The following is a 56,488-nucleotide window of genomic DNA, read 5'->3' on the forward strand; positions in this document are numbered from 1 at the left end:
GCGCGCCGGCTGGGGTTGTCGTGTATCCCGCCCCCCCCGCCCCCCCCCCGGAGCGCTCGAGACAGCACCCCGGAGCGCTCAGGTCAGCGCTGGGCGGCCTGCACCCGCAGGCTCCGGCGCAGCGTGTCGGTGTGCTCCACCACGAGGCGGTGCAGCGCGGCCGGCGCGCCCCGGTGCCCGTTCAGCCAGGCCTGGGCCCGCGCCAGCACGGGGTGCCCCTCCTGCTCCTGCGCCCCGCCGGGCACGGCATCCTGCGCTCCGGGGAACAGCCCACTGATCGCGCGGCTGGCCAGCCCGTTGGACCGTGAGGCCCACACCTGCTCCAGCAGCGGCCAGAAGCGCTCCTCGAACGGGCCCACCAGCTCGTGGTCCCCGGTCGCGAATCCGGCGGCGACGGCGGAGAGCGCGTCGTTGGAGAGCACCTCGCCCTCGGCCGTGCGCCCCTGCACGACGGCGGTCCACGCTTGCTCCTTCACGGCCGCCTCGGGCCGGGCGGCCAGGGCCAGGCGGTGCCAGGTGAGGGTCTGCGCGGTCCGCTCCCGGGCCAGGGCCGCGTCCAGCTCGGCGGCGTCCGCCTGACCGGTGGCGGCCAGGGCCTGCAGCACGAGCCAGCGGATCTCGGCGTCGGCCACGAGGCCGGGGGCGGACTGCTCCCCGCCCAGGAGCACGTCCCGGGCCCGGGCGGCCTGCTCGGCGTCCCGGCGGGCCAGCAGGGCCCAGGTCCGGGCGGCGGAACGCTGGCGGTCTGAACCGGCCTCCAGCCCGCGCACCTGTCGCTCCAGCAGCCCACCGAGCCGGGCCCGCAGCGCCGGGCGGTCCTCGGCGCGGGCGAACTGCCCGACGGCGGCCGCCGCCTGGGCGAGCACCTGGGCGTGCACCGCGACCGGCTCGATCCTCCCGGACAGCTCCTCCACGGCGCCGAGGAACCGCACTACGGGCAGCTCGCCGTCGCGGACCATGCCCCACAGGGCGGCCCACACGGTGGCCTGGGCCAGCGGATCGGCCACGGGGTGGGCGAGCACGGCTTCGAGGGAGGCTTCGTCCAGGGTGAGGGCGGCGTAGGTGAGGTCGTCGTCGTTGGGCAGCACCAGTCGCGTCCCGGCGGGCACCGTGAGCCCGGGCAGGGGTGTCCGGGCACCGGCGTCCCCGGCGGCGACGTCGGCCTGCACCTGTGCCGAACGCACCAGCACGCCGCGCTCGTCGAGGCTGTACACGCCCACGCGCACGGCATGGGGGCGCAGCACGGCCCCGCCGGTGGTCGGGTCTATGCCCTGCTGCACGAGCACTGGCTCGGCCCCGTCGGCGAGCTCCACGGACAGGCGCGGCACCCCGGCGGTGCGCAGCCAGGCGTCGGCCCAGGCGCTCATGTCCCGGCCGGAGGCCTCACCGAGTACGGCCAGGAAGTCCGCCAGCTCGGCGTTGCCCCAGGCATGCCGGCGGAAGTACGCGCGAGAGGCATCGAGGAACGCGTCCCGGCCGGCGTAGGCCATCAGCTGTTTGAGCACTGAGGCACCCTTGGCGTAGGTGATGCCGTCGAAGTTCTGCCGGGCCGCCTCGAGGTCCGGGATGTCCGCGACGATCGGATGCGTAGTGGGCATCTGATCCTGCACGTAGGCCCAGGCCTTGCGGCGGGAGGCGAAGGTGGTCCAGGCGCTCGTGAAATCCGTGGCCTCGTCCACCCCGAGGGTGCCCATGATCTCCGCGAAGGACTCCTTGAGCCAGAGGTCGTCCCACCAGCGCATGGTCACCAGGTCCCCGAACCACATGTGGGCCATCTCGTGCAGGATCACGTTCGCGCGGTTCTCCCGCTCGGAGGCGGTGAACCGGGACACCGGGATGTACGCCTCCGTGAAGGTCACCAGCCCGGGGTTCTCCATGGCTCCGAGGTTGTACTCGGGGACGAACACGGAGTCGTACTTCCCCCACGGGTAGGCCACGCCGAACAGTTCGTGGAACAGGTCGAGCCCGCGCCGGGTGGTGGCCAGCACGTCCTCGGCGTCCATGTGCTCGGCCAGCGAGGCCCGGCAGAACACGCGCAGGTCCACCGGGTCCGCGCCGGTGGCGGCGTGACCGGGCCAGCGGTCCTCCCACACGGCGTAGGGGCCGGCGGCCAGCGCGGTGATGTACCCGGATTGGGGGAGTGTCGGTTCGAAATCCACCCGCACGAGCCCGTCTCCGGCGGGGGTGCGGGAGGCCTCGGGCCGGTTGGAGAGCAGGTGCCAGCCCTCGGGGCCGGTGAGGGAGAACGCGAAGGTCGTCTTCAGGTCCGGCTGCTCGAGCACGGGGAACACGCGGCGGGCGTCGGCCGGCTCGTACTGGGTGTACAGGTACACGGCCCCGTCGGTGGGGTCCACGAATCGGTGCAGCCCCTCACCGGAGCGGGAGTATGCGGCCCGGCCCTCGATGCGCACCTCGTGGTCACCGGCGGTGAGGTCCGGCACGGCCACGCGGGCGCGCCCGGCCACCTGCGCGGGGTCCAGTGCGCGTCCGTCCACGACGACGGCGGTCACCTCCTCGTTGAGGAAGTCCACGCGCAGCGTGGGCGGGTCCTCACTGACCTGGAGGGTCAGGTGCGAGGACACGGCGAAGGTGGTGGCGCCGTCGTCGTCGGTGACGCCGGTGAGGTCCACGTGCACCTGCTGCGCGGTGACGCGGACGGCCGCGGCGCGGGCGCGGGCCTCGTCCCGGGTGAGGGTGGCGTCGTCGAGGGGGGCGGGGGCGGCGGTGGTCTCGGACATGCCTCCCATCCCATCACACGTGAGGGTGCTCACGCCCGGTCCGTGCGCCAGGGTACCCGGGCCACCGCCGTGCGTCAGGGCCGGAGGGGGACAGCCTGGCCCTTGGAGAGCACGGTGAGCCCGGACTCGGTGACGGTGTAGCCGTTGGCCTCATCCTCGGCCCTGTCGAAGCCGATGTGCGCGCCGGCCGGGACCACCACGTTCTTGTCGAGGATCGCGTTGCGCACCTGGGCGCCCTCGCCGATCACCACGTTGTCCATGAGCACGGACTGCTCCACCCAGGCCTCGTTCTGCACGCGCACGTCCGTGCCGAGCACCGACTGCGCCACTGTGCCGCCGGAGACCACCACGCCCTGGGCGAGGATCGAGTCCGTGGCCGCGCCAGGGCGGCGGGAGGCCGAGCGCACCAGCTTGGCCGGCGGGGAGACCGACTGGCGGGTGTAGGTGGGCCAGTTGCGGTTGTAGAGGTTGAACTCCGGCCACGGGCCCACCAGGTCCATGTGGGCGTCGTAGTAGGAGTCCAGGGTGCCGACGTCCCGCCAGTAGTGCTTGCCGGGGGTGCCGCCGGGAATCTGGTTGGTGGTGAAGTCGTAGACGCCGGCCTGGCCGCGCTCCACGAACATCGGGATGATGTCTCCGCCCATGTCGTGGTTCGACCCGTCATTGCGGTCGTCCGCGTTGAGCGCCTCCACGAGGGCGTCGGTGTCGAACACGTAGTTGCCCATGGAGGCCAGGAACTGGGTGGGGTCCTCCGCGAGGCCGGCGGTGGTCTCGGGCTTCTCCACGAATGCGGTGATCCGGGACGGATCCTGCGGGTCCGTCTCGATCACGCCGAAGGAGGAGGCCAGCTCCAGCGGCTGGCGCACCGCCGCCACCGTGGCCTTCGCGCCCGAGGCGACGTGCTGGTCCACCATCTGCTGGAAGTCCATGTGGTAGACGTGGTCGGCCCCGATCACCACGACGATGTCCGGCCGGGCATCCGAGATCAGGTTCATGGACTGGAAGATCGCGTTGGCCGAGCCGGTGAACCACTCCTTGCCGCGGCGCTGCTGCGCCGGCACGGTGGCCACGTAGTTGTTCAGCATGGTGGACATGCGCCACGTCTCGGAGATGTGCCGGTCCAGGGAATGCGACTTGTACTGGGTGAGCACCACGATCTCCCGGTAGCGGGAGTTCACCAGGTTCGAGAGTGCGAAGTCGATCAGTCGGTAGGTGCCGCCGAAGGGCACGGCTGGCTTGGCACGGTCGGCTGTGAGGGGCATCAGGCGTTTGCCCTCACCGCCTGCCAGCACGACGGAGAGAACCTTCTTCTGGACCATGGGGCACCACTTTCCCTGTTGACCTCGATCGGCGGTGCGCGGCACGGTCCACTGCGTCCGACGGTGGCGCGCCCGGCCAGACTATCGGCCCGTGCGTGCGCTCGACTAGGTTGGACGGCGTGCGCATCGACATCGTGACCAAAGAGTTCCCCCCGGCCGTCTATGGCGGCGCCGGCGTCCACGTGGCCGAGCTGACCCGGGTGCTGGCCCCCCGCGCGGACGTGCGGGTGCACGCCTTCGGCGCCCCCCGCGACCCCGACTTCCACGGGGCGCAGGTGCTGACCTACGAGGAGCCGGCCGGCTTCGCCGAGGCCAACGGCGCCGTGCGCACCCTCGCCACGGACCTGGAGATCCTGGGGGCGCTCGAGGGTGCCGAGGTGATCCACTCCCACACCTGGTACGCCAACATGGCCGGCCACCTCGGCGGCCTGCTGCACGGGGTACCGCACGTGCTCTCGGCCCACTCCCTCGAGCCGCTGCGCCCGTGGAAGGCCGAGCAGCTCGGCGGCGGCTATGCGCTGTCCAGCTGGGCCGAGGCCACCGCCTACCGCGCCGCGGACGCGGTGATCGCGGTGTCCGAGGGCATGCGCCGGGACATCCTTCGCGTCTACCCGGACGTGGACCCGCAGAAGGTCCACACGGTGCACAACGGCATCGACACGCAGCTGTGGACCCCGCAGACCGGCACCGGGGCCCTTGAGAAGCACGGCATCGACCCGGCCCGCCCCTCCGTGGCGTTCGTCGGGCGCATCACCCGTCAGAAGGGCGTGCCGCACCTGCTGCGCGCCGCCCTGCGCCTGCCCGCCGAGGTCCAGTTGGTGCTGTGCGTTGGCGCGCCGGACACTCCCGAGCTGGCCGCCGAGGTCAACGGGCTGATCGAGCGTCTGCGCGCTGAGCGGGACGGCGTCGTGGTGGTCGAGGGGATGCTCCCGCGCCAGGAGGTCATGGAGATCCTCTCGGCGGCCACCGTGTTCGCCTGCCCGTCCGTGTACGAGCCGCTGGGCATCGTCAACCTCGAGGCCATGGCCTGCGGCACCGCGGTCGTCGCCTCGGCGGTGGGCGGGATCCCCGAGGTTGTGGACGACGGCGTCACCGGCCTGCTTGTGCCGGTGGACCAGGCTGAGGACGGCACCGGCACCCCCGTGGACGAGGACGCCTTCGCCGCAGATCTGGCCGATGCCCTCCTCCGTGTGCTCGAGGACCCGGAGCTGGCCCGCCGGATGGGGGAAGCCGGGCGCGAGCGGGCCATTGAGCACTTCTCCTGGGAGACCATCGCCGAGCGCACGCTCGAGGTCTACCGCGCCGTTCAGCGCTGAGCTGTGCCGGCCCGGCGCGCCCCCGGATCATCGCTGCGGTGGCCGGGGGCCACGCCGTGCAGCAGCCAGTCGGCCAGGGCCGCGGCGGTGGTGTCCACGTCCGGGCGCTCGTCCTCCGGGGCCGCCAGCCAGGCCTCCACAGCCGAGCGCACCATCCCGACGGCGGCGCGGGGCCACAGGTGCAGCACGGCCGGGGAGTGCAGGGTAGGCCCGGCGCCGGCGAGGGCGCGGGTGAGGCCGTCCTCGAGCAGCAGGGCCACGCGCTCGAAGAAGGGCGTGAGCACGGGGCCGCCGGACCCGCTGGCGGTGTCCTCGCGGTCCACCGCGAACGCGTAGACGTGCGGGGAGGCCGCGGCCACCGTGAGGCAGGCGGCGACCATCCTGCGCAGGGACTCGGGGCCGCCGTCGCCGGCGTCGGCTGCTTCGAGCAGACGCCGTTCCAGGTGGGCGGTGGCCCGCTGCGCCACGGCTCGCTGAAGGCCGGCCCGGTCCCCGAAGTAGCGGTAGAACACGGACTTGGAGGTGCGTGCGTGGGCGGCGATCTCGTCCATGGAGGCGGCAGGGCCGAGGTCGTGGACGGCGTCCCGTGCGGCACGCACGAGCAGTCGGCGGCGCTCCTGCCGGTGGCGGTCCCATCGGGTGGAGCGGCCGTCCCGCACTGTCCTGGCGTCTGTGACTGGATTCACAGGTCGGAGCGTATCAGGCACAGCTCGGCCCAGTCCCCGTCACCGGCACCGCCGGACGCTCACCGGGCCGAGCCGTCCCCTGCCCCGCCGGGTGCGTTGATCGGGGCGGCGGGCATCCGGCCCACCGCCTCCAGCAGCCCCTCGGCCCACCGCTGCCAAGTGTGGGCGCGGGCGTGCCGGACGGCGGCCGGGGCCAGGGCGTCCCAGGCGGCGCGGTCGGCGAGCACCCCGGCCAGGGCCCGCGCCCAGGCCTCGGCGGTGTTCGGGTGTACGAGGCGGCCGGAGACGCCGTCCTGCACGGCGTGCACGAGTCCGCCCACCCGGTGCGCGAGCACGGGGGTGCCGCAGGCCTGGGCCTCCAGGGCCACGAGCCCGTAGGTCTCCGAGGCGCTGGGCATGGCCACCAGGTCTGCCGCACGGAACACGGCGGCCAGCTCCTCCGGGCCCAGCGGCGGTGAGAAGGTGACCTGCTCGGCCACGCCGTGCTCGGCCGCGAGCGCGGCCAGGTCCGGGCCGCCGTCGCCGGAGGGGGCGCCGACCACGTGCAGGTGCACCTGCCCGGGGGCGGGGCGGCGCAGGAGTCCGAGGGCCTCGACGAGCAGCTGCGGGCCCTTGTGGGACTGGATGCGCCCGGCGAAGACCATCTTCAGGGGGGCCTCCTGGGCGCCCGGCCAGGAGACGGGGCCGTCCGGGGTGAACACGGCGGTGTCCACGCCGGGGGCGAGCACACGCACGCGGCGGCGGTCGGCGTCGAGCACCTCCCGCAGCTCGGCGGCCTCGGCGGGGGAGTTGACCACGAGCAGGTCGGCCTGCTCGGCCACGCGCCGCTCGGCGCGGACCCGTTCGGCGGGCTCGTGGTGGCCTGCGTCCTGGCGCATCTTCACGGCGGCGGTGGTGTGCATGGTCTGCACGTGCGGGGCCGCCAGCTCCCGGGCGACGGCGTGGGCGGTGGGGGCCGAGAGCCAGTAGTGGCCGTGGACGAAGCGCACCTGCCCGGGGGGCAGGGCACCGGTGCGCTCCTGAGCGCGCAGCCAGGCCAGGGCGGCCTGGGTGAACGCCTCGGTGTGCTCGGGCAGCTCGGCCTTGTCCACGGGGGCGGCCGGGCCGGCAGGCAGCTCCACGACGACGACGTCCGGGGCGTCCCCGCCGGCGAGCAGGGCGGTTACGCGGGCCCCGGCGGAGCCGTCGTCGAGGGGTTCCCCGTCGAGGGGCTCGGTGGCGCGGGTCAGCAGGATCATCCGCACGCCCTGCTGCGCGAGGGCGAGGGCGGCCTGGCGGACATACACGTTCATGCCGCCGGCGTCCCCGCCCCCGGGCTGGGCCAGGGGGGAGGTGTGGAAGGCGACGGCGATGCCCACCGGCACGCTCGTCCGCAGCTCCTGCTCGACGGCGTCGAACAGGCGGGCCGCGGAGTCCAGGCCGGGCAGGTCCTCGGTGTGGATCAGCCGGCCGGCGCCGTCGGCCAGGGGGACGGTCCAGTTGGGGTACTGCTCCTGCAGGGTGCCGGGCTGGTTCTGGATGCGCCGCTCCCCGACGGCGTCCACGAGGGCCACGCAGTGCAGGGCGGAGGGCGCCTGGGACAGCAGGCGGTGCAGGGCGGTCACCCGGGTCTGGACGTCGGCAGCGTCCCGGTCGTCCGCCCCGTCCGGGGCCGGGCCCTCGAGCAGGCCGCGCTCCCGGGCAGCGTCCAGGTAGGCGCGGACCTCCTCGGCGCTGCGGCGGCGCTCGGTGGCCACGTCCCCGGTGAACAGGCCGAGGCGTTCGCGCAGGTCCAGGTGCACGCCCTCGAGGTACCCGGCAGTGGGGGGGAGGTCGTGGGTGTTGACGGCGGCCATGCACAGCCGCCGGTACCGCTCCGGCGGGGTGGGGACGCCCTCGGCCTGCTCGAACCAGAGGATGGAGGTGCCCAGCACCCCGGCCTCGGCCAGGCGGCGCTGCACCCACGGTTCGAAGGTGCCCAGGTCCTCGCCGATCACGACGGCGCCGGCCCGCTCGGCCTCGAGGGTGAGCACCGCGAGCATCGCCTCATGGTCGTACTCCACGTACGCCCCGTGCGTCGGGCCGGAGCCCTCGGGCACCCACCAGAGGCGGAACAGGCCGAGCACATGGTCCATGCGGATGCCGCCGGCATGGGCCAGCACGCTGCGCAACATGTCCCGGAACGCGGCGTAGCCGGTCTCGGCGAGGCGGCGGGGGTGCCAGGGGTGCTGGGACCAGTCCTGCCCGAGCTGGTTGAAGGTCTCCGGCGGGGCGCCCACGGACATCGAGGGCACGAGCACGTCGCCGAGCATCCAGGCGTCGGCGGAGCAGCGGGTGGCGCCGACGGCCAGGTCCACCATCACACCCATGCGCATGCCCGCCTCTCTCAGGCGGCCCTGCGCGGCGGCCAGCTGCTCGTCGGCGATCCACTGCACCCAGCGGTGCAGGTCCACCTCCTGGGCGTGGTCGGTGCGGAACCGGGCGGCCGCCTCGCCACCCGGGGCCCAGGCCGGGTCCTGCAGGTCCGGGCCGGCCGTGCCGGTCACCACCCGCACGGCGGACCACAGGGCGAAGTCGTCCAGGCCCGGGCCCATGCGGTCGCGGAAGCGCGCATAGGCGGCCTCCCGCTCGGGGCAGCGGGGCACGGCATGCACGGCCCGCAGGGCCGGCCAGAGCACCTCGGCCACGGCGGTGCGATCGATCCGGCCGGTCTCCTCCAGCCGGGCCTGGACCTGCGCCCCGGCCCGGCGCAGGCGCTCCTGGTCTTCGGTCGGCAGCTGGGAGAACTCGGGGATGTCCGTGACGCGCACGGCGAGTGCCGAGAGGAACCGGCGGGTCACGGGGGAGTACGGGGAGTCGGCCGGGTGCGGGCCGGGCTCCACCGCATGCAGCGGGTGCAGCAGCAGGAAGTCCGCCCCGTGGGCTCGGGCGGCCAGGCCCACCTCGGCGGCATCGTGCAGGTCCCCGATGCCCCAGGAGTCCGTCGAGGTCACCGAATAGCCCTGGGCGGCCACCCCCCAGCCGCGCCGGGCGAGGAAGGGGGCCGCCGTCGTGAGGCGTTCGGGGGCGCACACCAGCACGGACTCGGCGTGGTGGCCGTCCTCGGCGTCCAGCTCGAGCCGGTGCCAGCCCTGGGGCAGGCCGGCGGGGACCTCCAGGTGCACCCGCACCCGGTCGACACCGTCCACACGGCGCTCGTCCCCGATGGGGGCGGTCACCTCCACGGGAACGACCGTGCCGTCCTCGGCCACCACGCGGGCGCTGAGCCCGGAGCGGGCGGCGGCCACGTGCGCGGGCACGGAGAGACGGTGGCCCTCCCGCACGGCCACCGTCGGGGGGAGCACGTCCCGCCAGGGGGCGGTGTCGGCGTCGTCCAGGGCCTCGGTCAGCGCGGCGACGCCGTCCGGACGCACCTGCACGCCGAGGGCGGCGAGGACCTGCACGAGGGCCTCGTCCGGGACCGTCTGCTCGGAGCCATCCTGCCCGGTGTAGCGCCACTGGACGCCGTGGGCGCGGGCGAGTCGGCGCAGGAGCGTGCGGGCATCGTCGGCCATGGATCCTCCGGGTCGGCGGTGGGGGAGGGCCGGGAGAGGTCCCGGCCCTCCCACCACTCTAGAGGTCCGGCCGGGCCACCGGCTCCGGTGCCCTGCGTGCGGCCCGAGCCCGGGCCAGGACCCCGTGCCGGGGGCCGAACAGGTAGGCCAGCACGAACACGGCCCCCTGGGAGAGGACCACGAGCCCGCCGGGGGAGGCGTCCGCCCAGTAGCTGATGTAGAGGCCCGCCACCGCGCAGACGGCCGAGATCACCGGGGCGATCACGAGCATCCGGTTGAACCTGTCGGTCAGCAGGTAGGCGGTGGAGCCGGGGATCACGAGCATGGCCACCACGAGGATCACACCCACCACCTGCAGCGCCACCACGGCCGTCACCGCGAGCAGGCCCAGCAGCAGCGCGCCGAGTCTGCGCGGGGAGAGCCCGAGCGCGAAGGCGTGGGTGGGGTCGAAGGCGTAAAGCACCAGGTCCCGACGCTTGAACGCCACGAGCAGCACCACCACGGCCCCGAGCACCGCCACCTGGACCAGCTCCGGCCCGGACACGCCCAGGATGTTCCCGAAGATGATGTGGTTGAGGTCGGTCTGGCTGGGCGTCACGGAGATCAGCACCAGCCCCAGGGCGAACAGGGTGGTGAACACGATGCCGATGGCCGCGTCCTCCTTCACACGGCTGGTGCCTCGCACCAGACCGATGAGGGCGACGGCGAGCCCGCCGAACACGAGGGCGCCCGCCGCGAACGGCAGTCCCAGGATGTAGGCCAGCACGACGCCGGGCAGCACGGCATGGGAGACCGCGTCGCCCAGCAGCGACCAGCCGATCAGCACGAGCCAGCAGGACAGCAGCGCGCACACCACGGCGGCGATCACGGCCGTGGCCAGGGCCCGCACCATGAAGTCGTACTGCAGGGGGATCAGGAGCCAGTCCAGGGCGCTCATGCGCGGGACTCCTCTCCGAGCACGTCCAGGCCGAAGGCCCGGGCGAGGTTCTCCGGGGTCAGGGCCTCGTCTACCGGGCCCTGGAACAGCACGCGGCGCAGGAGCAGGACGGCCTCGTCCGCCAGCTGGGGCAGGGCGGCGAGGTCGTGGGTGGAGACCAGCACCGTGCCGCCGTCGTCGGCGAGCTCGCGCAGCAGGCGGACGATGGTCGCCTCGGAGCGCTTGTCCACACCGGCGAAAGGCTCGTCCAGCACGAGGATCCGTGCCTGCTGGGCCAGGGCCCGGGCCAGGAAGGCCCGCTTGCGCTGCCCGCCGGACAGGCGGCCGATCTGGCGGTCCGCGCAGTGGTCCAGCTCGACCCGCTCCAGGGCCTCGGCGACGGCGGCGCGGTCCGCCGGACCGGGGCGGCGGGTCGGACCCATGCTCCCGTAGCGTCCCATCATCACCACGTCGTGGATGCTGACCGGGAAGGCCCAGTCCACCGCCTCACTCTGGGGCACGTACCCGAGCAGCCCGGCCCGGCGGGCCCGGACGGGGGCGGTGCCGCGGATGCGCACGGTGCCCGCGGAGGCGGGCACCAGGCCCATGATCGCCTTGAACAGGGTCGACTTGCCGGAGCCGTTCATGCCGACCAGTCCGGTCACCCGACCCTCGGGCACCTGCAGGCTCACCCCGTCGAGTGCGGTGAGCGGGCCGTAGCGCACGCTCAGGTGCTCGACCTCGATGGCCGGCGTCATCAGGAGTCCCGGGTGAGACCGGCGACGATCAGGTCGGCGTCGTGCCGGATCAGGTCCAGATAGGTGGGCACCGGACCGTCGGCCTCGGAGAGGGAGTCCACGTAGAGGATCCCTCCGAACTCGGCGTCCGTGGCATCCACCACGCGGCGCATGGGCCCGTCCGAGACCGTGGACTCGCAGAACACGGCGGGCACGTGGTGCTCGCGGACGAACTCGATGGTGTCGGCCACCTGCTGCGGAGTGGCCTGCTGCTCGGCGTTGACCGGCCAGATGTACTTCTCCCGCAGGCCGGCGTCGCGGGCCAGGTAGGAGAAGGCACCCTCGCAGGTCACGAGGGCCCGCTGGTTCTCCGGCACGGCGGACAGGGCCTCGAGCAGATCGGTGCGGACCTGCTGGAGCTGCTCCTTGTAGGCGCGGCCGTTGGCCTCGAAGTCGGCGGCGTGCTCGGGGTCGAGGTCGGAGAAGGCCGCCACCATGGAGTCCACGTAGAGGGCCACGTTCTGCGGGCTCATCCAGGCGTGGGGGTTGGGCTTGCCGGCGTAGGCGTCCTCGGTGATGTCGATGGGGGTGACCTTCTCCGAGACGACGACGTGGGGGGTGTTGGCGCTCTGCACGAACTGCTCGAACCAGACCTCGAGGTTGAGGCCGTTGTCCAGGATCAGCTCGGCCTCGGCGGCGGTGCGGATGTCGCCGGGGGTGGGCTCGTACCCGTGGATCTCGGCCCCGGGCTTGGTGATGGACTCGACCTCCAGGTGGTCGCCGGCCACGTTCTGGGCGATGTCCTTCAGGACGGGGAAGGTGGTGAGCACGACGGGCCTGTCCTCCTGGGAGGGGCCGTCCGTGGGGGAGCAACCGGTCATGCCCGCGGCGACCGCCAGGGCCGCGACGGCGGCCGTCCATCGTGTGCGCATCCTCATATGTGCCTGCCTCTCTGCAGCATCGTAGTGATTAGGTAAGGCTTACCTTACCTAATCGATCCGGACCTCGACGTGACGGCGTGAATGTGACGGCATCCCCTCGGGGCAGGTCCCGAGAATGACGAAGGGCCCCGGTCTTCACCGGGGCCCTTCATCTGATGAGCAGTGCGCGAGGGGGGACTTGAACCCCCACGCCCTTATCGGGCACAGCGACCTCAACGCTGCGCGTCTACCAATTCCGCCACTCGCGCTCATCGTGACCCCACCTGAATCAGGCGGATCCCGATGCCGTGTCGGGCCCGGTTTCCCGGTGCCCGTCGCAGGCAACTCGAGAACAGTAGCACGCCAGCGGCCCGAGTACAAAACCCGGGCGACCGATAGGCTCGGCGCATGTCCGAGCATCCCGCCGCCCCTTCCGATCCCGCGGTCGGCACCCCGACGCCCGGCCCCGCCGCCGATGTCCTGCAGATCTGCCGCGAGCTCATCCGCATCGACACCACCAACCGGGGCGGGAACGTCTCGGTGGGCGAGCCCGAGGCCGCCGAGTACTGCGCGGCCTGGATGCGCCGGGCCGGCATGGCCCCGCGGCTGTTCGAGTCCGCGCCCGGGCGCGTGTCCGTCGTCGGGCATCTGCCCGGCTGGGACCCGGACGCCCCGGGCCTGGTGGTGCACGGCCACACGGACGTGGTGCCCGCCGAGGCCGAGGAGTGGTCCGTGGACCCCTTCGGCGCCGAACTCAAGGACGGCATGGTCTGGGGCCGTGGCGCGGTGGACATGAAGGGCATGGACGCCATGGTGCTCTCCACCCTCGTCCACCTGGCCCGCACCGGGCGCCGTCCCCGCCGCCCGCTCACCGTGGCGCTCTTCGCAGACGAGGAGGCCGGCGGTGTCTACGGAGCCCACTGGATCGTGGACCACCACCCGGAGGTCTTCGCTGGCTGCACCGAGGCCGTCAGCGAGGTCGGCGGGTTCTCCACGGAGGTCGGCGGCACCCGCGCCTACCTCGTGCAGACCGCCGAGAAGGGACTGGCCTGGCTCAACCTGGCGACCTCCGGCACCCCGGGACACGGCTCCGCACCCCATGAGGACAACGCCGTGACCCGCCTGGCCGGCGCCGTGGACCGCATCGGCCGGCACACCTGGCCACTCACCTACACCGCCACGACCCGCCACCTGCTCGAGCAGGTCGCCGAGATCACCGGGACGGAGTTCGACGAGGCCGACCCCACCCCCCAGCTGACCGCCCTGGGGCATGCCGGCACCTGGGTGGCCGGGACCCTGCATACCACCGCCAACCCCACCGGGCTGCGCGCCGGCTACAAGCACAATGTGATCCCCTCGGGCGCCACCGCCACGGTGGACGCCCGTCTGGTGCCCGGCCACGAGGAGGAGGCGCTGAGCGTCCTCGGCGAGCTCGCCGGCCCTGGCGTGCGGATCAGCCCTGAGCACAGGGACGTCGGCCTGGAGGTCCCGTTCTCCGGGGACCTGGTGGAGCTGATGGTGGACGCCCTCGGTGCCGAGGACCCGGGTGCCCACGTGCTGCCGTTTATGCTCGGCGGCGGCACGGACAACAAGGCCTTGTCCCGGCTGGGCATCACCGGCTACGGCTTCAGCCCGCTGCAGCTGCCGCCCGACCTGCCGTTCACCGCCCTGTTCCACGGGATCGACGAACGAGTCCCGGTCGAGGCGCTGCGCTTCGGCTGCCGGGTGCTCGAGCGCATGCTCGAGCCCCGATGAGTCCGGCCGGACGCGGCGGCCCCCGGGCCCGGTCGGGCCGGCGGGCTCAGACGGCGGTGAGGGTGGAGGCCACGCGCATCACGCGGCGGCGCATCCAGTAGCGGCGGGCGCCACCGCGGTAGTGCACGGTGCGCTGGAGTTCCCACCGCCCGTACTCGGCGTGCTCGGCCAGGCGGCGTCGGACCTCCGCCAGGGCCTGGTCGGGGCCGGTCGTGATCACCAGGTACTCCCACTTCTGACCGCGGGCGGCGGCGTCGAGGGTCGAGGACATCAGCTGCTCACGCATGTGCCCATCCTGGCAGAGCCGCAGGCGCGCCGCGCCCGGTACCCCTGGCCCGGACGCCGGAGGCGGGCTACCGTGACGCCATGAGCTCTGACGCCCGCGTGGCCCTCGAGGCCCTCACCACCGCCCTGAACGAACACCTCGTCGCCGCCCAGAACAAGCGGGGTGAGGACGACCCGGCCGTGGAGGCCGCGTTCTTCGCCGTCGCGGACGCCTTCGAGCACTACGAGGACGCCCTCTACGCCGAGACGGAGGAGGTCACCCCCCTAGACCTCTTCGACGACGAGGACGACGACGAAGACTGACCTGTGACCGTCGTCATGGCGCAGAGGAGGAGCTGGCGCCATGACGTACAGTGACGCTCCGTGACCTGGATCGAAGCAATCATCCTCGGGCTCGTGCAGGGCCTGACCGAGTTCCTCCCCATCTCCTCCTCGGCGCACATCCGCATCGTGGGGGAGTTCCTGCCCTCCGGCGCCGATCCGGGCGCCGCCGTCACGGCGATCACCCAGATCGGCACCGAGCTGGCCGTGCTGATCTACTTCTGGCGGGACATCACCCGCATCATCGCCCGCTGGGCCGGCTCCCTGGCCGGCCGCGTGCCCGCCTCTGACCCGGACGCCCGCATGGGCTGGCTGATCATCCTCGGCTCGCTCCCGATCGGCGTGCTGGGCATCCTGCTGCAGGACTGGATCGACACCGAGTTCCGCTCCCTGTGGATCACCGCCTCGATGCTCATCGGCTTCGGCATCCTCCTGGCCCTGGCCGACCGCCTCGGACGTCAGCGCAAGACCCTCGACCAGCTCACGGTGCGCGACGGCATCCTCTACGGCTTCGCCCAGGCCCTCGCCCTGATCCCGGGCGTCTCCCGCTCCGGCGGCACCATCACCGCGGGCCTGGCCATGGGCTACACCCGCAAGGCAGCCGCCCGCTACGCCTTCCTCCTGGCCGTCCCGGCCGTGTTCGCCTCCGGCTTCTACAAGCTCGCCCAGGTGGTCGCCGAGCCCGGCCAGCAGGGCCCCTACGGCATGGGTGAGACCCTGCTGGCCACCGTGATCGCGTTCGTGGTGGGCTACCTGGTGATCGCCTGGCTCATGCGCTTCATCACCACCAACTCCTACATGCCGTTCGTCTGGTACCGCATCGTGCTGGGCCTGGGCCTGTTCGTGATGCTGTCCGCCGGCTGGATCACAGCCTGACCGGTTCACCCTCCAGCCCCACCAGCCAGTCCATCGAGGAGTCTGCGTGAAGTCCTGGTCCACCCCCACCCCGGCGCCCCTGCCGGCCTGCCCCGACCGCCTGCGCGTGCACGACACCGCCACCGGGCGCCTGCGCCACCCGGGCAACGGGCCGGACCGGGCCTCCCTCTATGTCTGCGGGATCACCCCCTACGACGCCACACACCTGGGCCACGCCACCACGTACGTCTCCTTCGACCTGCTGCAGCGCTACTGGCGTGCGTGCGGGATCGCCGTGACGTACACGCAGAACGTCACCGACGTGGACGACCCCCTTCTCGAGCGGGCCGAGGCCACGGGGGTGGACTGGCGCGAGCTCGCCCGCGAGCAGACCGACCTGTTCCGCGCGGACATGGAGGCCCTGGAGGTCCTCGCCCCGGACCACTACGTGGGCGTCACGGAGGCGGTGGGCCTCGTGGCCGAGGCCGTCGCCGGGCTGATCGCCGCCGGGCTGGCCTACCGGGTGCCGGGCACGGCGGGGGAGCCCGACGGCGACGTCTACTTCGACCTGCGCGCCGCCGAGCGCGCCACCGACTGGCGCCTGGGCTCCGTGAGCGCGATGGATGCGGCGACCATGGCCGCCGTCTTCCCCGAGCGCGGCGGCGACCCGGACCGGCCCGGCAAGCGCGACCGGCTGGACCCGCTGCTCTGGCGGGTGGAGCGCCCCGGGGAGCCGGCCTGGGAGGCCGGCACGCTCGGCCGCGGCCGGCCCGGCTGGCACATCGAGTGCTCGGTGATCGCCCGTGAGCACCTGCCGGCCCCGTTCACGGTGCAGGGCGGCGGCTCGGACCTGCGCTTCCCCCACCACGAGTTCTCCGCCGCCCACGCCACGGCGGTGGACGGCCGCCCCCTGGCGCTCACCTACCTGCACTCGGGCATGGTGGCCCTCGACGGACGGAAGATGTCCAAGTCCCTGGGCAACCTCGAGCTCGTCTCCCGTCTGCGGGCCCGGGGTGAGGAGCCCGTGGCGGTGCGCGCCGCCGTCCTGGCCCACCACTACCGCTCCGACTGGGAGTGGACCGAGCAGGGCCTGGAGGAGGCACGACGCCGGGTGGCCGCCTGGCGTGCCGCCCTCACCGGTCCCCACGCCGGGGCCGGGACCGTGGTCCTCGAGGCCGCGCACCGGGCCCTGTCCGAGGACCTCGACGCCCCCGCTGCGCTGCGGGTGCTGGACGACTGGGCCGCCGGCACCCTGCCGGGCCTGGAGAGGGCCGGGGACGGCCCGGACGTGGCCACGGTGGCGCATGCACTGCTGGGTCTGCGCCTGCGCTGAGGCCGTCCCGCCTCAGCGGGAGCCGCGGCCGCGCAGGTAGCGCTCGAACTCGCGCGCGATGGCCTCGCCCGAGGCCTCCGGCAGCTCCTGGGCGTCCTGGGCCTCCTCGAGCTGACGCACATAGGCGGCCACCTGGGGGTCCTCGCGGGCGAGCTCGTCCACGCCCCGCTGCCACGCGCGGGCGTCCTCGACCAGCTCGTGGGTGACCATGTCCACGTGCAGCAGGTCCTCCACGGCCTCCACCAGGCCCAGCAGGGTCTTGGGGGAGGGGGCCTGGGAGACGTAGTGCGGCACAGCCCCCCACAGGGACACCGAGGCTAGGCCCCGGTGCGCGGCGGCGTCGGCCAGCACGCCCACGATGCCCGTGGGCCCCTCGTAGGTGGGCCGGTCGGCGTCGACGGCCACCCGCACGTCCACGAGCGGGGAGGTGGGCCGGGCCCGCAGCGGCCGGCTGTGCGGGACGTCGGCCAGCAGCGCCCCCAGGGTGACGACGGCGTCCACGTGCTCGTCCTCCATGTACCCCAGCAGCTCGTCCACGAACGCCCGCCATCGCACGTTCGGCTCCGTGCCCGAGGCCAGCAGCACGCGCAGGCCCTCGGGCGGGGCCTCGTCGCCCAGCGCCACCGGGTGGCCGGCGCCGTCGAGGCGGGCCTCGCACAGGTGCAGGGCGGGCCAGTCGAGGGTCCCGAGGCCGTCGGCGTCGCGGCGCACCACCGGGCGGGCCATCTGGTAGTCGTAGTACTCGCCCTCGCAGACGCGCCCGATCCGGGCCGCATCCCACTGCAGGCGCAGGGCCTCCACGGCGCCGCTGGCCGCCTCCCCGGCGTCGTTCCACCCCTGGAAGGCCACGAGCAGCACGGCGGGGGCGCGGCGGCCGGCCTCGACGTCCGGCACGGTCGCGGTCAGGTGCGTCCGCAGCGCACCCATGAGGTCGGGGGGCAGGCCCTCGGCGTCGGGCCCGTCGGAGGTGCGCGCATCGCTCATGGCCGTCACCCTACGCACGCCGCCCCCTGCAGGGTCACCTCTGAGCGGCCGTCGTCGGCCACTAGGATGGAGCCATGCCCGCCCCCCGTCCCACTTCCGGCCCGCCCCTGCCCACGGCCGTGCTGTGGGACATGGACGGCACCCTCGTGGACACCGAGCCGCTCTGGAACGCCGCCCAGCAGGCCCTGCTGGCCGAGTACGGCGGCGTGTGGTCCGAGGCCCTGGCCGCGTCCCTCGTGGGACGGCCCCTGGACGAGGGCGCCCGCCGCCTGCAGGCCGCCGGGATCGGGCTGGACGTCGAGCAGATCATCGCCCGGACGATGGGGGAGGTTGCCGCGGCCATCGCCGACGCCGTCCCCTGGCGGCCCGGCGCCCTCGAGCTGCTGCGCAAGCAGTCCGCCACCGGGGTGCCCGGCGCCCTCGTCACCATGTCCCATGCGCCGCTGGCCCGGGTGCTGGCCGAGCACGCCCCCGACGGGGCCCTGACCGTGGTGGTCACGGGGGACCAGGCGCGCGCCGGCAAGCCGGACCCCGAGGCCTACCGCCTGGCCCTGCACCGACTCGGCGAGCACGTGCCCGGCCTGGACCCTGCCGACTGCGTGGCCGTGGAGGACTCCCCGGTGGGTGTACGGGCGGCCGTGACCGCGGGCCTGCCGACCGTCGGGGTGCCCTCCGTGCTCCCGCTGCCGGCCGGCGTCGCCACCGTCGAGTGGGACACCCTCGCCGGGCGCACCCTCGCCGACCTCGCGGCGGTCCGCCCCGGCCCGGCCCCGGATGGACGCGGATGACCCCCCGGCCCGGACTGCCCCTCGGTCGCATCGCCGGCGCACCGGTCTACCTGTCCCCGGCCTGGGTGCTCATCGCCGCCGTCGTGATGCTGACCTTCGGCCCGCAGGTCAGACGCCTGCTGCCCTCCCTGGGCGCCGGCGCCTACCTCGTGGCCCTCGGCTATGCCGTGATCCTCGCGGTCTCGGTGCTGGTACATGAGGCCGCCCATGCCATGGTCGGCCGCGCCCAGGGGCTGCCGGCCGAGGAGGTGGTGCTCACCCTGTGGGGCGGGCACACGCAGTTCCGCGGCCTGCACACCACCCCCCTGGGCTCCGTGGCCACCGCCCTGGCCGGCCCGGCGTCGAACCTGGCCCTGGCCGGGCTCGCCTGGGCAGCGCTCGGGCTCACGGAGGCCGCCGGCCTGATCGACGGACGGGGAGTGGCCTCCCTGCTGCTGCAGATGACCGTGTGGGCCAATGTGCTGCTGGCGGCCTTCAACGCACTGCCCGGGCTCCCCCTGGACGGCGGCCGGATGGTCGAGTCCGCAGTGTGGGCCGCCACCGGGTCCCGGGACCGCGGCACCGAGGCTGCCGGGTGGTCCGGTCGCGTGCTGGCCCTGGCGGTGCCCGCCCTCGCCGTGGGCCTGCCCCTGCTGCGCGGCGACGCCCCGGACCTGCTGGTCGCCGCCCTGGCCCTGTGGGTGGGGCTCATGCTGTGGCAGGGGGCCGGGCGCGCCGTGGCCGTGGGGCGCCGCCGTCGTCTGCTGGACGACCTCCGCCAGGAGGGGCCGCCGAGCCCCGAGCAGCGGCCCGACGCCGCGCCCACCGACCCCACCGACTCCGCCGCGGCGCACACCGCCCGGCCCTGCCTCCCGAAGGAGCACCGAGCATGACCGACACCCCCGACGCAGCGCCGGCCGAGACGGCCGAGCCTGAGACCACCGCCGAGACGGCCGGCATCCCCTCCCCGGAGCCCCCCCGGGAGGTGGCCGTCGGCGCGAGCGCGCGCCGCGGCCCCCTGCGTGCCGGCCAGCGCGTGCAGATCAAGGACGCCAAGGGCCGGCTGAACACGATCACCCTGCTGCCCGGCGGCGAGTTCCACAGCTACCAGGGCGTGCTGCGCCACGACGACCTCATCGGCGGCCCCGAGGGGGTCGTGGTGGAGAACTCCTCCGGCCACGAGTACCAGGTGCTGCGGCCCCTGCTCAACGACTTCGTGCTCTCCATGCCCCGTGGCGCCACCGTGGTGTACCCCAAGGACGCCGGGCAGATCGTCCAGCAGGCGGACATCTTCCCGGGGGCCGTCGTCGTGGAGGCCGGCGTGGGCTCCGGTGCGCTGTCGATGTCCCTGCTGCGCGCCGTGGGAGAGCATGGGCACCTGCACTCCTACGAGCGCCGCGAGGAGTTCGCCGAGGTCGCCCGCGCGAACGTCGAGTCCTTCTTCGGGCGGGAGCACCCGGCCTGGAGCATCCACCTCGGCGACGCCCAGGAGCGCATGCTCGAGGTGCACGAGCCCCACACCGTGGACCGCGTGGTGCTGGACATGCTCGCCCCCTGGGAGTGCCTGGACGCTGTAGCCACCGTGCTCGCCCCCGGCGGCGTGTGGCTGAACTACGTGGCCACCGCCACCCAGCTCTCCCGCGTGGCCGAGGCCATCCGCGAATCCGGCCTCTTCACGGCCGTCGAGGCCAACGAGACCCTCGTGCGCGGCTGGCACCTGGACGGCCTGGCCGTCCGCCCGGACCACCGCATGGTGGCCCACACCGGCTTCCTGCTCACCGCGCGTCGTCTGGCCCGCGGGGAGGAGGCCCTGCGCCTGAAGCGGCGCTCGAAGGTGTCCGAGTTCACGGCCGAAGACGTCGAGGCCTGGCTTCCGGCGGACGAGTCCCGCTGGACCCCGCAGGCCCTCGGAGAGCGGCCGGTGACGGACAAGAAGGCCCGCAAGGCCGCCAAGGAGGCGCGTCTGACGGCGCGCCGGGCACGCGAGGCCGAGGCCGGCGTCGACGCCCATGGGAACCCGATCAAGGAGGACGGCAATGACGCCTGACCAGGAGACCACCGAACGACTCGCCGCAGCCCGGCTGCAGGTGCAGGAGGCCCGCGCAGAGGCGGACCGGCTGCGCCGACAGCTCGAGTCCGCCCAGCAGCACGGCACCCGCCTGGCCGAGAAGCGCCGTCAGGACCGCGAGCAGCTGGACACCGCGGCCCGCCAGAACCGGCGCATGGTGGAGCTGCTGCAGGCCACCCGCGAGGAGATCAGCTCCCTGAAGGAGTCGATGAACGCGGTCATCAACCCGCCGTTCACCTTCGCCCTGCTCGAGGCCGTGCACGCCCCCCGCGAGCCCCAGGAGGGCGTGGAGACCGAGGCGGTGACCGCCGGCAGCGCGGACATCGTGCAGAACGCCCGGCGTATGCGCGTGACCATCTCCCCGCTGCTGGACCCGGAGCGGCTCACCCCCGGGGCCGTGGTGCTGCTCGACGAGACCATCTCCGTGGTGGGCGTGGCCGAGCACGAGCCTGCCGGCGCCCTGATGCGCGTCAAGGAGGTGCTCGCCGACGGCGACCTCGTGCTCGCCGGCACCGCGGACGAGGAGCGCGTGGTGCGCCGCGCCCCGGCCCTGCAGAACGTCCCGCTGCGCCACGGGGACGCCGTGGTGGTGGACCCGCGTGTGCAGTGGGCCCTGCGCCGCGTGGAGCTCTCCGAGGTGGACGAGGTGCTCCTGGAGGAGGTCCCGGACGTCACCTTCGAGGACATCGGCGGCCTCGGCCCGCAGATCGCCCGCATCCGCGAGGCCGTGGAGATCCCGTTCCTGCACCCGGGCCTGTACCGGGAGCACGGGCTGCGCGCACCCAAGGGCATCATGCTCTACGGCCCGCCCGGCACCGGCAAGACCATGCTCGCCAAGGCCGTGGCCAACGCCCTCTCGGCGCAGGCCGGCGAGGGGCGGCGCTCCTCGTTCTTCCTCAACATCAAGGGCCCGGAGCTGCTCAACAAGTTCGTGGGCGAGACCGAGCGCCAGATCCGCGTGATCTTCGACCGCGCCCGCGAGCGCGCGGCGGCCGGGCACCCCGTGGTGGTGTTCTTCGACGAGATGGAGTCCCTGTTCCGCACCCGCGGCTCGGGCGTGTCCTCGGATGTGGAGACGACGATCGTGCCGCAGCTGCTGGCGGAGATCGACGGGGTGGAGTCCCTGGAGAACGTGATCGTGGTGGGGGCGTCCAACCGCGAGGACATGATCGACCCGGCCGTGCTGCGCCCGGGACGCCTGGATGTGAAGATCCGGGTGGACCGCCCGGACGCGGCCGGGGCGGCGGAGATCATGGCCAAGCACCTGGGCGCGGACGTGCCGCTGCACGAGGACGAGGTCGCCGCGGCCGGGAGCGCCGAGGCCGCGCGGGCGGCCATGGTGACGGCGGCGGTGGACGCGCTGTACGAGCGCACCGAGCGCACGGCCCTGGCGGAGCTGACCGACGTCGGCGGGGCGGTGTCCACGCTGCACCTGGCGGATCTGGTGTCCGGTGCCGTGGTGGCCGACGTGGTGGACCGGGCCAAGCGCTCGGCTGTGCGGGACCTGCTGGCCGCGGACCTGGACCCGCAGGCCCGCGGTGTGCGCACCCGTCACCTGCTGGAGGCCGTGGAGGCGGTGCGGGCGGACCAGGTGGACCTGCTGTCCACGGTGGCGCCGGGGGAGTGGGCGCGCACCTCGGGCTGGCGGGGCCCGCGCCTGGCCGGGCTGCGGATGCTCACCGGGCCGGCTGGCCTGGCGGGGCTGGCCTCGTGAGCGCGTCCGCGTTCTCCGGGCAGCGCCGGCTGTTCCCGGCCTCGGTGGTGGAGCCGCCGAACGGCCGGGACGCGGCCGGCTGGGGCGTGCACCGGGTGATGGGCACGGAGACGGAGTTCGGGATCCACGCCCCGGCGAACCCGTCGGCGCACCACTCGGTGCTCTCGGTGGAGCTCGTGAACGCCTATGCGGACCTGATCACGCACGCCGGCGGCGCGGTGGCCGGCACGGAGTGGGACTACGCGGGGGAGTCCCCGCTGGTGGATGCGCGCGGCTGGCGGATGCCCCGCTCTGCGGCGCACCCCTCCCAGCTCACGGACCAGGCCCTCATCGGCCCGGACGGTGAGCCGGTGCACCTGCTGCTGTCCACGGTGCTGCCCAATGGGGCCCGCTGGTATGTGGACCACGCCCACCCGGAGTACTCGTCCCCGGAGGTGACCTCCCCGCGGGAGGCGATGGTCTGGGACGCGGCTGGGGACCTGGTGGCGCAGGCCGCGGCGGACCACATCGCCGAGGCCGAGGGCGACCCGCAGGTGCTGGTGTACAAGAACAATGCGGACGGCAAGGGCCAGTCCTATGGGGCGCACGAGAACTACCTGGTGGCCCGTGCCCTGGACTTCCAGGAGCTCACGGAGGTGCTGCTGCCGTTCTTCGCCGCACGCCAGGTGCTCGTGGGGGCCGGGCGTGTGGGCCTGGGCCGGGAGGGGCAGCGGGCCGGGTTCCAGCTGTCCCAGCGGGCGGACTTCTTCGAGGAAGAGTCGGGCCTGGAGACCACGATCCGCCGCCCCATCGTGAACACCCGGGACGAGCCGCACGCCCGCTCGGACGCCTACCGCCGCCTGCACGTGATCGTGGGCGACGCCACGCTCTCCCAGCACGCCACCTGGCTGCGCATGGGCATGACGGCGCTGGTGCTCTGCCTCGCTGAGGCCGGCACCGCGCCGCGGCTGCGCCTGGAGGACCCCGTGGCCGCCCTGCGGACGATCAGCCACGACCCCACGCTCACCGCCACGGTGCCGGGGTGGGAGACCGTGAACGGCACCGAGGTGCGCCGGGAGTGGACAGGCCTGCAGATCCTGGAGGCCTACCGGCGGGCCGCCGCCGAACACTGCGCCCGGTTCGAGGTGGACGACGCCGAGACCGCCGCCGTCCTGGAGGCCTGGGCCACGGACCTGGCCGACGCCGCCGCGGACCCGCTCTCCCTGGCGGACCGGGCCGACTGGGCCGCCAAGCTCCGCCTGCTCGAGGGGATGCGCTCCCGGGGCGGGCTGGACTGGTCGGACCCCCGCCTGGCGATGGTGGACCTGCAGTACGCGGACCTGCGCCCGGGCCGGTCCCTGCACCGCCGGCTCGTGGACGCCGGGGCGCTGCGCACCCTGGTCTCCGAGGCGGAGGTGGCCGACGCCGTCGTCTCGGCGCCGCGGAGCACCCGCGCCTGGCTGCGCGGCGGCCTCGTGCGGCACCATCCCGAGCAGGTCGTGGGGGCCGCGTGGGAGTCTGTGCTGCTGCGTCCGGACGGCGAGGAGGGCCGGCTGCACCGGCTCCTGCTGACGGAGCCGCTGCTGGGGGCGGCCGAGGACCTGCCCGGCTGGTGGGAGGACGGAGCCCCCGTGCCCTCACCCGAGGAGCTCACGGACACGCTCGTGCCCCGGTTCGGGGAGCGCTGACGTCCGAGGGCCACGGAAGCTCAGAGGGCGCCGGGCCGGGAGCGTCCCCGACGCGTCAGGGGCGCTCCCAGGAGGCCAGGGGCCCGTCCTCCACCGTGAACAGCGGGTGCACCTCCGGGGTGTCCTCCGCAGCCCACCGGGCGAGCCAGTCCGGGCTGCGGGCGGCCAGCTTGGCCCGCAGGTGCGCCCACTCGTACTCGACCTGCCCCGTGGTGGCGGGGATGGCGTCGACGCCGGACACGGGCCCGGGGCGGTCGATGCGGCTGCGGTCGAAGCGGTAGCCGCGGGCGTCGGCCTCGTCGGCCATCACGGTGAGGAAGGCCCCGACGGCAGCGAGCGGGTCGGGGTGCGCGGCGAAGCGCTCCAGCTGCGGGTGGTGCCGGTAGCCGCGGGTGCGCCCGGCCAGGACGGCCTGGGCCAGCAGCGCCTCCCGCCACCCTCCGGTCAGTCCGGGGCGGTCGAGGTGGCGGGGGTGCAGGGTCCACAGGCGCATGCGTCCATCCTCGCATCGGCGCGGACGTCATCGCGTCGACGCCGGGCCCGGGCGGCGTCGTCGTGCCCGGCGTGGGGCCCTCGGCGTAGGGTCAGGGGGAGGACCGGCCCGCCCCGCGGCGGCCGCCGGGCCGAGGGCCGCCCCTCCAGGTGGGGAGGCCCCACGAGACCGCCCCACGAGACTGAGGAGCACCCATGACCCAGGAGCAGTTCCGCCCCCGCCCCGGCGGCGACGACGACGCCGAGCAGTTCGGCGGCCAGGAGCGCGTGGCCCCGGCCGCCCAGGAGGCCGACCTCGACAGTCTGCTGGACGAGATCGACTCGGTGCTGGAGACCAACGCAGAGGAGTTCGTGAAGGGCTTCGTGCAGAAGGGTGGACAGTGACCGAGGACTCCCGCCGCGTCTTCGGCCTGGAGACGGAGTACGGCGTCCAGCATTGGCATCCCGGTTCCCGCCCGCTCAGCGCGGAGGAGGTGGTGCGCTACCTGTTCCGCCCCGTGCACGCGTGGGGCCGCTCGTCCAACGTGTTCGTCCGCAACGGCTCACGGCTATACCTGGACGTCGGCTCGCACCCGGAGTACGCCACGGCCGAGTGCTCCACCCTGGACGAGCTGATCGCCTCGGACGCCGCCGGTGACCTCATGCTCCACGACCTCGTGGTGCAGGCGGAGGAGGCCATGGCCGCCGACGGGATCGGCGGGCGCCTGTACGTGTACCGCAACAACGCGGACTCCTCGGGCAACTCCTACGGCAGCCACGAGAACTACCTGCTGCGCCGCCGCACCGAGTACCGCCGCCTCACCGAGGCGCTCGTCCCGTTCCTGGTGTCCCGGCAGATCCTCGTGGGTGCCGGCCGGGTGGTGCCGGCGGGCACCTGGCCCGAGGGATCCGGGGAGGCGCACTTCGCGTTCTCCCAGCGCGCGGACTTCGTGCAGGAGGGCGTGTCCTCCTCAACCACCCGCTCCCGGCCAATCATCAACACCCGCGACGAGCCCCACGCGGACGCCTCCCAGTACCGCCGGCTGCACGTGATCGTGGGGGACACCAACCTCTCCGAGCACACGCACCTGCTGCGCTTCGGCGCCACGGACCTGATCCTGCGCATGATCGAGGCCGGCTTCCCGCTGGGCGACCACCAGGTGGCGGACCCCACCCTGGCCATCCGGCAGATCTCGCACGACCCCACCGGCACCGTGCCCGTGGACCTGCGCGAGGGCCGAATGAGCGCCCTGGACCTGCAGGAGCACTTCCTGTCCGCCGCCCGCCGGTTCGTGGCGGACCGCGGCGCGCACCACGAGCGCGTGGAGGAGGTGCTCGAGCTGTGGGGCACCGTCCTGGAGGCGGTGCGCACGCAGGACCTGCGGCCCATCGAGGACCGCATCGACTGGGCGATCAAGCGCCGCCTGCTCGAGGACTACCGTGAGCGCCACGGCCTGGGCTGGGACTCCCCGCGCCTGGCCCAGCTGGACTTGGCGTTCCATGACATCGCCCCGGGTCGGGGCCTGTTCCGGGTGCTGCGCGAGCGCGGGTCCGTGCGGACGCTGCTGCCCGAGGGGGCCGCGCGGGCCGCAGTGGACACCGCCCCGGCCACCACCCGTGCGGCGGTGCGTGCCGAGTTCATCCGCCGGGCCCGTGAGGTCGGTCAGCCCTACACGGTGGACTGGACCTCGATGCGCCTGACGGAGCACCCGCTGCACACGCTCTCCGTGAAGGACCCGTTCGAGACCTCCACGGAGGCCGTGGATCGTCTGTTCGACCTCGTGGGATGACGCCTCCGGGGGCCGGGCGACAGTAGGGTGGACATCATGGACACCTTCGACCAGACCCCGGCTCCCGGCCGTGGCGCGGCACCGCGCCGGCGTCGTCCCCTGACCCTGCTGAGCCTGTCGCTGGCCGGCGTGCTGCTGGCCACGGCGTGCGGCACCGGCGACGGCGGCTCCGATGCCTCCGCCACGGACGGTGCCTCCGCCACCTCCTCCGCCGACGGGTCCGCCGCTCCGGCGGCGGCGAAGAACGTGGGCGACGGCGAGGGCGACCCGGCCGCGCTCGAGGGCGTGCACTTCTCCCAGGAGGGTGACGCCGCCCCCACAGTGCGCGTGGACCCGCAGATCTCCACGGACCAGCCCTCCACGCGCGTGCTCGCCACGGGTGAGGGGGAGCAGGTGATGCCCGGGGACCTCGTGGTCCTGGACTATGCGGCCGTGGACCCGCGCACCGGGAAGGTCACCGAGGAGTCCTTCACCCGGGACAGCGCCACGGTGATCGTGAACCAGGAGATGAAGGCCCGCGCCCCTGAGCTGTACGACATGCTCACCGGGCTCCACGCCGGCGGGCTGATCGCCGCCTACCAGCCCGGCCAGCAGGTGCCGGTGCCGGGGCCGACCGCCTCTGGCTCGGCGAGCCCCTCGCCCTCGAGCAGCAGCATCCCCGAGCGGCTGTACCTGTACAAGATCCAGGAGGTCAAGCCGCGCACCGCCCAGGGTGAGGCCGTGCAGGAGCGCGACGACCGCCTGCCGGAGGTGACCGTGGACGAGACCACCGGGCGTCCCTCGATCGCCACACCCGAGGGTCAGGCCCCGGACGAGCTGGTCGTGGAGCCCCTGGTCCGGGGCGAGGGCCGCGAGGTCGCCGCCGAGGACTCTGTGGTGGTCCAGTACACCGGTGTGAAGTGGTCGGACGGCTCCGTGTTCGACTCCTCCTGGGACCGCGGCGAGCCGGTCGACTTCCCGCTGACCGGCGTCATCGCGGGCTGGACCGAGGGCCTGCAGGGCCAGCGGGTCGGCTCCCGCGTGCTGCTGTCCGTGCCCTCGGAGAAGGCCTACGGCCCCCAGGGCACCCCGACCGGCTCCATCGGACCGGACGAGGATCTGCTGTTCGTCGTGGACATCCTCGACGCCCAGGCCCCCGCCCCCCAGAACTGAACCGACACCCAGAACTGACACCCTTCAAGGAGAGACCATGTCCTTCGGACAGCGCGATTACGACCGCACCAAGCCCGAGATCGACTTCCCCGGCGACACCCCGCCGTCCGAGCTCGTGGTGGAGGACCTCATCGAGGGCTCCGGCCCGGCCGTGGAGCCCGGCTCCCGTGTGCAGGTGCACTACGTGGGTGTGGCCTGGTCCACGGGCGAGGAGTTCGACGCCTCGTGGAACCGCGGCACCCCGCTGCCGCTGACGGTGGGTGTCGGCCAGGTCATCGCCGGCTGGGATCAGGGCCTGCTGGGCATGAAGGTGGGCGGGCGCCGTCGCCTCGAGATCCCGCCGCACCTGGGCTACGGGGCCCGCGGCGCCGGCGACGCCATCGCGCCGAACGAGACCCTGATCTTCGTGTGCGACCTGGTCTCGGTCGACTGATCCGGCCGGTCCGCCTCCCGTGAGTCCCGCCGCGCCCCGCGCCACGGAGGAGCCGGCTGAGCGGATCATCTCCCTGCTCTGGCTGCTCCTGCACGAGCCCCACGGCTACACCCGTGAGCAGATCCGCCGGCTCGTGGTCGGCTACGAGGCCCTCTCGGACGCCGCGTTCGACAAGCGCTTCCAGCGGGACCGGCAGGTCCTGCGGCAGGTGGGCGTGCCGCTCACCACGGCCGGGGACGAGGACGACGGCGACGCCGTCCGCCACCGGGTGGACCGGGACTCGCTGCTGCTGCGCGACCTCGACCTCACGGTGGACGAGCGCCGGGCCCTGCTGCGGGCCCGGCGCCTCTGGGGCGACTCACCCCTGCGCTCGGAGGTGGTGCGCGCCGTCGGGCTGCTGTTCCACCCCTCCGACGCCCTCGGCGGCGACGAGCTCGAGGGATTCCACACGCTCATGCCCCGCGTGGACCCGCGCCTGGAGGCCCTCACCCGGGCCGCGGCGGAGGAGTCCGTGCTGCGCTTCGGCTACCGGGACGCCACCGGGGCGCTGAGCACCCGCACCGTCCGCGCCTGGTTCCTCACGCTCGTGGCCGGGCGCTGGTACCTGACCGGCTGGGACACCGGCCGCGGCGCCGAGCGCAGCTTCCGGCTCTCCCGCATGGAGTCCGGACCCACCGTGCTGGACCCGCCTCCGGCCGCGGCCGCGGACGCCCCCGGCCGCCCCGTCGACTACGACCAGGCCGCCCTGCGGGCCCGGCTGACGGGCCGGGCCGCGGCGGAGCAGGTGCGCGTGTGGCTGGCCCCCGGCCGCGCCCAGGGCCTGCGGGTGGCGGGGGAGCGGGCCGCCCCCACCGGGGCGGACGGCCCCGCGCCCGGCCCGGGCTGGGAGCTGTGGCGCACCCGCGTGGGCGGGCCCGAGGCCGGCGTCGTGGAGGAGGTGGCCTCCTTCCGGGGTGCGGCCCTGTTCTCTGCGGCCGAGCCCGGCTGGGCCCGTCGGCTGCACGCCCATCTGTCCGCCGCCGTGGACGCCCATGCGGGGCCGGCCGACCCGTCCGTGCTGGGGGTGCCCCTGGCCGCGCCGGTGCGCCGGCGCCTGCGGACCTCCAGCGAGGACCTGGTCGGCCGGCTGCTGGACATCGTGGGCCTGGCCAACCGGGAGGGCGGTATCGCCCGGGCCGAGCTCGAGCAGCGCCTGGGGGTGCCCGCGGCGGAGCTGGACCGCGACCTCGAGGTGCTGCGCTACTGCGGCATGCCCGAGCGGGAGTTCCCGGGCTTCCAGTTTGAGGTCGAGCAGACCGACGGGCGGGTGCGCGTGCACCAGGCCTCCGAGCTGGCCGCGCCCGTGCGCCTGACCCTGCCCGAGGCCCACACCCTGCTGGCCGCCCTGCAGTCCGTGGCGGAGATGACCGTGCTGCCCGCGCCGGACCGGGCCGCGGCCCGCTCCGCCCAGGCGCGCATCCACGCCGGGCTCGTCGACGCCGGCCAGGCGCCCTCGGCGGCCGAGGACCTGCCCGAGCTGCGGGCCCCGGCGGCGGTGAGCGCCCACTGGGACGTGGTGGTGGACCCGGGGACGGTCCGGAGGCTGCTGACGGCGATCGCCGAGCGCGAGGTGCTGGCCCTGCGCTACCACGCGGTGCGCTCGGACGCGCTCACGGAGCGGGAGGTGGAGCCGCTGGCCGTGGTCCAGGAGCACACCCGCCTGTACCTGCAGGGGTGGTGCCGCCGGGCCGGGGCGACGCGCGTGTTCCGGGTGGACCGGATCGGCGCGCTCGAGCCCACGGGGGAGCGGTTCGCCCCCCGCCGGGGCCTCGGGCCCTGGCGCACCCACCCGGACGGCGAGGGCTTGAGCGTGCTCGTGCGGTGGGACCACGCGGTGCGCGACGCCGCCGAGGCCTACCGGCCGGTGCGGCAGGCCACCTGCGACGACGGCGCCCGCGTCACCGAGCTCGTCCTCGCCGACGTGTCTGTAGCCGCGGCGCTGGCGGCCCGGCACGGGGGAGCCGTGGAGGTGATGGGACCGGAGCCGGTGCGTGACGCCGTGCGCGAACAGCTCGTCATCGCCGCGGGGCGCGCGGGGGCGACGCTCCAGGCGCGGTAGCCTAGGCGCAGGTTTCCCCACTGAAAGGACCGCCATGTTCGCTGGACTCCAGGGTTGGCAGCTCGTCATCATCGTCCTGCTGGTGGTGCTGCTCTTCGGCGCCCCCAAGCTCCCCTCCATGGCCCGCAACCTGGGCCAGTCGATGCGCATCTTCTCCTCCGAGGTGAAGCAGATGCGCACCGAGGACCGCACCAAGGCCACGGGCGCCACCGGCACCGAGGGCGGCTCCCACGCTGCCACGACCGAGCCCGTCGAGGGCCGCGTCGTGGAGCCCGAGGCCCGTCCGCGCGACGAGCGCTGACCCGCCGCCGGCATTCCCGATGACGACAGCGGAGGAGACAGCGGCGCGTACCCGACGCACTCGGAGGCGCAAGCAGAGGAATCCCAACGGGGAGATGCCCCTGCGCGAGCACATCAAGGAGCTGCGCAACCGGGTGGTCATCTCCGTCATCGCCGTGGCGGTGGGCTCCGTGGCCGGCTTTATGGTGTACCAGCCCGTCATGGCCCAGCTGACCGCGCCGATCCAGGAGGCCAGCGAGCAGGGCCAGCTGGCCGCCGTCGCGTTCGACTCGGTCTCGGCGCCCTTCGACCTGATGCTCAAGGTCGCCCTGTTCATGGGGATCGTGCTGGCCAGCCCCGTCTGGCTCTACCAGATCTGGGCGTTCATCGTGCCCGGTCTGAAGCGCCGGGAGAAGAAGTACGCCGTCGGGTTCCTGGGGGCGGCGATCCCGCTGTTCATCGGCGGTGTCGTCCTGGGCTGGATGGTGTTCCCCCAGGCCGTGGCGTTCTTCATCCAGTTCTCCCCGCTGGGCTTCGCGACCTTCCCGAACGCCCAGACCTACATCAGCTTCCTGCTGCGCCTGTTCCTGGCCTTCGGTGCAGCGCTCGTGCTGCCGGTGTTCATGGTGGGGCTGAACATGCTCGGCATGCTGCCGGCCCGCACCATCCTGCGCCACTGGCGCATCACCGTGTTCGTCATCGCCCTGATCGCGGCCCTGGCCGCCCCCGGCTCGGACGCGATCACGATGTTCTACCTGGCCGCCCCGCTGTTCCTGCTGTTCAGCGTCGCCGTGGCGCTGTGCATGGTCACCGATCGCCGCCGGTCCCGCCGGAGTGTGGCCACAGAGGTGGATCGTGAGGCGGAGATCGCCGCCGGCCCGCGCCCGCTGAGCGAGCTCTGACCGCCAGCCCCCTGACACCCCCGGCCCCGCGCCGACCGGCCGCCCGCCCGACGCCCCGCTCCGTGTTCGCCCGGAGCGGGGCGTCGTCCGTCCCGGGCCCCGGCGGCGCCCCTGCCCGTACCCTGGGGGCATGTGCCCGGCCCCTGACGTGACCTCCCTGCCCGACGAGCCCGCGCTGAGCCCCGCCGAGCGGTACGCCCGCGCCAAGGCGCTGCGCCACCATCCCGGCTCCGAGCTCACCGCCTTCGCCGCGGGCCTGGCCTTCCCCCTGGACGACTTCCAGCGCGAGGCCTGCCAGGAGGTCGAGGACGGCCACGGCGTGCTCGTGGCCGCCCCCACCGGCGCCGGCAAGACCGTGGTGGGGGAGTTCGCGGTGCACCTGGCCCTGGCGCGGGGGCTCAAGGCCTTCTACACCACGCCCATCAAGGCACTGTCCAACCAGAAGTACGCGGACCTGGCGCGTGTCCACGGCGCCGAGCGGGTGGGCCTGCTCACCGGCGACACTTCCGTGAACCCGGAGGCGCCCGTGGTGGTGATGACCACCGAGGTGCTGCGCAACATGCTGTACGCCGGCTCGGACACCCTCACGGACCTCGGGTTCGTGGTGATGGACGAGGTCCACTACCTCGCCGACCGTTTCCGCGGCCCGGTGTGGGAGGAGGTGATCATCCACCTGCCCGAGCATGTACAGCTGGTGTCGCTCTCCGCCACCGTGTCCAACGCGGAGGAGTTCGGTGCCTGGCTGGACACCGTGCGCGGGGCGACCACGGTGGTGGTCTCCGAGCACCGGCCGGTTCCGCTGTGGCAGCACGTGCTCGCCGGATCCCGCCTCTACGACCTCTTCGCCGAGGACGTCGCCTTCGAGGACACCGCCGACCGCGACGCCGGGGCCCTGCTCAACCCGGAGCTCGAGCGCCTGGCCCGCGAAGCTGCCCGCCGCACCGAGCGCCCCGACTGGGGCCGGCCCGGCCGAGGCGAGGGCCGCAGTGGCCGCGGGCGGGGCGGGCGCCGCCCACAGGACCGGCGTGGCCGGGGAGGGCACCGCGCCGAGCATGGCCAGCCGGAGGTGGGGGGCCGTCGTCGTGGGTCCGGGGCGGCCTCCGCCTGGGACGACTCGCACCCGGTGACCGGCCGGGTGGCGCAGCCGGCACCCGAGCGGGGCCCACGCCTGATGACCTCCCGGGCTGAGGCCGTGCGCGTGCTCGACCGTGAGGGCCTGCTGCCGTGCATCACCTTCATCTTCTCCCGGGCCGGCTGCGACGCCGCGGTGGAGCAGTGCCTGCGGGCCGGGCTGGACCTCACGACGGACGCTGAGAAGGCGAGGATCGCCACCCGGGTGGACGAGGCCGCCCAGGCCCTGCCCCCGGAGGACCTCGCCACCCTCGGGTTCTGGGCCTGGCGGGATGGCCTGGCCCGCGGGTTCGCCGCCCACCACGCCGGCATGCTGCCCCCGTTCAAGGAGGCCGTGGAGGACCTCTTCGCGGACGGGGCGCTGAAGGTCGTCTATGCCACCGAGACCCTCGCCTTGGGCGTCAACATGCCGGCCCGCTCTGTGGTGCTGGAGAAGCTCACCAAGTTCAACGGTGAGTCCCATGTGGACATCACGGCGGGGGAGTACACCCAGCTGACCGGTCGCGCCGGACGCCGTGGGATCGACGTCGAGGGCCACGCCGTGGTGCTGTGGCGTCCGGGCCTGGACCCGGCCGCCGTCGCCGCACTGGCCTCGCGCCGCACCTACCCGCTGCGCTCCTCCTTCCGCCCCACGTACAACATGTCCGTGAACCTGCTCGCGCAGGTGGGCGCCGACCGGGCTCGGGGGATCCTGGAGTCCTCCTTCGCCCAGTTCCAGGCGGACCGCTCCGTGGTGGGCCTGGCCCGTGAGGTGCGGTCCAAGCAGGCCACGCTCGAACGCTATGCCGAGGCCATGGCCTGCGACCGCGGCGACTTCGCCGAGTACATGCGCCTGCGCAAGGAGCTCGCCAGCGCCCAGAAGTCCGGCTCGCAGGGGCGGCGCCGCGCCCACCTGGCCGCGGTCAAGGACTCCCTGGCGGACCTGGCGGTGGGCGACGTTGTCGAGCTGGTGGACGGGCGCCCGCTGGGGCGTGCGGTGGTCGTGTTCCCCGCGGGCAACCCGCAGAACCCGCGGGTCGGCGTGGTCACGGACAAGGCCCAGCTGCGACGGATCGGCGTGGACGACGTCACCGGCCCGGTGGAGCCGATCGCCGGGGCGGACCTGCCGCAGATCCTGCAGGTGAAGACCCCCTCCCAGCGCAAGGACGTGGCCGCCGCCATGCGTGAGGCCGTCCGCACCGGCCGTCCGCCCACGGGTGGGCGCCGCCGCGCCACCGGCTTCCGCCTGCGCGAGGAGCAGGACTCCCCGCAGGTGGAGCAGCTGCGCCGCGCTCTGCAGGCCCACCCCTGCCACGCCAGCCCGCAGCGGGAGGAGCACGCCCGCTGGGGCGAGCGGTGGTGGAGCATGCGGCGCGAGGTCGCTGCCCTGCGGGAGCGGATCGCCGGGCGCACCAACACGATCGCCCGCACCTTCGACCGGGTCACCGGCCTGCTGGAGTCCTACGGGTACGTGCGGGCCGAGCCGGACGCTCAGGGCCGCACCCTCACCGACCGAGGGCAGGCCCTGCGGCGGATCTACGGGGAGCGGGACCTGTTCACCTCGCTCGTGCTGCACGACCCCTCCACGGCGTCCCTGACCCCCGAGGAGTGGGCGGGCCTGGCCGCGCTGATGGTGTACCAGGGCAAGGGCGAATCCCAGGGCCTGCCGGTGGCGATGCCCACCGCCCGCCTGGCCCGGGTGGCCGAGGCCGCCGATGCCATCGAGGAGCGCCTGCGCCGGGACGAGGCCGCCGCCCGCCTGGAGCCCACCCCACCCACCGACCCGGGGCTCGTGCTGCCCGTGCACCGGTGGGTACGCGGGGCCACCCTGCGGGACACCCTGGCTGGCTCAGACCTGGCTGCGGGCGACTTCGTGCGCTGGGCACGCCAGGTGATCGACGTGCTCGACCAGATCGCGCAGGTCCCCGGCGACGCCCACCGCACCCGGGCCTGCCGCCGGGCCGCCGGGCTGGTGGCTCGCGGGGTGGTGGCGACTTCCCTGCCCGGGGCGGTTGCCGGGACGGTGCTGGACGCCGCCGACGCACCCGAGGGCTGAGCGGCACGACGCACTAGGGTGGCACCGTGAGCTCCCACCTGTTCCTCAACGGCGTCCTCCACTCGGTCAGTGACCCCTACGCCACGGCCGTGCTCGTGGTGGACGGGGTGGTGGCCTGGCTCGGCTCGGACGAGTCCGCCGCACACGTGGCCGGGGACGAGGTGCCCATCACGGACCTCGACGGTGCCGTGCTCACCCCCGCCTTCACCGAGCCGGGGGTGCCCGAGGAGGACGCCGCCGGGGCCCTGGGCCGCGGGGCCGCCGTCACCACCGTGCTGGCCCGCGACGCCGGCTCGGCCGCGCACCTGCGCCGCGGCCTCACCCCGGTGCGCGCCGTGGTCCACCGCCCGGCCGGCGCCGCCCCCGAGGCGGACGCCGCCGGTGTGTGGGCCGGCGTCGGGGAGGACGCCTCCGCCGCCGAGCTGACCGAGCTTCTGATCGAGGCCACCGCCCGGGGCGAGCAGGTGCTGCTGAGCCTCACGGCCGACGCCGGCCCCGCCGCCCAGCAGGCCGCCCTCGCCGCCCTGCGCGCCACCGCCGAGCGGCTGGGCGAGCCAGCCCTGGGGCTCGTCCGCCACCGGCTCGGGCTCACCGCCGCCGTGGGCGAGCAGGACCGTACCCTGCTCGCGGCCACCTCCACCGCCGTGACGGTCGCCCCGGATGCCTCCGGCACCCTGCACGCGCCGTTGGGCTCCCTGCTGGCCGCGGGCGTGCCCGTCTGCCTGGCCTCCGGCCCGCACCCCAGCCCGTGGGCTGCCGTGCGCGCCGGCCTCGAGCACCCGGACCCGGCCGAGCGTGTCACCGCACGGTCGGCGTTCACCGCCGCCACCCGCACCGGCCTGCGGGCCCTGCCGGATGTGCCCGCCGCGGCCGTGGAGGCCGCACCGCGGCTGGTCGTGGGCGCCCCGGCGACCTTCGCCCTGTGGCGCGCGGACGCCGTCGCCGTCCAGTCCCCGGACACCCGCGTGGCCGCCTGGAGCACCGACACCCGTGCCGGCACACCGCTGCTGCCGGCCCTGGAGGCCGGTGCCCCGCTGCCCACCTGGCTGGGCACCTGGGTCGACGGCGAACAAGCCGCCGACCCCGAGCACGCCGCGGCGCGCCCGACCGGCTGAGCCGGAACCGCCGGCCGGAGTTCCTATACTCATGGGAGATCAGACCAAGGCCCCGCCGTCCGGTGCGGGTCCTCACCAGACCCCCGGAAGGCGAGACGAACGCATGCGCGTGCTCACCATCATCCCGACGTACAACGAGATCGAGTCGCTGCCGCTGACCCTGGGGCGCCTCCGCGAGGCGGTGCCCGGCTCGGACGTGCTCGTCGTGGACGACGCCTCCCCAGACGGCACCGGCCGCTGGGCCGACGAGCGCGCCGCCCAGGACCCGCAGGTCCACGTGCTGCACCGCACGGAGAAGAACGGGCTTGGCGGCGCGTACATCGCCGGCTTCCGCTGGGGCCTGGAGCAGGGCTACGACGTGCTCGTGGAGATGGACGCCGACGGCTCCCACCAGCCCGAGCAGTTGCCCCGCCTGCTGGAGGCCGTGCGCACCGCGGACCTCGTGATCGGCTCCCGACGCGTGCCCGGCGGCAAGATGGTGAACTGGCCCGCCTCCCGCAAGGCGATCTCCGCGGCCGGGTCCCTCTATCCGCGCCTGATGCTCGGCCTGCGCCTGACGGACATCACCGCTGGCTACCGCGCCTACCGGGCCTCCACGCTTCGGCGGATCGACCTGGACGCCGTGCAGTCCAAGGGCTACGGCTTCCAGGTGGACATGACCTTCCGGGTGGCCCGCCTGGGCCTGCGGATCGTGGAGGTGCCCATCACCTTCGTGGAGCGCGAGCTCGGCGAGTCCAAGATGAGCGGCGGGATCATCCGTGAGGCCGTGGTGAACGTGACCAAGTGGGGTCTGCAGGCCCGCTGGGAGACGCTCACCGGCCTGCTGCGCGGGCGGCGCTGACCCCCACCGCGTCTCCGCTCCACGACGAAGGGGCCCGGCCGTGGCGGCCGGGCCCCTTCGTGTGTGCCGGCCCGTGAGGACGGGCCGGGCCTGTGCGTGTGCCGTGCGGGCGGGCGCGGCGGGGGAGTGCGGGGCCGGTGGCCCACGGGTCAGGACCCGACGGACTCCCCGCGGCTGGCGCGCAGCTTGGCCAGCTGGGTCTGGAAGGTCTCCTCCAGCTCCTCCATCGAGCGGCGCTCGAGCAGCATGTCCCAGTGGGTGCGCACCGGCTTGCCCTCGTTCTCCGCCGGCTTCTCCGCCGAGACGAGGAACGCCTCCTTGCCGGTCTTGGAGGTCCAGATGGCCGGCACGTCCGCCTCCACCGAGAAGGTCACGAACACCTGCTCGCCGTCCTCCGTGCGGTACTCGACCCGCTGGCGGGCGGCGGGCTCGACGCCGGCCTCGGACTCCAGGGACTGCGCGCCCAGGCGCATCCCGCGCAGGCTGCGATCGCTCACATTTCCTCCTGATCAGGCCGCGGGCCGCCGCGCAGGAGGCGCGGACGGACCCGCAGCGGGGTCGTCTGGGTGGTTCAACCCCTCAGTGTGTCACGTCATTCCCCGGCCGGTCGATCGACGATCGTGGGGGAGGGACGGTCCTGGCCGGCCGCGGTGGGCGGGACGCCGGCCTCCGAGGCCGGCTCCTGGAGCTCCTCCGGCACGGCCAGGGCCTCGTCCAGAGACGTCTGGGGCAGTTCGTCCGCGGTCACCGCTCCGGCGGTCATCGCATCCATCACACCCGAGGTGCGCAGGGCGTCCGCGGTGGTCGGGCGGGCAGGGCGCTCAGAGCGACCCTTCTCACCGGCGGCCTTGCCCCGGGTGGCGGAGCGGCCGGAGAGGCGGGCGCCGTCGTCGTCCTGGGAGCCGCCGAAGGCCTCGCCGAGGCCCTGCAGGGCGCGGGTGAGCTCGGCCGGGACCACGAACATGGTGGTGGACTCGCCCTCGGCGATCTTCGGCAGGGACTGCAGGTACTGGTAGGCCAACACCTGGGAGTCGGCGCCGCCGGAGTGGATGGCGTCGAAGACCACCTCGATGGCCTCGGCCTCGGCGTTCGCGCGCAGCACGCGGGCCTGGGCGTCACCCTCGGCGGAGAGGATCTGAGCCTGGCGCTCACCCTCGGCCGTGAGGATCTGGGCCTGCTTGCGGCCCTCGGCGGTGAGGATCGCGGCGCGGCGGTCGCGCTCGGCGCGCATCTGCTTCTCCATGGAGTCCTGGATGGACATGGGCGGGTCGATCGCCTTGAGCTCCACGCGGGACACGCGCAGACCCCAGCGGCCGGTGGCCTCGTCCAGCACACCGCGCAGCTGGGAGTTGATGGCGTCGCGGGAGGTCAGAGCCTCCTCAAGGTTCATGCCGCCGACGACGTTGCGCAGCGTGGTGGTGGTCAGCTGCTCCACGGCGTGGATGTAGTTGGCGATCTCATAGGTGGCGGCCTTGGCGTCGGTCACCTGGAAGTACACGACCGTGTCGATGGAGACCACGAGGTTGTCCTCCGTGATCACCGGCTGCGGCGGGAAGGAGACGACCTGCTCGCGCATGTCCACCATGGGGAGCATGCGGTCGATGAACGGGATGATCACGGTGAGCCCGGCGCCGGCGGTCCGCTGGTAGCGGCCCAGGCGTTCGACGTTGGCCGTTCGCGCCTGCGGGATGATCTTGATCGAGGAGACCAGGAGCACGACCACGATCAGGGCCAGGGCGGCCAGCAGAATCAGTGATTCCATGGGGTTCCTTCCGGTAGGAGGAGGGGGATGGGCTGCTCTCAGGCAGGACCCAGGGGTCGGGGGCGGCCGGTGGGCTCGGCCGGGGCCAGGATCAGCCTGGCGCCGTCCACGCGGACAATCACAGCGTTTTCACCGGCGGCGAGGGCGGGGGCACCGGGCTCAACGCGCGCAGACCAGGTGTCGCCGTCGACGGTGACCAGACCCTCCGAGGAAGTGACCGGGACCGCCGGGACGGTGGAGCGCCCGGGCAGGGTGTCCAGGTAGGAGGCCGAGGCGGACGGGTCCGGGTGCAGGCGGCGCAGTGCGGTGGGGCGCACGGTGGCGAGCATGAGCACGGAGCTGACCACGAACGCAAGCAACTGCATGGGCAGGCCCGCGCCCACGAGGGCAGCACCGCCGGCGGCCGCCGCACCCACGGCGAGCATGGCGAACACGAGGTCCAGGGTGAGCAGCTCAACACCGATGAGCGCCGCCGTCGCCACGAACCACAGCCATCCGGCGTTCGCCTCGATCCACTCCATGAGTCCTCCTTGGGTCTCGCGCCGTGCACGGGCCTGTGCCGTCCGTTCCATTCTGCCTCAGGCGGCCCTCCATAAGCGCCGATAATGGACATTATGTCAACTTGATGCCCTGCCCCACGCCCTCGGAGTGGGCGGCGCCGCCCCGCATGCGGGACACTGGTTCCCATGCTCGCCTCCTCCAGCCCGCGTCCACCCGCGCCCCGCCCCTGGAATCGGTGGGCCCCCTGGCTCGCCCTCGCGGCCGACGCCGTCCTCGTGGTGGTGTTCGTGGCGGTCGGCCAACGCCAGCACCTCAGCGGCGGCGGCATCGGTCCGCTCCTGCAGACCGCTGCCCCGTTCCTGGTGGCCCTAGTGGTCGCCTCGCTCGCCACTGCTGTCTGGCACACATGGCACCGGATCTGGCCCCACGGCGTACTGGTGGTGGCCGGCACCGTGGCACTGGGCATGACGCTGCGTGTCTGGTGGGGTCTCGGTGGCGCGCCGACGTCCTTCGTCCTCGTCGCCACCGCAACACTGTCTGCGTTCCTGCTCGCCCGACGCACCCTCAGCTCCCTCACCATCCGGAAGGCTCACTGACTCCCATGGCTCTCCCCCTGACTCACACCCGCCGCAGCGCGGTGTTCGCGGCCACCGCCCTGCTCCTGGCCGGCTGCACGGCAGCCCCGATGCAGGATGATCCCGCGGCCACCGGCCCCACCATGCCGCAGAGCTCCGCCTCCGGGGAGCCCACCGCTGCACCGTCCTCCACCCCCAGCACTCCCTCGCGCACCCTGAGCGTGAACACCTCCGGGGACATCCTCTGGCGCCCGGGCCTCTACGAGCCGGCCCAGCAGCCGGACGGCAGCTACGACTTCCTCCCGCAGATCGAGTCCCTCACCCCGTTCGTGCAGCAGGCGGACCTGGCGATCTGCCACCACGAGGTGGTCATCCAGGCCGACGGCGGCCCCTACACCGGCTACCCGCGCTTCCGCTCCCCCAAGGAGTCCGTGGACGCCCTCGCCGAGGTCGGCTTCGACGCGTGCACCACCGCCTCGAATCACACCAACGACGGCGGCTTCGCCGGCCTCGTGCGCACCCTCGACACACTCGAGGCGGCCGGGCTCGAGACCGCCGGCACCTGGCGGTCCCGCGAGGAGGCGCAGATGCCGGACCTCATGACCACCGAGCAGGGCGTGGTGGTCGGCATCGTCTCCCAGACCTACGCCCTCAACGGGATCCCTAGCGAGCCGGGCACCGAGTGGTCGGTGGACCTGCTTGATCCCGACAAGGCGATCGCGGATGCGAAGAAGGCCCGTGAGGCCGGGGCCGACGTCGTGATCTACCACATGCACGCCGGGGACGAGTACACCCACATCCCCAACGCCGAGCAGGAGGAGGTCGCCACGCGCGTGGCCACCTCCGGCGCGGTGGACCTGATCATCGGCCAGCACCCGCACTGGGTGCAGCCCATCGACCGCATCGCCGGGGTGTGGGTCATCTACAGCACCGGCAACCTGATGACCTCCATGGAGGGCGAGACCCCCGGCACCCACGACGGCGCCATGGTGCAGGTCGACTTCACGGAGACCCCCGAGGGCGGCTTCGAGGTCTCAGACCTCACCTGGGCGCCCACGTACATCGTGACCCGCTGGAACGATCCCACCGGTGCCACCGACCCGCGGGTGCTGCTTATCCCGGATGAACTCGCCGACCCGAAGAAGGCGGCCACCATGGACCCGGACCTGCGCGCCCGCCTGGAGGCCTCCGCCGCCCGCACGCGCGAGGTGATCACCCGCCGGATCAGCCAGGGGCTCACCGAGCGCACCGCCGCCGACGTGCGGGCGGGGCGGACCCAGGGCTGACGGACCTCTCGGGGGCTGTGGGGCCCGGGCGCTCAGCCGGCCGAGCGGGAGAAGTCCACCCAGCGCTCGAGCACCTCGGCGGCCGCACCGGAGTCGAGCGAGCGCTCGGCGACCTCCTTCGCCCGGCGCAGACGCTCCACGAGCGGCCCCTGGGCGTCCTCGTCCGCCGCGGCCAAGCCGACGGCGGTGTTCAGCAGCACGGCGTCGCGCACGGGCCCGGGCCTGCCGGCCAACAGGTCCCGCACGATGCCCGCGTTGTGGGCCGCGTCCCCGCCAGCCAGCGCCTCCACGGACGCCAGCTCGACGCCGAGGTCCCGGGGGTCGAGCTCATGCTCCACGACGTCGCCGCGGACCTCGAGCACCAGGGAGGGCCCGGAGGTGGTGACCTTGTCGCGGCCATCCCGGCCGCGCACCACGAACCCGCGCACACCCCGGTCGGCGAGCACCTGGGCCAACAGGGGCGCCATGACCGCGCTCGAGCACCCCAGGGCCTGGGCCGTGACGCCCGCCGGGTTGGAGAGCGGGCCGAGGAAGTTGAACACGGTGGGCACGCCGAGCTGACGGCGCACCGGGCCCACGTGCTTCATCGACGGGTGGTAGTGCTGCGCGAACAGAAAGGTGATGCCCACCTCCTCGGCGCACTGCTCAGCCCGCTCGGCGGGCATGGACAGGTCCACGCCGAGGGCCTCGATGACGTCGGCGGCCCCGGCGGTCGTGGAGGCGCCGCGGTTGCCGTGCTTGACGACCCGCACCCCTGCGCCGGCGGCGACGATCGAGGACATGGTGGAGAGGTTGACGGTGCCGAGGCGGTCGCCGCCGGTGCCGACGATGTCCAGGGTGGGACCCGAGACCCGCACCGGGCGGGCCCTGCGCACCATCTCCTCGGTCAGCCCGCGCAGCTCCGGCACCGTGACCCCCTTGGCGGCCAGGGCCAGGAGGAAGGCACCCACCTGGGCGTTCGTGGCCTCGCCGGCCATCATCTGGCCCATGGCCCACGCGGCCGTGGGCGCGTCGAGGTCGTCCCCGGACGCGAGGGCGCCGAGGACCTCGGGCCAGCTGGACGGGGCAGGGCGGGGGGCGACGTCGGCACTCACGGCCCCGACTGTAGCCTCCCCGGGGCGCGCTCCCCCAGGGTGAGACGCCCGATTGAGGCCGGCTCCGGCGTCGTTGTCTGGACGTCTCCTGATCGTCTGCCGCCGAAACCCGCAGAATCCGGCTCTCGAGACCGTGTACGGACGGGCGACACGCTAGATTCGGTTTAGCCTCTGTCACGTGTTTGGGGCCATAATGGCAACGTGACCACTGCTACCCACACCCTCAATCAGCCCACCACGGGGCTCCCGAGCCGGCCGAACATGGTCCAGGTCGGGACCATGGTGTGGCTCGCCAGCGAGCTCATGTTCTTCGGTGGGCTCTTCGCCATGTACTTCACCCTCCGCTCGGCCTCCCCCGAGCTGTGGGCGGAGAACACCGCGATCCTCAACGTCCCGCTCGCCGCGGTGAACACCCTGATCCTGGTGCTCTCCTCCGTGACGGCCCAGTTCGGCGTCCTGGCCGCCGAGCGCCTGCAGCCCCGCCGCGTCGGCGGCAGGTGGGGCATGGTCGAGTGGTTCATCCTCACGTTCATCATGGGCGCCGTCTTCGTGGCCGTGCAGGCCTACGAGTACGCCACGCTCGTCTCGGAGGGCGTCACCATCGCCGCGAACGCCTACGGCTCCGCCTTCTACATCACCACCGGCTTCCACGCCCTGCACGTGACCGGCGGCCTCATCGCGTTCCTGTTCATCATCGGCCGCGCCTATATGGCCCGCCGCTTCGGCCACCACGAGGCCACCTCGGCGATCGTCGTGTCCTACTACTGGCACTTCGTCGACGTCATCTGGCTCGCACTGTTCGCCATCGTCTACTTCCTGAAGTAAGACGCCCCGCACTCCGCACCCCTTGAGGTACGGGCGAGGCTCAGGCCCCGTCCGGACGACACACGATAGGACACCCACCGTGAAGGCACTTTCGCAGAATCGACGCCATCCCCTGATGGGGCTGGCGCTCCTGCTGTTGGGACTCCTGGTGACCGGCGGCCTCTACTCGGTCGCCAGCACCGTGAACCAGGCCCAGGCGGCCACGCAGGTCACCGCCGCCGCCTCCCAGGACGCCATCGCCGAGGGCGAGAAGCTGTTCAACGCGAACTGCGCCTCCTGCCACGGCATGGGTGCCACCGGTGGACCCTCCGGCCCGAACCTCGTGGGTGTCGGCGCCGCCTCCGTGGACTTCCAGGTCGCCACCGGCCGCATGCCCATGCAGATGAACGGCCCCCAGGCCATGGTCAAGCCCAGCCAGTTCTCCGAGGAGCAGACCGCCCAGCTCGCCGCCTACGTCGCCTCCCTGGGTGCCGGCCCCGCGGTCCCCGAGGAGGAGTACCTCGACGTGAACGCCGAGGGTGTGGACATCGCCAAGGGCGGCGACCTCTTCCGCATCAACTGCGCGATGTGCCACAACGCCGCCGCCGCTGGCGGTGCGCTGACCCGCGGCAAGTTCGCCCCGTCCCTGCACGGCGTGGAGCCCCGCCACATCTACGAGGCCATGCAGACCGGCCCGCAGAACATGCCCGTGTTCTCCGACGCCAACCTCAAGCCCGAGGACAAGCGCGACATCATCGCCTACCTCAAGACGATCGAGGCCAACGGCTCCCCCGGTGGCCTGCAGCTCGGTTCCCTGGGCCCGGTGGCCGAGGGCCTGTTCATCTGGACCGCCGGCCTGGCGCTGATCGTCGGCTTCATGGTCTGGCTCACCAGCCGGTCCTCCTGATCCCGCCGGCGCCACGACGCCGCGCACCCGTCATCCGCATACATCACTCGAGCAAAGGAAACTGGTCTTATGGGCGAGAAAGGCTACGAAGGGACCGAGGGACACTCGGCCGCCCTCGAGCACGCCGGTGAGGATGCTCCCCGGCACGCCATCGACAACCCGGGCCTTCCCCCTCACCGTCCGCGCCTGGCCGATGAGGACCCCCGTGCCGCCAAGAAGGCGGAGCGCCAGGTCTCCGTGCTGTTCCTCGTGTCGATCCTCGGCACCGTGCTGGCCTTCATCGGCTACTTCGGGGTCGGCCAGATCGGCAACGACGAGCCGATGAGCCGGATCTACCTGCAGAATCTCCTGCTCGGTCTCGGCACCGCCCTGGCCATGCTCGGCATCGGCGTCGGCGCCGTGCACTGGGGCAAGACCCTGATGCCCGACCACGAGTGGGTCGAGGAGCGCCACGAGATCCGCACTGAGGCCGACCGCGCCAAGGCCTCCGGGACCGTCGCCGCCATCCTCGACGAGTCGCAGATCAAGCGCCGCCCCCTGCTGCGCAACACCCTGATCGGGGCCGCCGTCCTCGCCCCGCTGCCGTTCGTGGCCGCCTTCCGCGACCTGGACGACACCGACAGCTTCTCCGACGAGGCCGTGAACAACTTCGGCCCCGAGCGGCTGCGCCACACCATGTGGGACCAGGGCGTCCGCCTCGTGCGCGACCCCACCGGCTCCCCCATCAAGGCCTCAGACGTCACGATGGGTACCGCGATGCACGTGATCCCCGAGGGTCTGAACGACCTCGAGCACGGCAAGCTCAACGAGAAGGCCAAGGCCGTCGTCCTGGTCATGCGCCTCGACCCCGCCAAGGTGGACGTGAGCCCGGGCCGCGAAGACTGGAACGTGGACGGCATCTTCGCCTACTCCAAGGTCTGCACGCACGTGGGCTGCCCCATCGCCCTGTACGAGCAGCACACCCACCACCTGCTGTGCCCCTGCCACCAGTCGACCTTCGACCTCGCGCAGGAGTGCAAGGTGGTCTTCGGCCCGGCGAGCCACGCGCTCCCCCAGCTGCCGATCACCGTGGACGACGAGGGCTACCTCGTCGCCCAGAGCGATTTCCATGAGCCCGTCGGGCCTGTCTACTGGGAGCGTGGCTGACACCCATGAGCACTGCAGTGAAAGAGTTCCAGCCCGCGACCTCCACGGGACGCGTGGCCAACTTCGTGGACACCCGCATGGGTGTATCCCCGATCGTCAACTTCTTCGCCCGGAAGGTCTTCCCGGACCACTGGACGTTCATGTTCGGCGAGGTGGCCCTGTACAGCTTCGTCGTCCTGCTGCTGTCCGGCGCCTTCCTGACCTTCTTCTTCGACCCGTCGATGGCCCACGTGACCTACGACGGCGCCTACGCACCGATGCGTGGACTCGAAATGTCCGCCGCCTACGCCTCCGCGCTGGACATCTCCTTCGACATCCGCGGCGGCCTGTTCATGCGCCAGCTGCACCACTGGGCGGCGCTGATGTTCGTGGCAGCGATGTCCGTGCACATGCTGCGCGTGTTCTTCACCGGCGCGTTCCGCCGTCCCCGTGAGCTCAACTGGGTGGTCGGCTGCTTCCTGCTGATGGCCGGCTGGGCCGCCGGCTTCACCGGCTACTCCCTCCCGGACGACGTGCTCTCCGGCAACGGCCTGCGCATCATCGACGGCATCCTCAAGGCCCTGCCGGTGGTCGGCTCCTACCTGTCCGCCTTCCTGTTCGGTGGCGAGTTCCCCGGCTACTCCGTGATCGGCCGCCTGTACGCGCTGCACATCATGATCGTCCCGGCCGCCATCCTGCTGCTGATCGCCGTGCACCTGTTCATGGTGGTCGTGCACAAGCACACCCAGTACCCCGGCCCCGGTCGCACCGAGAACAACGTGGTCGGCTACCCGGTGGGCCCGGTGTACGCGGCCAAGGCCGGCGGCTTCTTCTTCATCGTGTTCGGCGTGCTGGCCCTGTTCGCCTCCACCGTCACGATCAACGCGATCTGGAACTACGGCCCGTACGACCCCTCCCCTGTGTCCGCCGGCACCCAGCCGGACTGGTACATCGGCGTGTTCGACGGCGCCCTGCGCCTGATGCCCGGCATGCTCGGCGACTTCTCGTTCCTCTGGAACGTGCCGATGCCGTGGGGCTCCTCGGTGTCCCTCCCCATGGGCGTGCTGGTCCCGCTGCTGCCCGTCGGCATCCTGCTGGGCCTCATGGTCACCTGGCCGTGGATCGAGCGCTGGATCACCAAGGACGACCGTGAGCATCACCTGCTCGACCGCCCGCGCAACGCCCCGACGCGCACCGCGATCGGTGTGGCCGGCGTCGTCTGGTACTGCACCATGTGGGCCGCGGCCTCCTCGGACCTGATCGCCACGCACTTCCACCTGTCCCTGAACGACGTGCTCTACTTCCTGCGCGCGATGTTCTTCCTGGGCCCGGTGCTCGGGTTCATCATCACCCGCCGCATCTGCCTGTCGCTGCAGCGCAAGGACCGTGAGCTCGTCCTCCACGGCCACGAGGCCGGCGTCATCGAGATGTCCCCGGAGGGCGGCTTCCACGAGCGTCACCGCCAGCTCACCGACTACGAGCTGTACCGCCTGGTCGCCTTCCCGGAGAACCGCCCGGTGCCGCCCACCCCGGGCCGCAACGGCAAGGTGTCCCGCCTCGAGCGGATCCGCGCCGGCCTGAACCGCATGTTCTACCAGGACCGGGTCGCCCCCGTCTCCCGGCAGGAGCTCGCGGACGCCCGAAGCCATGGCGAGCACGGCGCTGAGGCCATCACCTCCCAGGACGGCCACACCCCGCAGATCGGCCACTGACCGACGCCCCGACCGCCGAAGGCCCCCGACACCCACGGTGTCGGGGGCCTTCGTCTGTCTGCGGGGGCATGGCGAGGAGGGGTGGAGTCGTGGCCGATGCCGCAGTCCCGGGTGGAGGGCACGGCGCTGCGTGTGGGAGTGCAGGCACGGCATGAAGTTCCCCTTATCCGTCCCCGCTCTCCATGCTCCGGGGGCGAAAGTGGCCGGAATAAGAGTGGAATAGCGGGCACTTTCGCCCCCGGAGCGCTGGGGTGGAAACCACGGGAGGAACGGGAGCGCTGGTTGCCTGGAGTCGGTTTCAGAGAGTCCGACGGCGCCAGGGGTGCGGCTGGGGGGGTGCCCGGAGGGGCCGGCTGCGGTCAGGGCATGCACTCGGGGAGGCCCCGATGCCGCGGTCGGCCTCGTCATGGTGTTTGCCATGCTCCGCCCCTCCTCTCAGCGCTGCGGGGGCGAAAGTGGCCGGAATAGGAGTGGAATAGCGGGCACTTTCGCCCCCGGAGCGCTGGGGTGGGGTGGGCTTGGAAGGGAAGCGCTGGGGGGAGAGAGTGGGGCTCGGCGGCTGCTCGCGGTCTCTGCGGTCACGGTCCGCATGCAGAGACGCCTCGGGCCGGCTCCCGTGTGGGAGCCGGCCCGAGGCGTTCGGTGGGACCGTGGAGTCAGTGCGCGTACTTGCCGCGGGAGAACTCGTAGACCCAGCCGAAGGTGAAGAAGATCGAGGCGCCGACGCCGATGTAGAAGACCCACCAGCCGACCGCCAACCCCGTCACCACGATCGCGCAGGCGAGGCCGAGGCCGAGCGGCCACCAGCTCCACGGAGCGAAGGTGCCATAGGTGCCAGCGAAGTCGGTGATCTCACCGTCCTCGTCGTCCGCGGGGCCCAGGCCGAACTTCCGGTCCGTGGCCCGCAGATACCAGGCGATCATCCAGCACATCGCCGCCAGGGCGTAGATGGCGGGGATCCCGGCCCACTCGGTCCAGTTCACCCAGAACGCGTAGAGCGTGCCGATGGCGACCATGAAGAGGCCCACCACCCAGAAGATGTTCTCCAGGACCTTCATCGGGCCACCTTCTCTCCGAACGCTTCAGGCTCGGCCTGGGGCGAGTAGGGCGAGAGCTCCGGGTGGTGCAGATCCAGGGCCGGACGCTCGGAACGGATGCGCGGCAGCGCATGGAAGTTGTGACGCGGGGGCGGGCACGACGTCGCCCACTCGAGCGAGGCGCCGAAGCCCCACGGGTCGTCCACGGTCACCTTCTTGCCGTAGCGCGCGGTCTGGTACACGTTCCAGAAGAACGGGATCAGGGACGCGCCCAGGATGAAGGAGAACACCGTGGAGAAGGCGTTCATGGCGGCGAAGCCATCCTCTACCATGTAGTCCGCGTACCGGCGGGGCATGCCGATCACGCCGAGCCAGTGCTGGATGAGGAAGGTGCCGTGGAACCCGACGAACAGCATCCAGAACTGGATCTTGCCCAGACGCTCGTTCAGCATCTTGCCGGTGAACTTGGGCCACCAGAAGAAGAACCCGGCGAACATCGCGAACACCACGGTGCCGAAGATGACGTAGTGGAAGTGCGCCACCACGAAGTAGGTGTCGGACACGTGGAAGTCCAGCGGCGGGGCCGCGAGGATCACGCCGGTCAGACCGCCGAAGAGGAAGGTGACCATGAAGCCGAGAGTCCAGAGCATCGGGTTCTCGAAGGTGATCGAGCCGCGCCACATGGTGCCGATCCAGTTCACGAACTTCACGCCGGTCGGGACCGCGATGAGCATGGTCATCACGGAGAAGAACGGCAGCAGCACGGAGCCGGTCACGTACATGTGGTGCGCCCACACGGTCACGGAGAGCGCGGCGATGGCCGTCGTCGCGAAGACCAGGGACTTGTAGCCGAAGATCGGCTTGCGGGAGAACACCGGCACGATCTCCGAGACGATCCCGAAGAACGGAAGCGCGATGATGTACACCTCGGGGTGGCCGAAGAACCAGAAGAGGTGCTGCCACAGGACGGCACCGCCGTTCTCCGGGTTGAAGATGTGGCCGCCGAAACGGCGGTCCATGCCCAGCGCGAAGAGCGCGGAGGCCAGCGGCGGGAACGCCATGAGGATCAGGATGCCGGTGATCAGCGTGTTCCACGTGAAGATCGGCATGCGCCACATGGTCATGCCCGGGGCGCGCATCGTGAGGATCGTGGTGATGAAGTTGACGCCGCCCAGGATGGTGCCGAAGCCCTGCAGGGCCAGGCCGAAGACCCAGAGGTCACCGCCGACGCCCGGCGAGTAGGTGGTGTCGGACAGCGGCGCGTAGGCGAACCAGCCGAACGAGGCCGCCCCCTGCGGGGTGAGGAAGCCGGCCGTGGCGATCAGCGAACCGAACAGGAAGAACCAGAACGCCAGAGCGTTCAGACGCGGGAAGGCCACGTCCGGGGCGCCGATCTGCAGCGGCACGAGCACGTTCGCGAAGCCCACGAACAGCGGGGTGGCGAACATCAGCAGCATCAGGGTGCCGTGCATCGTGAACAGCTGGTTGTACTGCTCCTTCGTCTGCAGGATCTGCATGCCCGGCTCGAAGAGCTCGGCACGGATCATCAGGGCCATCACGCCGCCGACGCAGAAGAAGACGAAGGACGTGATCAGGTACATGTACCCGATCGTCTTGTGGTCGGTGGTCGTCAGCCAGTTGACGACGATCTTGCCGAGGGAGCGAGGCACGACGCGCGGCTGAGCCTGGCCGCGTCCCTCGTCCATCACGTATTCATAGCTGGTCATCAGTGGCTACCTCCGCCGCGAGGGGTCTGGAGGTCGACCTCCATCTCCTGGGCACCGTCGGGGTTCATGTTGGGGTTGCGGTTGTACTCGTCGCCCACCAGACCGGGCTGCATCTCGTCCAGACGCTGCAGGAACGTGGCCTCGTCGACCACCTCCACGTTGAACAGCATCTCGGAGTGGAACTCGCCGCAGAGCTCGGCGCACTTGCCGTCGTAGGAGCCGGGCTCCTGGGGGGTCAGGTAGAGGTCGTTGGTCTTGCCGGGGAGCATGTCGCGCTTCTGGAGGAACTGCGGGATCCAGAAGGAGTGGGCGACGTCGCGGGACTTCAGGGCGAAGTGCACCGGCACGTCCTCGGGCAGGTAGAGGGTGGGCAGGGTCTGCTGCACGCCTTCCCGGCCGTTGAGCTGGGCCTGCACGCCCTGCAGGTGGGCCTGGACGGTCTGGCCGTCCGGGCGCTGGTACTCGTAGTTGAAGTCCCAGGACCACTGCTTGCCGTAGACGGTCACCGTGAGCGGCGAGTCCTCCACGGGGGTGTCGACCTCGGTCTGCACACGGTCGGTGAAGCCCCAGAGGGTGAAGACCATCAGCACGGGCAGGAGGGTGAACATCACCTCGACCGGCACGTTGTAGGCCGTCTGCTTCGGGAAGCCGACGTCGTTCTTGCGGCGCCGGTAGGCGATCATGCACCAGATCATCGCGGCCCAGGCCACCAGGCCGACCGCGAGGGCGGCGATCCAGAAGTTCACCCAGAGGTCGGTGAGCTGGGCATTGTGGTTGGTGGTTTCGCGCGTGCCCGGCAGCCAGCCGCGCTGGACTTCTGCCGAACAGCCGGTCAGCGCCAGCAGGGCTGTGGCCCCGAGGGCTGCGCCCTGCAGCCGGCGACGGGTCCGACGCCCGGCGTCATTCTGTGCTCTCACAGACGGCCTTCCTCTTCATCTCGTGTGCGATGGACTCCCCTCCCCCATGGCGCCTGCGGGAAACGTGCAGGTTCCTGTCAGGTGGTGCAGGTATGTCCGTGATGACTCCGGGCCAGTCTATGCCGTCGGCGCCCGAACGGGGGCACCGAGTTGCCCGGCCGTGTCGTCTGCGCCACGTCGCCGGGCACGACGACGCCGGGCCGGCTCTCGAGGGCCAGCCCGGCGCGGGTGTCTGGGGATCAGTGGAAGGAGTCGCCGCAGGCGCAGGATCCGGCGGCGTTGGGGTTGTCGATGGTGAAGCCCTGCTTCGAGATGGTGTCCTCGAAGTCGATGGTCGCGCCCATCAGGTAGGGCACGCTCATCTTGTCGACGATGACCTCGACGCCCTCCTCGTAGGCGCGGATGGTGTCGCCTTCGAGCACCCGCTCGTCGAAGTAGAGCTGGTAGATCAGGCCGGAGCAGCCGCCGGGCTGGACGGCCACGCGCAGGCGCAGGTCCGTGCGGCCCTCCTGCTCGAGCAGGGCGCGCACCTTGGCGGCGGCGGCGTCGGTGAGCTCGACCTCGTGCGGGGGCAGCCCGTCGGCGTCCTGGGTCGCGCCGATCTCGACGCCGGTCTCCTCTGCGGACAGTGCCATCCTGGCCTCCTGGTGTGGTGTGGGGGTCGGCGATAGGTGTCGCCGGGGGTCATGGGGGTGAACGACGCCGGACCGGCGGGCATTCCCGCCCGGCACCGCGTCGCGGGGCGAGCTCAGAGTGAGAGCCGGGCCAGCCAGATCGCCTCGGCGAGCACGGCACGGCGGAAGTCCTCGAGGTGGAGGGACTCGTTGGCCGAATGGGCCCGGGAGTCCGGGTCCTCCACGCCGGTGATCAGCAGCACGGCCTCGGGGAACACCTCCTGAAGGTCGGCGGTGAACGGGATGGACCCGCCCAGGCCGATCTCGCGGGCCGGCACGCCCCAGGCGTCCTCGAGGGCGCCGAGCATGGCGACGGCCGGCTCGGAGGAGGTGTCCGTGGCGAAGGGCTGGCCGAACTCGCCGGCCTCCACGGTGATCCGCGCCCCGAGCACGGCCTCGGACTGCGCCTCCAGGTGGGTGCGCAGGGCCTCGAAGGCCTCCTTCGGGTCCATCCCCGGGCCCAGGCGCAGGGAGAACTTCGCGCGGGCGGTGGGCTGAAGGGTATTGGAGGAGCCGGCCACGGAGGGCACGTCCATGCCGATCACGCTCAGGGCGGGGGCGTTCCACAGCCGATCGGCGAGCGAGCCGCGTCCGGCGAGCCGGGCGCCGTCGAGCACACCGGCGTCGCGCCGGAAGTCGGCCTCGGGGTATTCGACGTCTGCGTGGTGGCGCGGCTCGAGCCCGAGCACGGCCACGGCGCCGTCGGCGTCGTGGAGGGTGGAGATCAGGCGGCTGAGCAGCACGACGGCGTCGAGCACGGGGCCGCCGAACACGCCCGAGTGCACGGCGTGGTCGAGGACCTGCACGGTCACGGTGCCGTCCACGAGGCCGCGCAGGGAGGTGGTGAGGGCGGGCTCACCGACCGCCCAGTTGGCCGAGTCGGCCACGACGATCGCGTCCGCGGCGAGCCGGTCCCGGTGGGCCTCAAGGAACCCGCGGAAGGTCGGGGAGCCTGCCTCCTCCTCCCCCTCGATGAACACGCGCACCCCGACGCCGGCCTCGGGCAGGACCTCGTCCAGGGCGGCCAGGGCGGCCAGGTGGACCATCACGCCGGCCTTGTCGTCGGCGGCGCCGCGGCCGTAGAGGCGACCGTCGCGCTCGGTGGCGACCAGCGGCGGGGTGTCCCAGAGGTCCTCGTCGCCGAGGGGCTGGACGTCGTGGTGGGCGTAGAGCAGCACAGTGGGCCGGCCCGGCGCGGCGGGGCGGGATCCCATCACGGCGGGGCCGCCGGGCCGGCCGTCGGGGCGGTCGAGGGTCTCGACCTGCACGTCCTGCAGGCCGACCTCGCGAAGGAGCCCGGCCACGGTCTGCGCCGAGCGCTCCAGCTGGGCGCGGTCCGCGGTGTCCCAGGCGATGCCCGGGATGGCCACGAGGTCCTTGAGGGTCTGCACCGTGTCCGGGAAGCGGCGGTCGACGGCGGCGCGCAGCGCGTCGACGAGCCGCGCCGCGTCCGACGGGGCGGCGGGCGTGGAGGTCTCGCTCATGGTGCCAGCCTACGACGCCACCCGGACGGCCCCTAGACTGGGGCGGTGCTGAGACGCAGGAAGACCACCGAGACCCCCGCCGACGGGCGCCCCGAGGCCCACGGCTCCACCGCCGCCCCCGCAGGGGGGACGGCCCCCTCCGCGCCCGACGCCAAGGGCGCCTCCGGCCGTCGCGACCGCTCCCAAGGCAAGGGCGTGCCCACGCCGCGCCGGAAGGACCAGGAGGCCGCCCGGCGTCGCACCCTGGTGCCGGAGGACCGCAAGGCCGCCCGCCGCGCCGAGCGCGAGGCCGCGGCCGCCGAGCGCAGGCGCCAGCGCGAGGCCATGATCACCGGCGATGAGCGCGCCCTCCCCCAGCGCGACCGCGGCCCCCAGCGCCGCTGGGTGCGGGACTTCGTGGACGCCCGCACGGGCGTGGCCGAGTTCCTGCTGCCCGTGGTGGTCCTCTACATCTTCCTGATGATGGTGCCCTCCCGGCAGGTCCAGGTGTACCTGATGATCGCCCTGTACGTGCTGGTGGCCGTGATCGTGGTCGAGGCGTTCCTGATCACCCGCCGCGTCCGCCGCGGCCTGACCGAACGCTTCGGCCAGGCCGAGCCCGGCACCGGCTTCTACGCCGTCATGCGGGCCCTGCAGTTCCGCCGCCTGCGCCTGCCCAAGCCGCAGGTGGCCCGGGGACAGCACCCGCGCTGACCCCAGCACCCGCCCCTGCCGGCCGCACGGCCCCACAGACGTGGCGAGCCCCCGGAGCATCACGCTCCGGGGGCTCGCTGCGTGGGGCCGGTGCGGCTCAGCGGCGCAGGTCGCGGGCCAGGCCGGCGTTGATACGGCCGGCCCAGAACGGGCCCTCGTAGAGGAACGCGGTGTAGCCCTGGACGAGGTCCGCGCCGGCGCTGAGGCGGTCCGCGACGTCCTCGGGGGTGGTCACACCGCCGACGCTGATCAGCGCGACCTCGGAGGGCAGAGCGGCGCGCAGCTGCACGAGCACCTCGCGGGCCCGGGCCGCCAGCGGCACACCGGACAGGCCGCCCTCGCCGAGCTCGGCGATCCGCTCCGGGGAGACGGTCAGGTTGGTGCGCTCGACGGTGGTGTTGGTGGCGATGACGCCGTCCACGCCGAGGCGGACCACGAGCTCGGCGACCTCGGCGATGGCCTCGTCGCTGAGGTCCGGGGCGATCTTCACGGTCAGGGGCACACGGCGGCCGGTGACGCGGGCATCGGCCTCCTCGCGGACGGCCTCGAGGATGCGCTCGAGGGCGTCGCCCTCCTGCAGGGTGCGCAGGCCCGGGGTGTTCGGGGAGGAGACGTTCACGGCCAGGTAGTCGGCGTGGGGGGCCAGCAGGGCGGTGGACTTGCGGTAGTCCTCCGCGGCCTCCTCCAGCGGGGTGGTACGGGTCTTGCCGATGTTCACCCCGAGGATCGGGCGGTTGGCGCCGTGGCGGCGCTCAAGCACCTCAAGCGTGCGGGCCAGGCGCGGGGCGACGGCGGCGGCGCCGTCGTTGTTGAAGCCCATGCGGTTCACGAGGGCGAGGTCCTCGCGGATGCGGAACAGGCGGGGGCGGGGGTTGCCGTCCTGGGGGCGGGCGGTGATGGTGCCGACCTCGATGTGGCCGAAGCCGAGGTCCGTCAGGGACGAAGTGCCGCGGCCATCCTTGTCGAAGCCGGCGGCGAGGCCGAACGGCGAGGGGAAGCGCAGGCCCATGACGGTGCGGGCCAGCAGCGGGTCCGGGTAGAACGCCGCGCGCAGGGCGGTCGACACGCCGGTGCGCTCGACCGCGCGGATGGCGTCGAAGCCGATGTGGTGCGCGGTCTCAGGGTCCATGCCGGAGAACACCGCCCGGAAGAAGGGCGGGTAGACCCGGGGGGCCCGGGAGGTCAGGAGGGAATCGATGGCAGTCCGGGGGCTAGGCAGGCGCATGGACTTATCTTCGCATGAGCGATGCCGACTCTCGTGGATCTGCTTACGCTCGTGACATGAACCGCCCCCACACCGACGACACGCCGGAGCACACCACTCCCCAGGCCAGCCGCCTCGCCCGGACCCCCTCGGGCCAGGAGCCCGGCCCGCGTTGGCGGCCCGACCACCTGCCCGGCTTCGAGCAGGCCACCCTGGCCTCCCGCAGCGAGGGACGATCCCCACGGCCTCTCACCGTGGTCCGCCCGCAGCACCGGCACCCCAACCCGGCCCGACGCCGGCCCGTGCTCGCGGTGCACGGGTGGAGCGACTACTTCTACAACCACGAGCTCGCCGAGGCCGCCGAGGCCGCCGGCTACGCCTTCCACGCGGTGGACCTTCCCGGCTACGGGCGATCCCTGCGGCCCGGGCAGACCCCCGGCTGGACCGACGACCTGCGCCGCTACGACACCGACCTCGAGACCGCGCTGGCCGCCGTCGCCCGCGAGCACCCCCTGCCGCCGGTGCTGCTGGGCCACTCCACCGGAGGCCTGGTCGCGGCCCTCTGGGCCGACGCCCACCCCGGACGGGCGGAGGCGATCGTGCTCAACAGCCCCTGGCTGCAGACCCACGGCGGCACCCCGGTGCGCACCGTGCTGCAACCGCTGCTGAGGCCCCTGGCCCGGCGTCACCCGCACGCCGCGCTCCAGCTGCCCTTCGACCACTACTGGCGCAGCCTCTCGGCCGAGGCCGACGGCGAATGGGACCTGCACCCCGACTGGCGTGGGCGCCGCGCCTTCCCCGTGCCGGCGGCCTGGCTGGACGCCGTCCTCGAGGGGCACCGGGCCGTGGCCCACGGACTGGACGTGGACGCCCCCGTGCTCGTGCTCGCCTCCCGCGCCGGCCACGCCGGCCTGCGATACAGCGAGGCCATGCAGGCCGCGGACATCGTGCTGAACCCGGACGTCGTCGCCGAGCGCGCCCTGCGGCTCGGCGATCGCGTCACCGTCCACCGGCACGACGGCGCCCTCCACGACGTGTTCGCCTCCGCCGAGCCGGTCCGCCGGGCCGCCCTGGCCGAGACCCTGCGATGGCTGCGGGCCTACGCTCCCCCGGCCGGCCCCTCCGACCCGGTTCCGGCCCCCGAGGTGCCGGACGCTGAGGGGGCCGCCGGCACCGACTGAGCGCCGGCACGGTCCACCGCCCCGCCGTACCGGCGATCCCGGCGCGCGTACTCCAGCACCGCCTCATAGAGGGTGCGCCGGTCCACGTCCGGCCACAGCACATCCAGGAACACGAGCTCCGCATAGGCCGACTGCCACAGCAGGAAGTTCGAGAGCCGCTGCTCCCCCGAGGTGCGCAGGAACAGGTCCACATCCGGGGTGGGGTCGATCCCGTGCTCACCCGAACGGTATGCCCGGTCCAGGTGACGGGTGATCGTCTGCTCGGTGATGTCCTTGGGCCGCAGACGCCCAGCCCGGACCTCCTCGGCGATCGCCTGCACGCCGTCGAGGATCTCCGCGCGGGAACCGTAGTTCACGCACATGTGCAGGGTGGTGCCCGTGTTGTCCCTGGTGAGCTCCTCGGCCTCGCGCAGCTCCCGGATCACCGGCGTCCACAGGCGCGGGGCTCGGCCGTTCCACCGGATGCGCACATTCCAGGAGTGCAGGGTGTCCCGCTGGCGGCGCAGCACATCCCGGGAGAAGCCCATCAGGAAGCGCACCTCCTCCGGCGACCGGCTCCAGTTCTCCGTGGAGAACGCATAGGCGGAGACATGCCCCACCCCCAGCTCCACAGCCCCAGCGACCACGTCCAGCAGCGCCGCCTCCCCCGCCCGGTGGCCCTCGGTACGCGGCAGGCCGCGTTGGTTGGCCCACCGTCCGTTGCCGTCCATGACGACGGCCACATGCCGCGGCACGAAGCGGGGATCCAGCGGCGGCGGGGTCGCCCCGGACGGGTGCGGCGGCGGGGTCACCGGGCGGTGGGGCGCGGTCATGGTCTCCTCTCGGCGCCGGGGGCGCTCGCGGGCACCCGACGCCCCGGTGCGGCGATCTCCTGGTCCAGCACGGCCAGGGCCACGAGCCGGCGGTCGGTGTGGAACTGCAGGTACGCGGACACGATACCGGCCGCCTCCCGGCGTGCAGTGGGCACGGCGGCGTCGACCACCGCCCAGTTCCCGGCCGTCAGCGCCGTCAGCAGGGCGAAGGTCTCCGGGGCCGGGTGGGCTGAGCCCGGCGGTCGGCAGCGCGGACATACGGCACCGCCCACGGCAACGTTCAGTGCGTCGTGGGGGCCCGGGGCCCCGCAGCGGGCGCAGTCGGAGAAGGTGGGGGCCCACCCGGCCTGCGTGAGCGAGCGCAGCAGGAAGGACAGCACGATCATCCGCGGCTCGTGGGCACCCCGGGCCAGGGCGGACACGGCCCCGTGGAGGAGGCGGAACTGGGCGCGCCGGCCGTCGTCGTCCACGGCCGTGATCCGCTCGACGGCTTCGGCCAGGGCCGCGGCGGCGGCGTAGGCCTCGTAGTCGGCGGCCAGGGTCTGCCCATAGGGGTGCAGGAGCTGGCCCTGGGTCACGGTCTGCAGCTCACCCCGGCCCCGGGCGAGCTGCAGGGTGGAGTGCATGAAGGGTTCCACGAGCGCACCGAACCGTGAGGTGGACTTGCGCACCCCCTTGGCCACCGCCCGCACGATCCCCTCCCCCGGGGTCAGCAACTCCACGATCCGGTCCGCCTCACCCAGACGGTGGGTGCGCAGCACGATCGCCTCGGTGCGGTGGGTGCCCATGGACACCCCGCCGTGCCGCGCACCCCGCCGGGAGGCGGACCGGT

At 73.0% G+C, this 56,488-nt stretch carries 50 protein-coding genes and 1 tRNA gene (1 of these 51 cut by a window edge); 28 read left to right on the top strand and 23 right to left on the bottom strand.

All coding sequences use genetic code 11. From position 1 onward, the window contains the following. Positions 1–83: 83 nt before the first annotated feature. Entirely contained in the window at positions 84–2,738 is a 2,655-nt protein-coding gene (pepN, locus tag SPI96_RS05805; protein ID WP_321081418.1) for an aminopeptidase N, read from the bottom strand. A gap of 74 nt (positions 2,739–2,812) precedes the next feature. Next, complete coding sequence (glgC, locus tag SPI96_RS05810; RefSeq protein ID WP_321081419.1) at positions 2,813–4,057, bottom strand: glucose-1-phosphate adenylyltransferase; 1,245 nt, start codon at positions 4,055–4,057, stop codon at positions 2,813–2,815. A 119-nt stretch (positions 4,058–4,176) separates the two neighbouring features. Here glgC and glgA point away from each other — a divergent pair, with 119 nt between their 5' ends. Beyond that, positions 4,177–5,373, top strand: a complete 1,197-nt coding sequence (gene glgA, locus SPI96_RS05815; protein ID WP_321081420.1) for a glycogen synthase — start codon at positions 4,177–4,179, stop codon at positions 5,371–5,373. Here glgA and SPI96_RS05820 read toward each other — a convergent pair. From SPI96_RS05820 to SPI96_RS05845, 6 genes are all read right to left on the bottom strand, one after another. Then, on the bottom strand, positions 5,364–6,059 hold the full coding sequence (locus tag SPI96_RS05820) for a TetR/AcrR family transcriptional regulator (protein ID WP_321081421.1): 696 nt from the start codon (positions 6,057–6,059) through the stop codon (positions 5,364–5,366). The genes glgA and SPI96_RS05820 overlap by 10 nt on opposite strands. 59 nt (positions 6,060–6,118) lie before the next feature. Beyond that, positions 6,119–9,592, bottom strand: coding sequence for a 4-alpha-glucanotransferase (malQ, locus tag SPI96_RS05825; protein WP_321081422.1), 3,474 nt, complete (start codon positions 9,590–9,592; stop codon positions 6,119–6,121). A 58-nt stretch (positions 9,593–9,650) separates the two neighbouring features. Continuing rightward, on the bottom strand, positions 9,651–10,529 hold the full coding sequence (locus SPI96_RS05830) for a metal ABC transporter permease (RefSeq protein WP_321081423.1): 879 nt from the start codon (positions 10,527–10,529) through the stop codon (positions 9,651–9,653). Then, positions 10,526–11,266, bottom strand: coding sequence for a metal ABC transporter ATP-binding protein (locus tag SPI96_RS05835; protein ID WP_321081424.1), 741 nt, complete (start codon positions 11,264–11,266; stop codon positions 10,526–10,528). Before SPI96_RS05835 ends, SPI96_RS05830 begins: the two co-directional genes overlap by 4 nt. Then, the gene (locus tag SPI96_RS05840; RefSeq protein ID WP_414601919.1) at positions 11,266–12,177 is read right to left on the bottom strand and encodes a metal ABC transporter substrate-binding protein; all 912 of its coding nucleotides are present in this window, start codon (positions 12,175–12,177) and stop codon (positions 11,266–11,268) included. The genes SPI96_RS05835 and SPI96_RS05840 overlap by 1 nt, the downstream gene beginning before the upstream one ends. Before the next feature lie 172 nt (positions 12,178–12,349). Further along, positions 12,350–12,434, bottom strand: a tRNA-Leu gene (locus SPI96_RS05845). 139 nt (positions 12,435–12,573) lie between these two features. Between SPI96_RS05845 and SPI96_RS05850 the strand changes: the two genes are divergently transcribed. Next, positions 12,574–13,920, top strand: a complete 1,347-nt coding sequence (locus tag SPI96_RS05850) for a M20/M25/M40 family metallo-hydrolase (RefSeq protein ID WP_321081425.1) — start codon at positions 12,574–12,576, stop codon at positions 13,918–13,920. Between the two features lie 46 nt (positions 13,921–13,966). Here the strand turns inward: SPI96_RS05850 and SPI96_RS05855 are convergent, their stop codons facing one another. After that, the gene (locus SPI96_RS05855; RefSeq protein ID WP_321081426.1) at positions 13,967–14,206 is read right to left on the bottom strand and encodes a DUF5703 family protein; all 240 of its coding nucleotides are present in this window, start codon (positions 14,204–14,206) and stop codon (positions 13,967–13,969) included. An 80-nt stretch (positions 14,207–14,286) separates the two neighbouring features. Between SPI96_RS05855 and SPI96_RS05860 the strand changes: the two genes are divergently transcribed. Genes SPI96_RS05860 through mshC form a run of 3 tightly spaced genes read left to right on the top strand, consistent with a single transcriptional unit; the run spans position 14,287 to position 16,714 of the window. Then, positions 14,287–14,508, top strand: a complete 222-nt coding sequence (locus tag SPI96_RS05860) for a hypothetical protein (protein WP_321081427.1) — start codon at positions 14,287–14,289, stop codon at positions 14,506–14,508. 60 nt (positions 14,509–14,568) lie between these two features. Further along, positions 14,569–15,402 (top strand): undecaprenyl-diphosphate phosphatase, encoded by an 834-nt coding sequence (locus SPI96_RS05865; RefSeq protein WP_321081428.1) that lies wholly within the window; start codon positions 14,569–14,571, stop codon positions 15,400–15,402. Positions 15,403–15,448: 46 nt separating this feature from the next. Then, the gene (mshC, locus tag SPI96_RS05870; RefSeq protein ID WP_321081429.1) at positions 15,449–16,714 is read left to right on the top strand and encodes a cysteine--1-D-myo-inosityl 2-amino-2-deoxy-alpha-D-glucopyranoside ligase; all 1,266 of its coding nucleotides are present in this window, start codon (positions 15,449–15,451) and stop codon (positions 16,712–16,714) included. A 12-nt stretch (positions 16,715–16,726) separates the two neighbouring features. Here mshC and SPI96_RS05875 read toward each other — a convergent pair whose 3' ends face one another. After that, positions 16,727–17,698 (bottom strand): PAC2 family protein, encoded by a 972-nt coding sequence (locus tag SPI96_RS05875; RefSeq protein ID WP_321081430.1) that lies wholly within the window; start codon positions 17,696–17,698, stop codon positions 16,727–16,729. A gap of 74 nt (positions 17,699–17,772) precedes the next feature. Here SPI96_RS05875 and SPI96_RS05880 point away from each other — a divergent pair, with 74 nt between their 5' ends. Genes SPI96_RS05880 through dop form a run of 5 tightly spaced genes read left to right on the top strand, consistent with a single transcriptional unit; the run spans position 17,773 to position 23,914 of the window. Beyond that, the gene (locus tag SPI96_RS05880) at positions 17,773–18,486 is read left to right on the top strand and encodes an HAD family phosphatase (RefSeq protein WP_321081431.1); all 714 of its coding nucleotides are present in this window, start codon (positions 17,773–17,775) and stop codon (positions 18,484–18,486) included. Continuing rightward, a complete protein-coding gene (locus SPI96_RS05885) occupies positions 18,483–19,358 on the top strand; it encodes a site-2 protease family protein (RefSeq protein ID WP_321081432.1) in 876 nt (291 codons plus the stop codon). Before SPI96_RS05880 ends, SPI96_RS05885 begins: the two co-directional genes overlap by 4 nt. Further along, positions 19,355–20,512 carry a tRNA (adenine-N1)-methyltransferase gene (locus SPI96_RS05890; protein WP_321081433.1) on the top strand — a complete coding sequence of 386 codons (1,158 nt, stop codon included), beginning with the start codon at positions 19,355–19,357 and terminating at the stop codon, positions 20,510–20,512. Before SPI96_RS05885 ends, SPI96_RS05890 begins: the two co-directional genes overlap by 4 nt. Next, entirely contained in the window at positions 20,502–22,247 is a 1,746-nt protein-coding gene (gene arc, locus SPI96_RS05895) for a proteasome ATPase (RefSeq protein ID WP_321081434.1), read from the top strand. Before SPI96_RS05890 ends, arc begins: the two co-directional genes overlap by 11 nt. Then, complete coding sequence (dop, locus tag SPI96_RS05900) at positions 22,244–23,914, top strand: depupylase/deamidase Dop (RefSeq protein WP_321081435.1); 1,671 nt, start codon at positions 22,244–22,246, stop codon at positions 23,912–23,914. Before arc ends, dop begins: the two co-directional genes overlap by 4 nt. A gap of 55 nt (positions 23,915–23,969) precedes the next feature. On the opposite strand, the gene SPI96_RS05905 is transcribed toward dop, so the two are convergent. Next, positions 23,970–24,407: a pyrimidine dimer DNA glycosylase/endonuclease V gene (locus tag SPI96_RS05905; RefSeq protein WP_321081436.1), complete on the bottom strand. Its 438-nt coding sequence runs from the start codon at positions 24,405–24,407 to the stop codon at positions 23,970–23,972. Positions 24,408–24,601: 194 nt separating this feature from the next. On the opposite strand from SPI96_RS05905, the gene SPI96_RS05910 reads away from it, so the two are divergent. The 10 genes from SPI96_RS05910 to SPI96_RS05955 all read left to right on the top strand — a co-directional run bounded on the left by SPI96_RS05910 (position 24,602) and on the right by SPI96_RS05955 (position 36,161). Further along, positions 24,602–24,790: a ubiquitin-like protein Pup gene (locus tag SPI96_RS05910; protein ID WP_321081437.1), complete on the top strand. Its 189-nt coding sequence runs from the start codon at positions 24,602–24,604 to the stop codon at positions 24,788–24,790. Continuing rightward, positions 24,787–26,175, top strand: a complete 1,389-nt coding sequence (gene pafA, locus SPI96_RS05915) for a Pup--protein ligase (RefSeq protein ID WP_321081438.1) — start codon at positions 24,787–24,789, stop codon at positions 26,173–26,175. The genes SPI96_RS05910 and pafA overlap by 4 nt, the downstream gene beginning before the upstream one ends. A gap of 36 nt (positions 26,176–26,211) precedes the next feature. Beyond that, entirely contained in the window at positions 26,212–27,327 is a 1,116-nt protein-coding gene (locus tag SPI96_RS05920; RefSeq protein ID WP_321081439.1) for an FKBP-type peptidyl-prolyl cis-trans isomerase, read from the top strand. Positions 27,328–27,364: 37 nt separating this feature from the next. Then, positions 27,365–27,760, top strand: a complete 396-nt coding sequence (locus tag SPI96_RS05925; protein ID WP_321081440.1) for an FKBP-type peptidyl-prolyl cis-trans isomerase — start codon at positions 27,365–27,367, stop codon at positions 27,758–27,760. Positions 27,761–27,779: 19 nt separating this feature from the next. Continuing rightward, positions 27,780–29,858: a helix-turn-helix transcriptional regulator gene (locus SPI96_RS05930; protein ID WP_321081441.1), complete on the top strand. Its 2,079-nt coding sequence runs from the start codon at positions 27,780–27,782 to the stop codon at positions 29,856–29,858. A 34-nt stretch (positions 29,859–29,892) separates the two neighbouring features. After that, a complete protein-coding gene (gene tatA / locus SPI96_RS05935; RefSeq protein ID WP_321081442.1) occupies positions 29,893–30,159 on the top strand; it encodes a Sec-independent protein translocase subunit TatA in 267 nt (88 codons plus the stop codon). Positions 30,160–30,253: 94 nt separating this feature from the next. Next, positions 30,254–31,039, top strand: a complete 786-nt coding sequence (gene tatC, locus SPI96_RS05940; RefSeq protein ID WP_321081443.1) for a twin-arginine translocase subunit TatC — start codon at positions 30,254–30,256, stop codon at positions 31,037–31,039. A gap of 130 nt (positions 31,040–31,169) precedes the next feature. Continuing rightward, positions 31,170–34,205 (top strand): DEAD/DEAH box helicase, encoded by a 3,036-nt coding sequence (locus tag SPI96_RS05945; RefSeq protein WP_321081444.1) that lies wholly within the window; start codon positions 31,170–31,172, stop codon positions 34,203–34,205. 26 nt (positions 34,206–34,231) lie between these two features. Further along, positions 34,232–35,320, top strand: a complete 1,089-nt coding sequence (locus SPI96_RS05950; protein ID WP_321081445.1) for a hypothetical protein — start codon at positions 34,232–34,234, stop codon at positions 35,318–35,320. 103 nt (positions 35,321–35,423) lie between these two features. Next, positions 35,424–36,161 carry a polyprenol monophosphomannose synthase gene (locus SPI96_RS05955; RefSeq protein ID WP_321081446.1) on the top strand — a complete coding sequence of 246 codons (738 nt, stop codon included), beginning with the start codon at positions 35,424–35,426 and terminating at the stop codon, positions 36,159–36,161. A 149-nt stretch (positions 36,162–36,310) separates the two neighbouring features. Here SPI96_RS05955 and SPI96_RS05960 read toward each other — a convergent pair whose 3' ends face one another. The 3 genes from SPI96_RS05960 to SPI96_RS05970 form a co-directional block, all read right to left on the bottom strand. Then, positions 36,311–36,658, bottom strand: coding sequence for an RNA polymerase-binding protein RbpA (locus SPI96_RS05960; RefSeq protein WP_321081447.1), 348 nt, complete (start codon positions 36,656–36,658; stop codon positions 36,311–36,313). A gap of 95 nt (positions 36,659–36,753) precedes the next feature. Next, the gene (locus tag SPI96_RS05965) at positions 36,754–37,923 is read right to left on the bottom strand and encodes an SPFH domain-containing protein (RefSeq protein ID WP_321081448.1); all 1,170 of its coding nucleotides are present in this window, start codon (positions 37,921–37,923) and stop codon (positions 36,754–36,756) included. A 38-nt stretch (positions 37,924–37,961) separates the two neighbouring features. After that, complete coding sequence (locus SPI96_RS05970) at positions 37,962–38,444, bottom strand: NfeD family protein (protein ID WP_321081449.1); 483 nt, start codon at positions 38,442–38,444, stop codon at positions 37,962–37,964. A gap of 165 nt (positions 38,445–38,609) precedes the next feature. Between SPI96_RS05970 and SPI96_RS05975 the strand changes: the two genes are divergently transcribed. Both SPI96_RS05975 and SPI96_RS05980 read left to right on the top strand, forming a co-directional pair. Beyond that, the gene (locus SPI96_RS05975) at positions 38,610–39,020 is read left to right on the top strand and encodes a DUF3054 domain-containing protein (protein ID WP_321081450.1); all 411 of its coding nucleotides are present in this window, start codon (positions 38,610–38,612) and stop codon (positions 39,018–39,020) included. Positions 39,021–39,025: 5 nt separating this feature from the next. Further along, positions 39,026–40,285, top strand: a complete 1,260-nt coding sequence (locus tag SPI96_RS05980) for a CapA family protein (RefSeq protein WP_321081451.1) — start codon at positions 39,026–39,028, stop codon at positions 40,283–40,285. Positions 40,286–40,317: 32 nt separating this feature from the next. Here SPI96_RS05980 and trpD read toward each other — a convergent pair whose 3' ends face one another. Continuing rightward, entirely contained in the window at positions 40,318–41,379 is a 1,062-nt protein-coding gene (gene trpD / locus SPI96_RS05985) for an anthranilate phosphoribosyltransferase (RefSeq protein ID WP_321081452.1), read from the bottom strand. A gap of 261 nt (positions 41,380–41,640) precedes the next feature. Here trpD and SPI96_RS05990 point away from each other — a divergent pair, with 261 nt between their 5' ends. From SPI96_RS05990 to SPI96_RS06005, 4 genes are all read left to right on the top strand, one after another. Continuing rightward, positions 41,641–42,204 carry a cytochrome c oxidase subunit 3 gene (locus SPI96_RS05990; RefSeq protein WP_414601922.1) on the top strand — a complete coding sequence of 188 codons (564 nt, stop codon included), beginning with the start codon at positions 41,641–41,643 and terminating at the stop codon, positions 42,202–42,204. 79 nt (positions 42,205–42,283) lie between these two features. After that, on the top strand, positions 42,284–43,090 hold the full coding sequence (locus SPI96_RS05995; RefSeq protein ID WP_321081454.1) for a c-type cytochrome: 807 nt from the start codon (positions 42,284–42,286) through the stop codon (positions 43,088–43,090). A gap of 69 nt (positions 43,091–43,159) precedes the next feature. Next, positions 43,160–44,236: a ubiquinol-cytochrome c reductase iron-sulfur subunit gene (locus SPI96_RS06000; protein WP_321081455.1), complete on the top strand. Its 1,077-nt coding sequence runs from the start codon at positions 43,160–43,162 to the stop codon at positions 44,234–44,236. Between the two features lie 5 nt (positions 44,237–44,241). Then, positions 44,242–45,927, top strand: coding sequence for a cytochrome bc complex cytochrome b subunit (locus SPI96_RS06005; RefSeq protein ID WP_321081456.1), 1,686 nt, complete (start codon positions 44,242–44,244; stop codon positions 45,925–45,927). Positions 45,928–46,583: 656 nt separating this feature from the next. Here SPI96_RS06005 and SPI96_RS06010 read toward each other — a convergent pair. From SPI96_RS06010 to SPI96_RS06030, 5 genes are all read right to left on the bottom strand, one after another. Beyond that, positions 46,584–46,985 (bottom strand): cytochrome c oxidase subunit 4, encoded by a 402-nt coding sequence (locus tag SPI96_RS06010; protein WP_321081457.1) that lies wholly within the window; start codon positions 46,983–46,985, stop codon positions 46,584–46,586. Further along, positions 46,982–48,691: a cytochrome c oxidase subunit I gene (gene ctaD, locus SPI96_RS06015; RefSeq protein ID WP_321081458.1), complete on the bottom strand. Its 1,710-nt coding sequence runs from the start codon at positions 48,689–48,691 to the stop codon at positions 46,982–46,984. The genes SPI96_RS06010 and ctaD overlap by 4 nt, the downstream gene beginning before the upstream one ends. After that, on the bottom strand, positions 48,691–49,608 hold the full coding sequence (gene coxB / locus SPI96_RS06020) for a cytochrome c oxidase subunit II (RefSeq protein WP_321081459.1): 918 nt from the start codon (positions 49,606–49,608) through the stop codon (positions 48,691–48,693). Before coxB ends, ctaD begins: the two co-directional genes overlap by 1 nt. A 239-nt stretch (positions 49,609–49,847) precedes the next feature. Next, positions 49,848–50,243 (bottom strand): iron-sulfur cluster insertion protein ErpA, encoded by a 396-nt coding sequence (gene erpA / locus SPI96_RS06025; RefSeq protein ID WP_321081460.1) that lies wholly within the window; start codon positions 50,241–50,243, stop codon positions 49,848–49,850. A gap of 113 nt (positions 50,244–50,356) precedes the next feature. Further along, positions 50,357–51,766 carry a dipeptidase gene (locus SPI96_RS06030; RefSeq protein WP_321081461.1) on the bottom strand — a complete coding sequence of 470 codons (1,410 nt, stop codon included), beginning with the start codon at positions 51,764–51,766 and terminating at the stop codon, positions 50,357–50,359. A gap of 45 nt (positions 51,767–51,811) precedes the next feature. On the opposite strand from SPI96_RS06030, the gene SPI96_RS06035 reads away from it, so the two are divergent. Then, the gene (locus tag SPI96_RS06035; protein ID WP_321081462.1) at positions 51,812–52,459 is read left to right on the top strand and encodes a DUF3043 domain-containing protein; all 648 of its coding nucleotides are present in this window, start codon (positions 51,812–51,814) and stop codon (positions 52,457–52,459) included. Positions 52,460–52,556: 97 nt separating this feature from the next. Here SPI96_RS06035 and SPI96_RS06040 read toward each other — a convergent pair whose 3' ends face one another. Further along, positions 52,557–53,684: a quinone-dependent dihydroorotate dehydrogenase gene (locus SPI96_RS06040; RefSeq protein ID WP_321081463.1), complete on the bottom strand. Its 1,128-nt coding sequence runs from the start codon at positions 53,682–53,684 to the stop codon at positions 52,557–52,559. 56 nt (positions 53,685–53,740) lie between these two features. On the opposite strand from SPI96_RS06040, the gene SPI96_RS06045 reads away from it, so the two are divergent. After that, the gene (locus SPI96_RS06045; RefSeq protein WP_321081464.1) at positions 53,741–54,844 is read left to right on the top strand and encodes an alpha/beta hydrolase; all 1,104 of its coding nucleotides are present in this window, start codon (positions 53,741–53,743) and stop codon (positions 54,842–54,844) included. Here SPI96_RS06045 and SPI96_RS06050 read toward each other — a convergent pair. Both SPI96_RS06050 and recO read right to left on the bottom strand, forming a co-directional pair. Further along, positions 54,763–55,656, bottom strand: coding sequence for an isoprenyl transferase (locus tag SPI96_RS06050; RefSeq protein WP_321081465.1), 894 nt, complete (start codon positions 55,654–55,656; stop codon positions 54,763–54,765). The two genes, SPI96_RS06045 and SPI96_RS06050, sit on opposite strands and share 82 nt — an antisense overlap. Further along, positions 55,653–56,488, bottom strand: the 3' portion of a protein-coding gene (gene recO / locus SPI96_RS06055) for a DNA repair protein RecO (RefSeq protein ID WP_321081466.1). It continues 10 nt past the right edge of the window; the window shows 836 of its 846 coding nt (coding positions 11–846); its start codon lies beyond the right edge, outside the window; the stop codon is at positions 55,653–55,655. The genes SPI96_RS06050 and recO overlap by 4 nt, the downstream gene beginning before the upstream one ends.

Source organism: Micrococcus sp., assembly GCF_034179925.1.
Taxonomy (GTDB): Bacteria; Actinomycetota; Actinomycetes; order Actinomycetales; family Micrococcaceae; genus Micrococcus.

Excerpts from the sequence above, each read along its gene's own strand:
- pepN (WP_321081418.1), bottom strand. The coding sequence starts at position 2,738 with ATGTCCGAGACCACCGCCGCCCCCGCCCCCCTCGACGACGCCACCCTC.
- glgC (WP_321081419.1), bottom strand. The coding sequence starts at position 4,057 with ATGGTCCAGAAGAAGGTTCTCTCCGTCGTGCTGGCAGGCGGTGAGGGC.
- malQ (WP_321081422.1), bottom strand. The coding sequence starts at position 9,592 with ATGGCCGACGATGCCCGCACGCTCCTGCGCCGACTCGCCCGCGCCCAC.
- SPI96_RS05830 (WP_321081423.1), bottom strand. The coding sequence starts at position 10,529 with ATGAGCGCCCTGGACTGGCTCCTGATCCCCCTGCAGTACGACTTCATG.
- SPI96_RS05835 (WP_321081424.1), bottom strand. The coding sequence starts at position 11,266 with ATGACGCCGGCCATCGAGGTCGAGCACCTGAGCGTGCGCTACGGCCCG.
- SPI96_RS05840 (WP_414601919.1), bottom strand. The coding sequence starts at position 12,177 with ATGCGCACACGATGGACGGCCGCCGTCGCGGCCCTGGCGGTCGCCGCG.
- SPI96_RS05850 (WP_321081425.1), top strand. The coding sequence starts at position 12,574 with ATGTCCGAGCATCCCGCCGCCCCTTCCGATCCCGCGGTCGGCACCCCG.
- SPI96_RS05855 (WP_321081426.1), bottom strand. The coding sequence starts at position 14,206 with ATGCGTGAGCAGCTGATGTCCTCGACCCTCGACGCCGCCGCCCGCGGT.
- SPI96_RS05860 (WP_321081427.1), top strand. The coding sequence starts at position 14,287 with ATGAGCTCTGACGCCCGCGTGGCCCTCGAGGCCCTCACCACCGCCCTG.
- SPI96_RS05875 (WP_321081430.1), bottom strand. The coding sequence starts at position 17,698 with ATGAGCGATGCGCGCACCTCCGACGGGCCCGACGCCGAGGGCCTGCCC.
- SPI96_RS05880 (WP_321081431.1), top strand. The coding sequence starts at position 17,773 with ATGCCCGCCCCCCGTCCCACTTCCGGCCCGCCCCTGCCCACGGCCGTG.
- SPI96_RS05885 (WP_321081432.1), top strand. The coding sequence starts at position 18,483 with ATGACCCCCCGGCCCGGACTGCCCCTCGGTCGCATCGCCGGCGCACCG.
- SPI96_RS05890 (WP_321081433.1), top strand. The coding sequence starts at position 19,355 with ATGACCGACACCCCCGACGCAGCGCCGGCCGAGACGGCCGAGCCTGAG.
- arc (WP_321081434.1), top strand. The coding sequence starts at position 20,502 with ATGACGCCTGACCAGGAGACCACCGAACGACTCGCCGCAGCCCGGCTG.
- SPI96_RS05905 (WP_321081436.1), bottom strand. The coding sequence starts at position 24,407 with ATGCGCCTGTGGACCCTGCACCCCCGCCACCTCGACCGCCCCGGACTG.
- SPI96_RS05910 (WP_321081437.1), top strand. The coding sequence starts at position 24,602 with ATGACCCAGGAGCAGTTCCGCCCCCGCCCCGGCGGCGACGACGACGCC.
- SPI96_RS05920 (WP_321081439.1), top strand. The coding sequence starts at position 26,212 with ATGGACACCTTCGACCAGACCCCGGCTCCCGGCCGTGGCGCGGCACCG.
- SPI96_RS05925 (WP_321081440.1), top strand. The coding sequence starts at position 27,365 with ATGTCCTTCGGACAGCGCGATTACGACCGCACCAAGCCCGAGATCGAC.
- tatA (WP_321081442.1), top strand. The coding sequence starts at position 29,893 with ATGTTCGCTGGACTCCAGGGTTGGCAGCTCGTCATCATCGTCCTGCTG.
- tatC (WP_321081443.1), top strand. The coding sequence starts at position 30,254 with ATGCCCCTGCGCGAGCACATCAAGGAGCTGCGCAACCGGGTGGTCATC.
- SPI96_RS05945 (WP_321081444.1), top strand. The coding sequence starts at position 31,170 with ATGTGCCCGGCCCCTGACGTGACCTCCCTGCCCGACGAGCCCGCGCTG.
- SPI96_RS05955 (WP_321081446.1), top strand. The coding sequence starts at position 35,424 with ATGCGCGTGCTCACCATCATCCCGACGTACAACGAGATCGAGTCGCTG.
- SPI96_RS05965 (WP_321081448.1), bottom strand. The coding sequence starts at position 37,923 with ATGGAATCACTGATTCTGCTGGCCGCCCTGGCCCTGATCGTGGTCGTG.
- SPI96_RS05970 (WP_321081449.1), bottom strand. The coding sequence starts at position 38,444 with ATGGAGTGGATCGAGGCGAACGCCGGATGGCTGTGGTTCGTGGCGACG.
- SPI96_RS05975 (WP_321081450.1), top strand. The coding sequence starts at position 38,610 with ATGCTCGCCTCCTCCAGCCCGCGTCCACCCGCGCCCCGCCCCTGGAAT.
- SPI96_RS05980 (WP_321081451.1), top strand. The coding sequence starts at position 39,026 with ATGGCTCTCCCCCTGACTCACACCCGCCGCAGCGCGGTGTTCGCGGCC.
- SPI96_RS05990 (WP_414601922.1), top strand. The coding sequence starts at position 41,641 with ATGGTCCAGGTCGGGACCATGGTGTGGCTCGCCAGCGAGCTCATGTTC.
- SPI96_RS06000 (WP_321081455.1), top strand. The coding sequence starts at position 43,160 with ATGGGCGAGAAAGGCTACGAAGGGACCGAGGGACACTCGGCCGCCCTC.
- SPI96_RS06005 (WP_321081456.1), top strand. The coding sequence starts at position 44,242 with ATGAGCACTGCAGTGAAAGAGTTCCAGCCCGCGACCTCCACGGGACGC.
- SPI96_RS06010 (WP_321081457.1), bottom strand. The coding sequence starts at position 46,985 with ATGAAGGTCCTGGAGAACATCTTCTGGGTGGTGGGCCTCTTCATGGTC.
- ctaD (WP_321081458.1), bottom strand. The coding sequence starts at position 48,691 with ATGACCAGCTATGAATACGTGATGGACGAGGGACGCGGCCAGGCTCAG.
- erpA (WP_321081460.1), bottom strand. The coding sequence starts at position 50,243 with ATGGCACTGTCCGCAGAGGAGACCGGCGTCGAGATCGGCGCGACCCAG.
- SPI96_RS06030 (WP_321081461.1), bottom strand. The coding sequence starts at position 51,766 with ATGAGCGAGACCTCCACGCCCGCCGCCCCGTCGGACGCGGCGCGGCTC.
- SPI96_RS06040 (WP_321081463.1), bottom strand. The coding sequence starts at position 53,684 with ATGCGCCTGCCTAGCCCCCGGACTGCCATCGATTCCCTCCTGACCTCC.
- SPI96_RS06045 (WP_321081464.1), top strand. The coding sequence starts at position 53,741 with ATGAACCGCCCCCACACCGACGACACGCCGGAGCACACCACTCCCCAG.
- SPI96_RS06050 (WP_321081465.1), bottom strand. The coding sequence starts at position 55,656 with ATGACCGCGCCCCACCGCCCGGTGACCCCGCCGCCGCACCCGTCCGGG.